This window comes from Nonomuraea sp. KM88, assembly GCF_052245635.1.
Lineage (GTDB): Bacteria > Actinomycetota > Actinomycetes > Streptosporangiales > Streptosporangiaceae > Nonomuraea.
This window is the reverse complement of record NZ_JBQQCC010000019.1, coordinates 112,340-170,010: the sequence shown is the minus strand read 5'-3', so window position 1 is coordinate 170,010 and position 57,671 is coordinate 112,340. Positions and strand designations below refer to the sequence as shown.

Here is a 57,671-nt window from a genome sequence, read left to right as displayed (position 1 = left end):
CATTGGCGGAGGACCTCCTCCTGCTCCTGTTCCAGCCGAATTCCGCTTCGCCGTCCGGCGCCGGAAGCATCGCCGGGGAGAGCACGCTCTATTACGTGCTCGCCGGTGCGGTGCTCGCCGACCTCGCGCGCGGGGGCCACGTCCGGAGCGGCACCGGACGGATGGGAACCGTGACAGTGGAGGCCGTCGCTGACAACCCGCACTCGGATCACCTCCTCCGTGCCAGTTGGGAGTACGTCGCCGACAGGCCTCGGGGAGTGCAGACCGTCCTTGCCGCGATGGGGCCGACCCTGCGTGAACCGCTGTTGGATCGACTCGTCGGGCGCGGGGACCTCCGGCGGAGCACGCGCAAGGCACTCGGCCTGTTCAACACCTCGGTGCTTGAGGGAGGCGACAGCGGGCGCCGCGACAGCCTGCTCACCGACGTTCGCGCCGTGCTCGTCGACGGTGCGGAGCCGACGGCCCGCGTCGCGGCGCTCGCCGCGCTCATCTACGGGAGCGGAACCCTGCCGCAGTTCGACCGCGACATCCCGTGGACCTCTCCGGTGATCGCTCGCGCTGAAGAGCTCAAGAACGGGAACTGGGGAGCGGGCGCTGCCGCGGAGGCTGTCGCTCGCACCGTCACCGCGACCATCGTCAACAATGTCATCATCGCCGCGGCTGTGCTGCCGCGCGGTTAGCGAGATGCGCGCTCCGGTCCAACGTCCGGTGCGCGACCATCAAGGTGCCGCGGGACTGGCTGAATCCGGATCCCGAGGTCACGTGGGACGTTCGCATCTCACAGGCCCGCAACATCGATTCTTCGGACCCCGAATACCACACCACGATCATCACGCACCCCGGAGGGCCGTACACCTCAGGGCTTTCCTACAGCACCGCCGTCCAGAAGTACACTCCGGAGCTCCGTCCGACGACAAACTACGTCAGCTTCGACCAGCGCGGCCTCGGTCAGTCCAGCCACGCGAAGTGCGAGTACGAGTACGACCCGGCCGGCGGGCCATCGGCTGCGGCGCAGGCGATCGGTGAAGCATGCTCGCAGGATCGCGATGTGGCGACGATGACAACCGAGCAGACTGCCTACGACATGGACTTCATCCGTCATCTCCTCGGGCTGGAGACGGTCACCTACATGGGCTACTCGTACGGGAGGGCAGGCCGGGGGAGCCGGTTCGAGGCACGCACGACTATGTCATCGAGTTCACCGCCTGCACAGATGGGCAATGGACGCAGGGGCTCGACTACTGGGAGGAGTTCCACGAGCGTACGAAGCGCACAGCGCCGTTGACGGCCCAGCTCGGGCTTCTGATCACGCCGACGTGCGCGTTCTGGCCGACGGACGCGAAGATGCCGACGCCGGACGACAGCTTCCCCGAGACCATCGTTCTGCAGAGCGAACTCGATGCGATGACGCCGTACGAGCAGGGCTGGGCAGCCGGCACAGGGTTGCCGAACACGAGCCTGATCGCCGTCGACAACGAGAGCGTCCACGGCGTCTTCCCCTACGGCACGGAGGAAGTGGACCGCCCGGTCATCGACTTCCTGCTCGGCGGCGACCGGCCCGCACAGACCGTCGTCGCGGCCGGCAAACCCCTGCCCCTGGAGCGGACCACGTACGAGTCGTGGACGCCGCTCGATGGGAACGCCGAGCACGCCACCGAAACCCCCTCGTTCACCGATCCGACCATCCCGGCAGAGACGGGCGTGCTGCGGGAGCAGGGGAGTCGAAGTGGATGACGTCGAGAGGCAGGCGTGATTGTTGACTTTTTACGGTCTGGCCCGTTATCTCATATGAAGCCGATACGGGCCCGAAGGAAGCAGTTCCACTCAAGACCGTAATCTCCCAGGAGTGCAACCCATGCGTGTCCTCTCCGTCCTGCTGTCCACTCTCTTAGCCGCCTCCCCAGCCCAAGGAACCGTGACCGACTTCGGCGTCCAGTCGACCGCGCTCACCGTCTTCGAGGGGTACTTCGGCACCGGCCAGGACGGGCGGCCCGCCGTTTTCAGCGTCCAGATGGGTACGCCAGGGGTCGTCGCCGAAGTCGATCCGGTGACCCGCGAACTGAGGGACACCGTGGAGTTGCCCGGCTCGTCCGGCGGGTGGGGCATCACCCAGGCCGCCGACGGGACCGTCTATGCCGGGACCTACCCCAACGGCCACCTGTACTCCTTCAAGCCGGGCCAGGAGCAGGCCACCGATTTGGGGCAGGTCGTGCCGGGGGAGTTGTACGCCTACGGGCTGCAGGCCGGTGAGGACGGCAAGGTCTACGGGGGGACGTATCCGGGGGCCAAGGCGTTCTCGTACACCCCGGGTGAAGGGTTCCGCGACCTCGGAGTGATGGTCGAGGGCCAGCAGTACACGCCGGACGTCGCGGTCGACACCGACCGGCAACTGCTGTGGGCGGCGGTCGGCTCGGCGGGGCACCTGATCCGGCTGGACCTGGCCACGGGGGAGAAGCGGGACATCTGGCCCGAGGCGCTGCGCGGCGATCCGAGCTATCCGTACGACCTGAACCTGGTGGCGGGCAAGCTGTTCGTCAAGCGAAGCAAGGGGCAGGCGCTCGTGCTCGACCCCGACTCGGGGGAGGTGCTGGCCGACGGGTTCGCGATGAGCTCGCGCGGCACGACCAAGGTCGCCGAGGGCGGCTACGTCTACTTCACCTCGGGCACCGAGCTGTGGCGCTACGACCTGGCCGCCGACCGGCCGGAAGCGGTGCCGGGGGTGGCCTCGGGCGGTGCCGGGGTGGGCTGGGGCTTCGTCGACGGCACGCTTTACGCGGCGATCGGCAACTACAACGGCGACGGGTTCTCCTACGACCCGAGCACCGGCGCGTCCCAGCGCTTCAAGCTGCCGTTCCCGTACCAGCCCATCGACATCAACAATGTCACTGCCGGGCCGGACGGCCGGATCTACACCAACCTCTACATCAACGGCAACGTCGCGGTCCTCGACCCGGCCACCGGCAAGGTGACCCAGCTCGGCCGGGCCGCGCAGACCGACGGGTGGTTCTGGAAGGACGGCAAGCTCTACCTGGGCACCTATCCCAACGGCGCGATCATGCACTACGACCCGGCCCAGCCGTTCGTCACGGGCACGAACCCGCGTGAGCTGTTCCGCCTGATCGGCGACGGCCAGAACCGGCCCGTGGCGTTCGCCGCCGCCGGGAGCAAGGTCTACATCGGCAGCACCCCCGACTACGGCCTCTGGGGCGGCGCGCTCACCGTCTACGAGGAGACTTCAGGCGAGCACACGGTACGGCGCGCCCCCGTCGCCGACCAGGGCGTCACCTCGCTGGCCGTGCTCGGGGACACCCTGTGGGGCGGCACGTCGATCTACGGCGGCGGCGGCACCACGCCCAAGGCGACGGACGCCAAGGTGTTCACCTACGACCTGGCCTCGGGCGAGAAGCGATCGGAGCACACGCCGGTGCCCGGCGCGAAGTCGATCACCGCGCTGGTCAAGGGCTCCGACGGGCTGCTCTGGGGCCTCGCCGACGGCACGGTGTTCATCATGGACCCGGCCACGGCCCGCGTGGTCAAGCGGGTCAAGCTCCCCGCCGGATACACCGGCGTCTCTGACGAGCTGCACGTCAACCCCGACGAGCACGTCTACGCCTCCCTCGACGGGAAGGTGTTCCGCATCGACCCGCTGTCGAAGACGTTCACGACCGCCGTCGAGTCCGGCCTCTACCGGGGCGCGCAGGACGGCTCGGGCAACATCTGGTTCCGCAGCGGCACCAAGGACGCCCTCGGCTCCGTACAGGGCGGCGCCCGCCTGCTCCGCTACACCCCTCCGGCGGACGCCTGCAAGGCCTCCGACCTGACCCCGATGGTCACCGTCAAGGGCCGCGACACCGGGGTGGCGAACCGCTATCGCCCCGACGGCTGCACGATCGAGGACCTCATCGAGGACGAGAAGCACACCGGGCCCCAGCTCATCGCCCACGTCGCCAAGAAGTCGGCCGAACTGGTGGCCGCCCGCCTCATCACCAAGGAGGAAGCCGGCCGCATCGTCAGCGCCGCGGCCAAGCCCTGACACGGGATGATCCACTGAAGGCATGGCGTTCACGGTTCACGCGGATGGGTGACTCGTGACGCCGCCTTCATTTTGTGAAGCCGGTGAACGGCGCGCAGACTTGCGCGGTTTGGCAGCCGACCAGGTCCGCTTGCGGCACACTGCCGCTGCCTTGAGTCCTTATGAATGCTTACCCGTGCTGGCGCTGCTGCTGTTCGCGACATTCCTCGCCGTGCCGATGGCCGAGGTCAGGCGGGCGTTTCGTGATGTGCGTTTCCTCGGCACGGTGCTGGGTGGCCGACTTCGCCGGTAGGGAGGGAAGCTCAGAGGTGAGCTTCAGAGTTTGCGAGGATTCTACAGTTCCTTGCGGTTGAGTACACAAGAGTGCCATTCAATCCAATGTGGGCGAGGGTATGCACTTATCATGATTCACATGAAGCGAACCATCATGGCGGCCCTCTTCGCAGTGGCGGCGGTCGCCATTACCGCTCCCGGCGTGGCGTACGCGGATCCCCCGCCAAGCAAATGTCACAGTGAGTGGGCTAATTCGAGTCGGCAGTCCGCGATGGCCAAATGCAAGAGAGGATCGGGATATGTGCAGGCTCGCGTCACTTGTGCCAACAAGTCTGGCACCAAGAAAGTTTTCTTAGGAAACTGGGCTCCGGTTGGCTCCTGGTCGATCGCATACTGTACCCCAAAGTACAATAAGGGAATATCCCATAGATATGGGATCAAGACATACTGAGCCTGAATCCTGAGGCGAGGTCCGAGAAGCTGAATGGACTGAAGTCTCAATCTTGGTCTCAGTGCAGTCATGTCCGTCCGGACGCGTTCAGGGACTGACGGTGTGCCACCCGTGCCCAGCTCAGAACTCCTTCCGGTGTTCCGGTCTCAGTTTTAACGTAAGCATTCATCAGGATTCAAGATCGTGTCGGGCGTGAGTGCCCTCCTCCTCGTGGGATGTTCTTCGGGTGCAGGCCGGGCGGCTCTCGGCGCATTGCCTTGATAAGACACGGCCAGGACCCCAATCGAGTGATCAGGACTGCTGTTCTTTCTGAAGCTTGCCACCTTGGCGGCGACGAGTGACAGAAAATCGCCGAACCGAGATATCGAACTATCTCGGTTCGGCTCTCACAGAGCGCCCGCCGTAACGGCGAACCCCGGTCCACGGCCTCCGTTACTCATCCCGTTCGTCCTGCTCGCCGAGATGGTCCCCAACCCGATCCCGGCGCGAGCTCCCGCCAAGGTCAAGCCATACGACGGCCCGCCGTGCGCGCTCCGCGCGGGGAACGCTGCCACGTGTCGCAACCGGGCTTGCCGCGCGGAGCGCGCCGGAGAACCAGCCGACTAGACAGAAGGTGGATGGTCGAGGAGCGCTACTCCGTACCGCGCCAGGAGGTCGGCGTGCTCTTCGTCGGCGCGCGCGTCAGCGGGGCCGATCGCCCTGAAGTAGCCCTCGACGGCTCCGGGGTTGTTGATCTGAAGGATCTCCGCGGTCTCCGTGATCGGCTGGAGCGTGTGGGGCACTGACCGGGGTCCGTAGATGAAGGCGCCGGGTTCGGCGTCGTACACGTCGCACGTGGCGAGCGACGTCGATCCGATCCAGAACCGGACGCGTCCGGAAAGGATCACCCAGCTCTCGTCCTCGTGACTGTGGGTGTGCAGGGGTGGCGCGTCGGCGCGCGGCATGTTCAGACGTGAGACGGTGATCGCTCCACTCGTCTCGTCGGTCGACACGACCTGCTCGACCCCGGTGTTGTAGTAGCGGAAGGCCGGACCGTCGCCGGGGTTCCGCACGAGAGCGATGCTCATCCGAAAACCTTTCATAGCGGGTACGTCAGCGCGCTGGACGCGGCCATGGCCGCATGATCAGCCAGCTATCTAGACATTAACAAGTTGAAATATAAACTACAAGGCAGGGTGTGGAGCCCGGCTCGGCGCAGGCATGTGTGCTCGGGCGACTCGATGAGCGACGCGGCATGGGACGCACGAGTGGCCCTGGCCGCGGTACGCGGCCGGTTCTCCCACCGGCGCGGATGCCTCGATCACGGCCCGGTCCCACCTGTCGATGACGGGGCCGTGATCAGGGAAGCGTGGTGATGGTCAGGCGCAGGCGTAGCCGGACGGCAGGGCGGTGTTGCCGTTGGGCCTGCTCGCTTGGAAGCCGAAGCTGGTGGTGCCGGCTCCCGGCGCGAGCGTGCCGTTGTGGCTGACACTTCTGACCGTGACGGTCTGGCCGCTGCTGGTGACGGTGGCGTTCCACGAGCCGGTCAGGGTGTGCCCGGCCGGCAGGGTGAAGGTGACGGTCCAGCTGGTGATCGTCGAATTGCTGGTGTTGGTGATGGTCAGCGGCTGGATCACATACCCGTTCCCCCACTGTGACTGCACGGTCGGGGTGGCGGAGCAGGCACCGGTCGTGCCTGCCTGGGTGGTGATCTGGACGGTGTCGGAGACCGGTGAGACGTTACCGGCGGCATCGCGCGCCCGGACCTGGTAGCGGTAGGTGGTGTTCGCGGTCAGGCCCGTGTCGGTGAACGAGGTCGTGGCCGAGGTGCCGACCTGGGTGAACGTGCCGCCCGACGCGCCGGGAGCGCGCAGGATCTGATAGCCGGTCACGCCGGTGTCGTCGGTGGACGCGGTCCAGGTCAGCGTGGCACTGGCGGCGGTCACGTTGGACGCGACCGGGGTGCCCGGCGTGGTCGGCGGCGTGGTGTCGGTCGAACTGGTGGTCAAGCCGAAGAACTGGATGGCGTAGAGGGCCATGCCGCCCTGCGGAAGAGCATGCCCGGCGCCCTGGACGCTGTACGCCTCCACCTGCACGGTGCCGGACGAATTGGCGTACCGGCTGCGGTTCCAGTTCGCCTGCGGGGTGTCGGTGCTGGTCGGGGTCTGGCTCAGCCCGAACACATCGGTCCACTGCTCGATCGACTCGCGCAGCAGCGAGTAGGGCACGAGGGTGTCGCTGGTGCCGTGCCACAGCTGCATGCGCGGGCGGGGGCCGGAATATCCCGGGTACGCCTGGCGGACAGCATCGCCCCACTGCTGGGGTGATCGGTCCATGCTCCCGCCGGTGCACCTGCTGTTTCCAGGTGGATAGTCGGAGGCGCCGGCAAAGCAGTTGAAGGGCACACCCATGAAGGAGGCCCCTGCCTTGAACACGTCCGGATGGACGGCGAGCATGTGCTGGGTCATCATGCCGCCGGACGAGCTTCCGGTGGCGTAGACCCGGTTCGGGTCTCCACGGTAGGTCCGCTCGACGTAGTCGATCATCGAGAGGATCGAGTCCGGATCGCTGCCGCCGCCGCGCTGCTTGGCCGCGTCCGACCAGGTGTCGAAGCAGTTGCCGAACCCCGCCGACTGGGTGGCGGTCGGGTAGATGACGACGAAGCCGTATCGATCCGCCAGCGAGGCGAACTCGCTGCCCTGGTGGAAGCCGGGACCGGAGCCGCCGCAGCCATGCATCGCAACCACGATCGCCGGCGAGGTCGGGTGCGAGTCCGGCACATAGACGTGCATCCGCATGTTGCCCGGGTTGTTGCCGAAGCCGGTCACCTCCACCAGGCTGGCGGCGACGGCCGGCGATCCGAGTGCCACGGTCATGACGGCTAAGAGCGCCGCGGCGCAGGCACTGGCCAGCACCCGTATCCATCGGGTCATTCGCGCTCCTCCTCTCCAGATCTGCGGCGCGCCGTGGATCGGTTCGCCGCGTATTGACACCGGTCGCTGGAAAATAGAAGGGCCCGCAATCCACCGTCAATGCACGCGCGGTGCGCTGGTCCGCCGGTTCACCTGGCAGGGAGCCGTTCTCCCTGGTTATCAAGTAGCTTGTTATCAAGTTCCTTGATAATGGGGTGAAACTTACATCTGGGCCCGTTCCGACGGGACGAGATATCGTCTCCTGGTGACCGATCCGGGTGTCCCCGCGGCCGCTGCGCCGGACGCACCGCCGCCCCATGTGAGCTACCTGGTGTTCCGGCTGGAACGCCGCATCCGCGCCTGCCTGGATGAAGCGCTCGCCCGGCACGGCATGACGACCACCGAATACATGGCGCTCAGCGAGCTGCGCCTGCGCGACGCCCCGTCCTCGGCCGACCTGGCCCGCATCGCCTTCGTCACCCCGCAGGCGATGAACCTGGTCATCCGCGATCTCGAACAACGCGGCCTGATCCGCCGCGACCCGCATCCCCGTGGCGGCCGCGCCCTGCGCACCCGCCTCACCCCGAAAGGCCTGAGCACCCTCCGGCGATGCGACCGCTCCCTCGACGGCATCGAAGCCGTCATGCTCGCCGAGATCGACGACCCCGACCGCACGACGCTCGCGGAAACGCTCACGCTGTGCGCCCGAGCCCTCCACCCGGACACGCGGGCCCTGACCCCGGTCCTTCGCTCGCGGAAGCCGCCACCGTCGCCCTGGCCGTAAGGGTCTTGGGCCCGATTTGCGAGGACGATAGAGTCTGGCCCTGAAGGAGAGCCGTGCCGGGCGGAGGAGGGGATGTCCATCGCGCCCTTATCCCTGCCGCAGCCACCTGCGAAGGCGCCGGAGTTCGGACGAGACGCGCTGATCGTGTGCGAGAGCCTGGTGCGGATCTACCAGTCCGGGTCGGTCGAGGTGCAGGCACTGCAGGGGCTGGACCTGGTCGTGGACAGCGGGGAGATGGTGGCCGTCGTCGGCGCGTCCGGGTCGGGGAAGTCGACGTTGCTGTCCATCCTGGCCGGGGTCGACGCTCCCACCGCCGGGCGCGTGCGGGTCGATCGGTGGAATCTGCTGGACATGTCGCGGGCCGATCGTGTCCGGTATCGGCGGCACACCGTGGGATTCGTACGCCAGCAGACGGCCGCCAACCTCATCCCGTACCTGACCGCACGGCAGATGGTCGACCTGCCGATGACAGCGGCCCGCACCCCTGGCCGGATACGCCGCAGGCGTGCTGCCGAGCTGCTGGACCTGCTCGGCGTCGCCGACTGTGCCGAGCGGCGGCCCGCGCAGCTGTCCGGCGGGCAGCAGATGCGGGTGGCCATCGCGGTGGCCCTCGCCAACGAGCCCAGGGTGCTGCTGGCCGACGAGCCGACCGGTGAACTGGACAGCGCCACGTCGGCCGCCGTGTTCGGGCTGCTGCGGGAGGTCAACCGGCAGCTGGCCGTCACCGTCGTCATCGTGACCCACGATCCCGCGGTCAGCGGGCAGGTGGAGCGGACGGTGGCGATCCGCGACGGGCGCACGAGCAGCGAGGTGTTGCGGCGCACCGCCACCGGAGACGACGGCGCCCAGCAGGTGATCGCCGAGGAGTACGCGGTGATGGACCGTGCGGGGCGGATCCAGGTGCCGCGCGACTACCGGGAGGCGCTGGCGTTGACGCGAAGGGTCCGGCTGGTGCTGGAGGCCGACCACGTGGCGATCCGCCCCGACGGCGGCGGCGCCGGATGAACGGCGGCCCCCTCGTCCATGTGCGTGGCGTTCATCGCCGGTTCGGCAGCGGGGCGACCGCCGTGCACGCGTTGCGGGACGTGACGTTCGAGCTCGTGGCCGGCACCATGACCGCCCTCGTCGGGCGGTCCGGCTCCGGCAAGACCACGCTGCTCAACATCATCGGCGGCCTGGACCGCCCGGACTCCGGCACGGTCCTCGTGGACGGAACGGACGTCACCGCCCTCGACGAGGACGGCCTGTCCCTGTTACGGCGGGAGAAGGTCTCGTACGTCTTCCAGACTTTCGGCCTGATCCCGGTGTTGTCGGCCGCGGAGAACGTGGGCGCCCCGCTGCGGCTGGCCCGCGTACCGCCGGTGGAGCGTGAGCGGCGGGTCGCGCTGCTGCTGGAACTGGTCGGACTGGCCGCCCATGCCGAGCAGTTACCCGCTGAGCTGTCCGGCGGGCAGCAGCAGCGGGTGGCGATCGCCCGGGCGCTGGCCGCCTCGCCACGGCTGCTGATCGCGGACGAGCCGACCGGGCAGCTGGACGCCGAAACCGGGCTGTCGGTGATGGCGCTGCTGCGCGGGGTGGTGGAGTCCGAGGGGGTGACGGCGTTCGTCTCCACCCATGATCCGACGATGCTCGCGCTGGCAGATCGGGTGATCCGCATCAACGACGGGCATCTCGACGAGCATCCCGGCTCACGCTCTGACGGGCGGCCCGACGGAGGCTCCAACGGTCGGGGCGATTCGTGATCAGCGAGAGCCGTCCGTGCTGAGGCTGGTCGCCCGGCGAGCCCGTGCGCAATGGCCGTTGCTGGCAGCCCTCCTGGCCGTCGCCGTGGTCGGCCCCACGCTGCTGGGCACCTGCGCCCTCCTGCTCACCCGTACCGCCGAGCAGGCGCTGGAGACCGCCGCCTCTCGCGCCGCCTCCGACCAGATCGACGTCACCGCCTACACCGTGACCATTCGCGGCGAGAACGCGAGATCCGTCGCCGACGACACCCGCGCCGTGCTGGCCTCGGCGCTCGCCCCGTTCGCGACGACGACGGCCGCGCGCGCGTCGTCCGTGATGCGGTCGCTGCCCAGCGCCGGTGTTCCGGCCGTGGCGTACCTGTCGGGGGTGGAGGACCTGCAGGCCCGCACCCGACTGGCCGCCGGACGCCTGCCGCGGGCGGGTGCCGCGCCGGCGGAGGCGGTTGTCCTGGAAAGCACCGCGCGGCAGCTCGGCCTGACCGTCGGCAGGCGGGTCCGCCTCGGCAGAGAGCTGGCCGACGATCCCGACCGGGGCGTCGAGGTGAGCGTGGTCGGAGTCGTTCGACCGCTGCCGGGCACGGGCTGGGAGCGTGACCCCCTCGCCGCCGCCGGGTACGATCCGGCCTACCACGACGGCCGCTCCGCACAGCCGGTTCACGCGTACGGGCCGTTCATCGTCGACCTCGCCGACCTGCTCGGCGGCGGCTCCACCCTCGACCGGCTGGAGATCGGCGCCCACCCCGACCTGTCCGCCCCCGCCGCCCGCGATCTCGACACCGTCATCCAGACCGTGCTCGGCGCTGACCGTCGGCTGGGGCAGACCCTCGGCGACCGGGTACGGATCCAGCGCGTCGCCTCCCGACTGCCCTCGACCCTGCTGGCCGCCCACGAACAGCAGCGGGTCACCACGGCGGCCGTGCTCGCCGTCGCCGCCATCGGACTCGTCCTGACCGCGACCGCCCTCGCCCTCGCGGGCCGGCTCAGCGCCGGTGTGCGCAACGACGAGACCGCCCTGCTGTCCGCGCTGGGCGTCGGCCGCGGCCGGCTCGCCGGCGCCGCGCTCGTCGAGGCCGGCGCGCTCGCCGGGATCGCCACCGCGGTCGCGATCCCGGCCTCGTCCGCCCTGCACGCCGGGCTGACCCGGCTGCCGCCCATGGCCGGGGCCGGGCTCGCCACGCCTTTCTGCGTGAACGCCGTACAGGTGCTGTCCGTCGCCGGCGGCGCGCTGGCGCTGGCGGCGGTGCTCGTCGTGCCCTCGCTGCGGACCTCCACCGGAGGTTTGCGCGGGCGGCGGGAGCTGCTCGCCCGATCCGGCGCCGACGTGCTGCTCGTGGCGCTCGCCGCCGTCGGCTGGTGGCAGTTGCGCGACCAGCCTGCAGGTTCGGGGTCGCCCATCGACGCCGTACGGGTGCTCGCTCCAGCGCTGCTGCTCATCGCCGGATCCGCGGTGGCGTTGCGCCTGGTGTGGCCCGCGTTGCGCGTCGTGGAACGGCTGGCCGGCCGGGCGCGCGGGCTGATGGTTCCGCTGGCCGCGTTCGAGGCCGCCCGCAGGCCACAGGCGGTCGCGGCGGGGCTGCTGATCGGGCTGGGCTGCGCGGCGGCCACGTACGGGATCGGGTTCGACGCCACGTGGCAGCGCTCCCAGCAGGACCAGGCCGATCTGTCCGTCGGCACCGATCTCGTGCTCACCCTCACCGCCCCGCCCGCCCCCGGGCAGGGCAGGGTGGTCGGCGCGGCCACCGGGGGAGAGGTGAGCCCGGCCACCGATCGTGGCATCGCGGTCGGGCAGTGGCTCGGCAGCGTCGGTGACCCGCCGCGGCTGATCGCCGTGGACACCACTCGTGCCGAGGCGCTGCTGCGCGGGCGGCTGGACGACGGCCGCACCTGGAACGCCGTGGGTGGCGGCCTCGCGCCGCCGGCGCGCGCCGCCGGCGTTCCCGTCCCGGCCGGAGCCGCGCTCTCCCTGACCGGGAAGGCGACCGGTGCGACGCCGCTCACCGTGACGCCCCGGCTGCTGCTCCAGGACGCGACAGGTCTGCGTACCCCGTGCACCGGTGAGCCCGTTCCGCTCGACGGCGAAGCACATCCGCTGCCGGACTGCGCGACGGCCGAAGGGCTCCAGCTGGTCGCGGTGTCCCTTCCGTTCGCGATCGCGACGGGGAACGTGGGCACCGGCCACTCCGATCCCCTGGCGGAACTTCCGGCGGGGGACAGCCGTGTCGCCGTGACGCTCACCGTGGCGGGAACAGGCTCCGCAGCCTCGCACTGGACCGCCACCTCAGCCGGGCCGGCCCCCGGGCAGCTCGGCAATCCTGCCGTCGCCCTGACCGGCACCTCCGCCGGCACCGAGCTGAGGATGACCACGACCGTCGCGCTGAAGGGCCGGCCGGACGCCGCCAGGAACCTGGTCGCCACCGCCTTCCCGGCCCCGGGACCGGTGCCCGTCGCCGTCTCCGCCCGCTTCGCCGACGAGGTGGGCGCCCGGCGCGGCTCCCGGCTCGACCTCACCGTCGGACTCACCCCCGTACAGGTCAGCGTGGCCGAGGTGCTGCCGGCCGTGCCGTCCGCTCCGGGCGCCGCGGCCATCCTGGCCGACTTCGACGCCCTCTCCCGCGCTCTCGCCGTCAGCGGCGACTTCGACGTGCCCGTGGACGCGTGGTGGGTCGGCCGTCCCGCCACGGGCGATGCGGCCGATCTCCGCCTCGGCAGCGTCACCACGCGCGCGTCCGAGACCGCCCGGCTCACCGGCGGCCCGCTGCAGGCCGGGCTGCCGGCCGTGCTCCGGCTGCTCGTACCGGCCGCGGTCCTGCTGATGATCGCCGGGATCGTCCTGCACGTGACGTTCGATCTGCGGGCCCGTGCGGTCGAGGTGGCGCGCCTGCGGGGTCTCGGGATGACCCGGCGCGAGATCCGTACCGTGCTGCTCGGCCAGCACGTCGGCATCCTGCTGCCGCTGCTCGCGGCGGGCGCGGTCATCGGCGCGCTGGCCACCCGCGTCGTCGCGCCGCTGCTCGTCCGCTCCGACACCGGCGCCGCTCCCGTTCCCGAGGTCCTGCCCGTCTGGCCGTGGGCCGCCGAGGCCGCCCTGCTCACCGGGCTGCCGGCCGGGTGCGCGCTGGCGGTGAGCGCGGTGGTCGCCGTCCAGGCCCGGCTCGCCGATGCCGCGTACCTGCGGGTGGCGTCGTGAAAATCCCGGCACCGCACTGGCCCAGCGTCGCCGGCCGCGCCCGCGCGGACGCCGGGCCGTTGCTCCTGGCCGCCGTCGTGGTGGCGGTCGTCACGTTGCTCGCCGGCGCGATACCGCCGTTACTGTCCGCGACCGCCGACACCGCCGTACGGGACGCGGTACGCGGGGACGGCGCCGACCTCCGGGTCCACGCCCGCATGGAAGACGACGGCGGACCGAGCGGCAGCCGCGTCCGGCACCCCCGCCTCGCCGAGGGCGTCGACGACTTCCGGGCCAGGGCGACGGACGAGCTCGGCCCCGGCCTGCGCGCCGCCCTGCATCCACCCGTCGCCACCGTCACCAGCCCCACCCTCAAGATCACCGATGGCAGCGTGCTGCGCACGTTCCAGCTCGCTTACGTGGCCCGCGACGGCGGGCCCGGCGTGACCTGGATCGTCGGCGGCCCGCCCCGGCTCACCGGCTCCGAGACGGCGTCGGTTCCCTACGGCGCGCCGCCCTGGCCGGTGCAGGTGGGCCTGTCGGAGGCGGACGCCGCCGCTCTCCAGCTCCGTCCCGGCGCCCGCATCCCGCTGGCCGACGACCAGGGGAACGTCAAGAAGGTGCAGGTCAGCGGCATCTTCCGGCCTCGGGACAGCGCCGATCCCGCCTGGCGGCTCATCCCCGCGCTGCTGCGTCCCGTCGCCGGCGCGGACGGCACGGGAAGCACCCGGTTCGCCGGGCTGCTGTCCCGCGACTCTCTGCCCGACGCCCGGCTCGCCTTCGGACAGGACGAGTTGCGGCGTACCGCCTCGTTCACGCCCGACCCGGCCCGGCTCACCTGGGACGCGGTCCCGTCGGTCACCGCGAGGGTGGTCGCGCTCAAGGCGGCCTCCGGCTCCTCCGGCGCCCGGGACGGCTCGCTGAAGTGGGAGACCCGGCTCGACGGGGTGTTGCGGAACGTGAGCGCCCAGGTCGACGCCGCGTCCGCGCAGGCGTCCGTCCTGCTCGTCACCCTGCTCGCCGCCGCGGTCCTGGTCCTGCTGCTCGCCGCCGACCTGCTGGTACGCCACCGCGCCCCCGCCCTGGCAGCCGCCCGGCAGAGAGGGATGTCGCTACCGGTGATCGGTGGCGAGCTGCTGCTCGAATCCGCCGTGATGGCGCTGCTGGCCACGGCGGCCGGGCTCGGCCTGGCCCGGGCCGTCGCGCCGGGGGTCTCCTGGGAGTGGACGGCTCCCGTGGTGGTCACCGCCGTCGCCGCCGGGCCCGCGTTCGGCACGCTCACCGCCGCCCGCGCCACCCGGGATCGCCGCGTGCCGGCCAACCGGAGTGCCCGGCGGTGGGTGCGTAACACCGTACGGCTGCGGCGGGCCGCACTTGAGATCGGGGTGCTGGTGGCCGCGTCCGGCGCCCTCGTCGCTCTGTACCAGCGGGGGATCGGCGGCGGGATGCTGCCCGCGAGCGCGCCCGCCCTCTGCGCGCTCGCGGGCGCGCTCATGCTGGCGCGGGCCCTGCCCCTCGGGACGCGCTTCGTGCTCAAGCGGCTTCTGGGCTCGCGCCGGCCGCTGGCGGTGTTCGGGGCCGCGAGGGCGGCGGCGACCTCGGCCCGGGTGCTCCCGCTGGTGGTGCTCGTGACCTCCGTGGCCCTGGCCTCGTACGCGCTCACCCTTGGTGCCGCTGTCGGCCACGGGACCGCGGATGGGCCGCTGGCCTCGGGACTGTTGCGGTTGGCGTGGGTCTCGGCGGTAACCCTGCCGGTTCTGGGCCTGCTGGGACTCGCTCTCGGCACGGCGGCCGGCGCGCCGGAGCGGTGGCGGACCCTGACCCGGCTGCGCACCCTCGGGCTGCGGCCCCGGGAGGCCCGCTGGGTCGCCGCGGGGGAACTGCTGCCGCCGGTGGTGGTCGCCGTTGTGGGCGGTCCGCTGCTCGGGGCGCTGCTCGCCCGCCTGACGTTCGGCTCGCTCGCCCTGCGCCTGCTCACCGGTGCCGATCCGGCCCCGGCGTTGCCGTGGTGAGGGCCCGCACTGGTGGCGGTCGTGTTCCTGGCGGCGGTCGCCGTCGTGGTGCCCGTCGAGTCGGCGCTACGCCGCCGACGACGGCTGAGCGAGGTGCTCCGCGCGGGCGACAGCTGAGCCGGCCGGCTGGTCGGGCCGGGAGCGCGGCCTTATCGACGCTAACAAATTCAAGTTAGCACGGCTTGACTGAATCCTCGATAACGAAATAACGTTGCCGTTGCTTACATGCCATCCGGTCACCACCACGGTCGCCGGCGTGCGGCCGGACATCCGTCCGGAGGAGTTCGCGGGGCCATGACCGGGCTTTCGCCTGTCGCAGAGCCGGTCCGTACGGAGAAGGAGCATGATGATCTACCACGGCAGCAGATTCACCTTCGAAGCGAAGGCGCCACCGGAACAACGGACGAAAGCCCTCGAAAGCCTGCGCGACCAGGGACGGAACGTCCCGTCGGTGACGTCCTTCCTGGTCGGCCGTGACCACAGCGGCGAGTACGAGTGGGGCGCCGTCTTCGTCGTCGAGGACCTGGCCGCCTATGGCGAGTTCCTGGCGCACCCTGCCAGCCGGCACGCCCATCGGATCGTGCAGCCGCTGCTCGCCGCGTCCACCTCGTTCGACCTCACCGACGACCCGGATCCGGAGACGGGCGCGAAGATCGCCGAGGTGCGTCAGCGCCTGCTGGACGCGCCTGCGGACGACGACGGCGACAGACCCGTGCACACCCGCCGTGCGGTGCTCAAGGCCGTCGCGGTGAGCGCGGCGGGAGCGGCCGTGGCCGGGACGGGCGTCGCCGCTCCCGCCGCCGCGGCCGCCCGGACCGCCACCGCTCAGGCGTACGCCGTCGCCCCCGGGGCGTCGATGGAAGTCGCGATGACGATCAACGGGCGGCTGCGCAAGGTCGTCCTGGAGCCGAGGGTGACGCTGCTGGACACGTTGCGGGAGCGGCTCGGCCTGACCGGCACCAAGAAGGGCTGTGACCGGGGCGAGTGCGGGGCGTGCACGGTGCTGGTCGACGGCGAGCGGGTCAAGTCGTGCCTGACGCTGGCGGTGATGCGGCAGGGAGCCGAGATCACCACGGTGGAAGGGCTGGCGCGGGGAGAGGACCTGCATCCGGTGCAGGAGGCGTTCATCCGGAACGACGCCTTCCAGTGCGGCGCGTGTACTCCCGGCCAGATCATGTCCGCCGTGGCCTGCATCAACGAGGGGCATGCCGGTTCGGAGGCGGAGATCCGCGAGTGGATGAGCGGGAACCTGTGCAGGTGCGCGGCGTACCAGAACATCGTCGCAGCCGTCGCCGACGCCGCGAAGGAGGTGCGGCGATGAGGGCCTTCGGTTACACCGTCGCCCGCGATCCGGCCGAGGCGGTACGGACGGCCGCGAACACCCCCAACTCGACGTTCGTGGCAGGCGGCACGGACCTGCTGAACCTGATGCGCGACGGCGCGGAGGCCCACGACCACCTCATCGACGTCAACCGGCTGGACCTCGGCACGATCGCCGTCGGCTCCGGCTCGCTGCGGATAGGCGGGGCGGCCCGGATGCGGCAGGTCGCCGAGCACCCCGGAGTGCGGCGGGAGTTCCCGATGTTGTCGGAGGCGCTGCTGGCCTCGGCGTCCCCGCAGGTCCGCAACATGGCCTCGATCGGCGGAAACCTTTTGCAGCGCACCAGGTGCGGGTACTTCCGCGACGCGGCCTCACCCTGCAACAAGCGGGTGCCGGGCAGTGGCTGCCCGGCGATCACCGGGCAGAACCGGGGACACGCGATCCTGGGAGGCGGCGAGCACTGCATCGCCACGCACCCGTCGGACCTGGCGGTGGCGCTGACCGCCCTGGACGCGACCGTGCACCTGCTCGGTCCCGGCGGCGAGCGCGCCGTCCCCATCGCCGGCTTCTACCTCCTCCCCGGGTCCACCCCGGACCGGGAGACCACGATGCGCCCAGGCGAGCTGATCACCAGGGTGGACGTGCCGCGCACGGCCCTCACCAGGCAGTCGCGCTACCTGAAGCTGCGCGACCGGGCCACGTTCGAGTTCGCGGTGGTGTCGGTGGCGGCCGCGCTGCGGACGAGGGGCGGCGTGGTACGGGACGTACGGCTGGCGTTCGGCGGCGTGGGCACCCGCCCGTGGCGGGACACCCGCGCCGAGGCGGCGCTGCGGGGCCGGCCGCTCACCGGGCAGGCCATCAACGAGGCGGGCCGGCTCCTGGTCAGGGACGCGAAGCCGTACGAGGGGAACAGGTTCAAGGTCGAGCTCGTCCAGCGGGCGCTGGTGAGCATCCTCAGCGAGCTGGGAGGGCTTCGATGAGCGGGCTGGTGGGGCAGGGCGTGGCGCGGGTGGACGGCCGGGCGAAGGTCACCGGCGCGGCCCGCTATGCCGCGGACCAGGAGGTGCCCGGTGCGCTGCACGGCGCTCTGGTGATGAGCACGATCGCCCGCGGCGAGGTCCTGGAGATCGACAGCAGGGCGGCGCTGGCGCATCCCGGCGTCGTCGCGGTCTACACCCACGCCGACATGCCGAGGCTGAACCTGCCGAACTTCCCGTACAACAGGCGTTATATCCCCCTGCAGGACACGCGGGTGCACCACCACGGGCAGCCCGTCGCGTACGTCGTGGCCCAGACCCTGGAGCAGGCACAGGAGGCCGCCAACCTGGTGAAGGCGCGCTATCGGGCGGAGGATCCGGTCGCGCGGATGGCGGACGTGCTCGACGAGGCGTTCCTGCCGGAGAAGTTCCGCGACAGGCCCAACGAGCTCGCCCGCGGCGATGCCGCCGCGGCACTCGAACAGGCCGCGGTACGCATCGACCAGAGCTACAGCAGCCCGATGCAGCACCACAACCCGATCGAGCCGCACACCACCACCGCCGTCTGGGAGGGCGGCACGCTGACCCTGTACGAGAGCACCCAGGGCGTGGTCCTCGCCCGTGACGCCGTGGCGACCGCGTTCGACAAGCCTCAGGAAAGCGTCAGGGTCATCTCTCCCTACCTGGGCGGCGGGTTCGGCGCCAAGGCCCCCATCTATCCGCACACGCTGCTCACCGCGGCGGCGGCGCAACTCTGCGGCCGGCCCGTGAAGCTGGTGCTGTCGCGCGCGCAGATGTTCACCTCCAACGGTCACCGCGCCGAGTACCGCCACCACCTCCGGCTGGGCGCCGACCGCGAGGGCGCGCTGACCGCCATCGTCAGCACCTCGACGGCTCAGGTGACCCGCGTCGAGGAGAACATCTACAACGGCAGCGACTCCACGGTGCGCCTGTACGCCTGCCCGAACGTGCACGTACGGCAGCTTGGTGTGCGGCTCGACCTGCCGACGTCGAGCTACATGCGCTCGCCGGAGACGACCGCTCACTTCGGCCTCGAGACCGCCATGGACGAGCTGAGCTACGAGCTCGGCATCGACCCGGTGGAGCTCCGGATACGCAACCACACCGAGGTCGACCAGCAGACCGAGCCCCCCACGCCTTACCCCGACAAGCGACTGCTGGAGTGCTACCGGGCCGCGGCCGAGGCGTTCGGCTGGGCCCGGCGCAATCCCAAGCCGGGCACCACCAGGGACGGGGACGAGTACGTCGGCTGGGGCATGGCCACCGAGACCCACACCCACGGCGCCATCCCGTCCCAGGCCAGGCTCACCATCGGCGCCGACGGGCGCGCGACCCTGCGGACCGCCACCCAGGAGATCGGCACCGGCACCTACACCGTGCTCACCCAGATCGTCGCCGAAGGGCTCGGCATGCCGCTCGACCACGTCACGACGCTGCTCGGCGACACCTCCTACCCCGACGCTTCCCTGTCGGCCGGGTCGTCCACGATGCCCAGCATGGCCGCCCCGACGGCAGAGGCGGCGGCGAGCGCGCGGAACGCCGTGATCGCGCTCGCCGTCGCCGACCCGCGCTCCCCGCTGCACGGCGTGCCGGCTGACGAGGTCGTGACCGAGGACGGCCGCCTGTACGCCCGGGGCGACCGCGACCGCAGGGACACCTACCGCGACGTCATGACCCGCCACGGCAGCCCCGTCGAGGTGACCGGAAGCAAGAAGAACACGGCCGGGCACTCGTTCGGCGCGGTGTTCCTGGAGGTACGGATCCACCCGAGGCTGGGCAGGGTGCGCGTGACCCGGGTGGTGACCGCGCACGACCTGGGCCGGGTGCTCAATCGCCGGACCGCGCGCGGGCAGGTCATCGGCGGTGTGACGTGGGGGATCGGCTTCGCGCTGATGGAGCACACGATGGTGGACCCGAACACCGCGCGGGTCGTCAACCCGAACCTGTCCACCTACCTGGTTCCGGTCTGCGCGGACACGCCGTCGGTGGAGGCGTTGTTCGTGGACCGGCCGGGGGCGGACGCCGAGCTGACCGGGATCCGCGGATTCGGCGAGACGCCCGGAACCGGCGTTCCCGCGGCCGTCGGCAACGCGATCTACCACGCCATCGGCCGGCGTCTCAGGGACGTCCCCTTCACCCGGGACAAGCTGCTCTGACCTCTGCGAGCCCGCGTGCCCGCACCCGTCGCCCGCGACCTCAGCGGGCCGGGGCGTGGCTCGCGGCCCGGTCGAGAAGCTCGTTCAGCAGGGCCCGCTCGCCCGGCGTGTACAGGTCCGGCACCTCGCCGAGGACGGCCTTCAGTCCCACGGCCCGCTGGGCCACGCTCGGCGGGCCGGCCGGGACGTCCGTGGTGATCGCCGCGAGGACGGCCTCGCGCAGGCGGCCGGACAGGGCGGAATCGCGCTCCTCGGGAGGGGTGCCGATGAGGTTGAGCGTGAGGCCGACGCCCGCCGAGTGGACGATGTCCATGGCCGTCTCGACACCGGCGGAGAGCCGGCCCGCGACGGCGATGCGTTCGACCAGCAGGCGCAGCCGCGCCATCGCCTGCTCGGTGCTGCGCCTGCGGGACCCCGGGGTCGGCCGGCCGTACATGAGCAGATACTGCTCCGGGTTCTCCAGGCCGAAGCCGACATGGGTGTCCCAGCCGCGGCGCAGGTCGTCCACGGGGTCGTCGGAGAGCGCCTGGCTGTGCTTGCGGGCGAGGTAGCGCGCGAACCCGTCGGCCGCGACCGCTTCGAGCAGCCCGTTCATGTCGGTGAACAGGCGGTAGAGCGTGGGCGCCTGCACGCCGGCCGCCGCGCTGACGGTGCGCGTCGTCACTCCTTCGCGGCCCTTGTCCCGCAGCAGCTCGGTCGTGGCGTCGATGATGCGCTGGCGAACCTCTTCCCGATCAGCCATGGAACAACGATAACAGAATTTCGGTATCAGCAATTTTCGTCATCGGAACCCCCCACGAACCTCCGGAAGGTCATTGTGCCTACGCCCGCCGTCACATCGGCGTGCGGTGGGTGCCGCAGCGGGCGCAGACGGCTTCCTGTCAGCCGAGCGGGATGATGACGTCGGCCAGCTCGCCGGGCATGGAGAGGAAGGGGGAGTGGGAGGCGTCGAGCGCGACGACGGAGATCGGGTTGTCGGGAAACGCCGCGTCGGCCTCGGCGATGAACCTCGCCTGCAGGGACGGCCGGACGGCCATGTCCCGCGTGCAGGTGATGTACGTGCGCCGCACCGATCCCCAGCCGTCACGAGTCAGGGTGGTCGTACCCAGCATGATGCCGATCGGGCCGTCGGGCGTCAGCAGGCCGGTGGCGGCGTCGGCCAGGACCGGGTCCACGTCACCGTAGAACGCTTCGTACAGCCGCCGCCGGTAGGCCGCGTCGTCCGTGGCGAGGTCGAGCCGCAGCGCGCCCGTCCTGGCCGGGTCGCCCTGCAACAACGGCGCGACACGGTCATCGGCGGCCTCCGGAAGCCGCGTGTACGCCGCCGCGGACACGCCTGACGCCGGCATGTACGCGGTGAGGTACACCGCGTGCGCCACCAGCCCGGGTGTCTCCTGGGCCGTTCGCGTCAGCACCGGACCGGCCGCGCTGTGGGCGACCACCGTGACCGGCTCGCCACCGCCGATCCGCTTGATCTGCGAAGTCAGCAACTCGGCCGCAGCGTCGAGACTCACGTCCGCCAGGGGCGAAACCTCGGTGCCGACCGCCTCGCGGTTGCACGGCTGTCCGGTGAACCACCGAGGACGGCGGGCAGCCCGTGTCCCGCCATGTCCACCGCGGCGGCCGGGCGCCCGGCCGCCGCCAGATGGGGAACGACTTCGCTCCAGCACCAGGAGCCGTGCCAGAAACCGTGAACCAACACCAGCGTGGACATGGATGCTCCCTGGGGTGACGCCTGCGCCAAGGCTCATGGGGATCGGGTGAACGATGGCCTCGAAGACCGCGTCGGCGACGGCGATCCCTACGAGATCGTTGGCGCCGGGCGGAGCAGGCCGTGTGATCCATACTGCACGCATCGCGCGGGCCTCGCGAAGCCAGTGTCGGCGGGAAAGGCCGGGCCGAGGAGCTCGCAGAAGGACGGGACGCAGGTCACGCACCGGCCGGTCGGGCCATTCTCGATGTATCAATCCATCCAGTGAAACCAGGCATCGAACACGCTGTACGGCGGGCTCCCAAAAATTGTCTCCACCCGAAGCCCGGCCTCTAGCGGCAGGCTGAGGACCTGGGAACCGAGCAGGGCGATATCGTGTCGATCGAGCACCTGGCCGATCTGCCGAAACTCCTCCTCCCATCCCGGAAAAGCTGTATCCGTGACCAGCGACAGATCCGGCAGGCCGCGACTGCCGGCGCCGCCAGGCCCCGATGAATGAATGTCGGGCTTGAAGAGTGCTGCCAGCGGAGCGAGCCGACACAGCGCCAGGGGCAGCCCTTCAACTTCTGTCCGGCCGCTCTCGGAACGGCGCATCGATCCGTCGCGCTTGGTGATGAAGACATCGACGTAGGACGCGTATCCAGAGCCGTAATGCTGGAATTCGGCATGGTGAACGCGCAACATCGGCATCCGGTCAAGATCGGCGACGAGCCGCCGGAGAAACCCCTCGACAGAGGTAGCCCCGCCGGCCCATGCTCCCACCGTGCTTGCCAGGTGATCATTCGTGGCGCTTCGGAGAGCTGTCGGGTCGGTCGCCTGCTTTCTGCTCACTGGTTCACTCCCGGTCCGGCTTTCCTTCCGTTCGTGCACGATAGCGGGGACGTCTCGTCTGCCCGACGGGATCAGAGGGCGTTTGCTGACGGCGCGCTCCCTGGCCTGGCTTGACTCGCGGCCGGCCTGTGGTAACTTAATTGCATGCACATGCAGCTATCTGGATCGCATTCCTCCCGTGGAGGCAGTGTGAGTGCCGCCTGGTCGCAAGTGGCGGTGTTGGCCTCTGCGGTGGACGCGAGTCTGGACAAGTGGCTTGCCGATACCTACCGGCTCGGGCTGACCGAGTTCCGGGCGCTGACCTTCCTGAGCCAGGCGTCGGACAAGGAGTTGCGGGTCAACGACCTCGCCCAGCGAGTCGGCCTGAATCCCAGCTCGACCACGCGCCTGGTCAGCCGGCTGGAGGCAAAGGGCCTCGCTCGCCGTGACGTCTGCCCGGACGACGGCCGGGGCGTCTACGCCGTCATCGACGAGCGTGCGGAGACGTTGCTGGCGGAGGTCCGCGACTCCTACGAGGCCCGCGTCCAGGAGTTGCTGAGCAAGCCCGCCATCCACTTCCCCCACCTGGACGCACGTCTCGTCGCCGGCGCCCTCGCCGAGGTGGGCACCCTCGTCGGGCCCTGACGCCGCGGAGCGGGACTGCGACGTCCCGCTCTTTGCGCATATATCTGCATGTACAGACAATAACCTGAGAGAGGATCGTGCCATGACCACCCAGGTCGATGTGTTCGTCGACTACGTCTGCCCCTTCTGCTTCCTCGTCGAGCCGGCGATCGAAGAGCTCAGGCGTGAGCGCGATGTGGAGGTGACGATTCGCCCGTTCGAGCTGCGCCCTGACCCGGTGCCCACCTTGCGGCCGGAAGACGAGTACCTGCCGCGGGTGTGGAAGGACGTGGTGTACCCGATGGCAGAGCGTGTCGGCGTGCCGATGACGCTGCCCTCGGTCTCGCCGCAGCCCCGTACCGAGAAGGCGTTCATGGTGCTGCAGCTCGCCCAGGAACGGGGCAGGGCCGAGGCCTACACCGAGGCGATGTTCCAGGCCTTCTTCCAGGAGGACCGGAACATCGGCGAGGACGACGTGATCCTCGACGTCGCCACCTCGGCCGGCCTCGACCGCGCTGAGGCCCTACAGGCACTTCACAGCGAGGAGCGCCGGATCCGCCAGCGCGAAGATCAGGACTATGCCGTGAACGTCGGGATCGACGCGGTGCCCGGCGTCGTCATCGGGGGGCACGTCCTGCGTGGGGTTCCGTCGGCGACCCGGTTGAAGAAGGTCGTCGACCAGCTCGCCGCGCAGGAGGCAGGACACCGCGCTCCGCGGGCGGAGGACCGGTCGTGATCGTGTCCGCGTCCGACCTGGAACCGGTCATGGACCTGGCCGTCGAGGCCTGCGTCACCCACGTTGCGGCCGGTGGGCTGCCCTTCGTCGGCGTCCTCGTGGAGGCCGGAGGGGAGGTGATCTCGGAGTTCGGAGTCAACCGGGTCCGGGAGACCGGCGACCCGACCGCGCACGCCGAGGTCGTCGCGATGCGCGACGCCATGACCACCCACGGTCTCGACAGCCTGGCCGGCACCGTGCTGCTGGCTACCGGGGAGCCGTGCGGGCTGTGCTACCGGTACGCGGTCGACCGCGGCGTTGAGGCGATCTATGTTGCCGTCGATCGCGATGAGGTCGCCGCCTTCGGCTTCGACTACCGGGCCAGCTATCCAGCGTTCGGCATCACCGATGAGCACCGGGCCGAACTGCTGCGCCCGCTGCCCGTTGCGCGCGGCGACGAGCCGTTCACCCGCTACCTCGACAGCAACCACCCTGCCGGGAACGCGCCCGCGCGTCCGGAAAGTGAATCGAGAGGAACACCGTCATGAGCTGGCTCTACCTGGGCATCGCCGTCATCTTCGAGGTCGCCGTCGGCATCGCGGCGGGCAAGGCGCAGGGCTTCACGAAACTGTCGTGGACCATCGGCACCCTCGTCAGCGGCGCGATCGCCACCTTCTTCCTCAGCCTCGCCCTGCTGACCTTCGAGGTCGGTGTCGGCTACGCCCTGTGGACCTCCCTGGCAGGCGTCGGGATCGTCATCATCGGCGCCCTCCTCCTCTCCCAGCGCCTGACCTGGAAGAAGCTCATCGGCATTGCCGTCGTGATCGCCGGAGTCGTCGGCCTCAACCTCGCCGGAACCGCCTGACCCCTGCTCATCCGAGCACCGCGAAAGGACACGAATCCCCATGACCACCACATCCCAGGCCCTCACCCCGCCCGACACGGAGAAGAAGGCCGGCCCCTGGGTGGCACTGCTCCTGGCCGGAGCCTTCGAGGTTGGCTACGCCCTCAGCGTCAACGGCAGCCAAGGCTTCACCAACCCTGCCTGGTCGCTCGTCGCGATCGTCTTCTTCCTGTTCACGCTGTTCTTCCTCAGCGTCGCCCTGAAGAGGACCGACGTCGGCATCGGCTACGCCGTCTGGGCCGGCATCGGTGCCATCGGAGCAGCGCTCCTCGGACCGGTCTTCTTCAACGAAACGCTCACTCGCGCCAAGGGCTTCTGGCTGGCCGTGATCGTCGCCGGAGTCGTCTGGCTCAAGCTCGCAGACAGCCCCAAGCTCGAACGAGCCCGGGCGATGACCTGAACCACACCACGCGGCCCTCGCGGTGCCGTGACCGTCCAGCAAGAAACCATCCTGCCCGTATCCAGCGATCGCTGGATACGGGCGCACGGCGGCCCTGTCGCCCGCGCCGCCGTCTGTGCGGCGTGGAGCGCCAGGGCTGGTCGTGCTTCCGGCGTGTCGACCTACAACGACACGTTCGCGCCCTCCAGCACGCGCATGAAGGCACGTGACCACTCAGGCAGGTCCGGCCAGCCACGGCAGGAGACCATCGCGCCGTCCACCACGTCGGGGGCGTCCACGAAGGTCGCACCAGCCATTTCCATGTCGGCCCTCAGCGGCGGGAACGCCGCCGTGGTACGGCCGCGCAGCAGGCCGAGCGCGGCGGGCACCTGCGGGCCGTGGCAAATCGTGCCCACCGGCAAGCCGCGTTCGAAGAAGTGGTGCACGATGCGGGCGACGTCGGGATCGGTGCGGATGTACTCCGGTGCGCGGCCGCCCGGGATCACCAGCGCCTGGTAGTCCTCGGGGCGCACGTCGGCGAATGCGAGATCCACCGGCAACCGGTGGCCGGTGGATCTCGGTGTAGGCGTCCCAGCCCGGCTCGAAGTCGTGGACCACCAGCTTCGCCGCACGCGTGGTGAGGGTGGCCACGATGGCCTCATGGCCACCTTCCCGGAGCCGGAAGACGGGGTACATGGAGTCCAGCTCTTCCGCCGCATCGCCGGTCAGGACGAGCACTCGGGCCATGACTCACTCCTCTTCTCCCACGATGGATCTTGATCAGCATGGAACGGAAAGGGCAGACCGCCGCCGGAAGCCTCGCCCGCGTGTGGCGATGGCGCGTGGCCGGCCGTCGCAGGTTGGTCAGGCGCGGGTCCACTTCTGGTTGGCGCCGCCGTGACAGCTCCAGATCTGCAGCCTGGTGCCGTTGGCGGTGCCGGCGCCGCTGACGTCGAGGCACTTGTTCGCCCCGACCGCGGTGATGCTGCCGTCGGCGTTGATGCGCCATTTCTGGTTGTCCTGGCCGTTGCAGTCCCAGATGATCACCGCGGTGCCGTCCGCCGTGCCCGCCGCGTTCACGTCCAGGCACTTGGTGCCGTAGACGCGCAGCTCACCCGCGCTGGTCGAGGTCCACTGCTGGTTGGCCTGCCCGTTGCAGTCCCAGATCTGCGCCTGCGCGCCGTTGGCCTGGGAAGCGCCGTTGACGTCCAGGCACCGGCCCGACCCCGCACCCCGCAGCGCGCTCGTGTCCGGCGGGTTCGGGTCGCCGTCTCCCAACTGCGTGAAGAACTCCCAGACCACCGGTCTGGTCCAGGAGTTCTCGCCGGGTTCGAAGTCGCCAGGCCTCCCGTCAACGGGACCGGGGGTGTGGCCCGCGTCGAACGCCGCCCACGCGACCGGATACCCGGTCCGGCATCCCGAGTAATAGGTGACGATGTGCGTCAGGCTGCCCTGCGCGGGCTCCGGCGGGTTCTGGGGCGTGCAACCGTTGTTCCCGACGAACCTGTCGCGGAGCGACCGGCCCGCGGAGATGTTGAGCACCGGATCCCTGAGGCCGTGCAGTCCGATGTACGCGACGGGCTCCGTGCCGCCGCTGCACCCGCTGAGCTGCGCGCCGGCGTAAACCGCCACCGCGCGGAAGACCGTCGCCCGGGCGCATGCGAGCGCGTAGCTCATGCCGCCGCCGTAGCTGAAGCCCAGGGCGAAGCGTTGTGAGGTGTCCACGCAGAGGTCCGCCTCGATCTCCCGGATCATGTCGTCGACGAAGGTGACGTCCTCACCGCCCGAGTTGGCCCAGCCGTTGTTCAGGCCCTGGGGCGCGACGAAGATCGCGGTGTTGTCCGACAATGCTCTGAGCCCGTAGTAGGACCACGGATAGCCACTGGTTCCGCCCGAGTCGACATCGTTGGCGGTGCCGCCGTTCCAGTGAAATCCAAAGATCAACCGGTAGGGGGTTGTGTTGGTGTAGTTGTCTGGAATCCTCAGGATGTAGTTGCGGTTCTTGCCGCTCGTGGTGATCGAATGAGTTCCGCTGGTCAGCGTCGGGGTTGCGCCGCATCCCGCGGTGGGCGCGAGGGCGCTCTGTTCAGCGGGTGACGGGGCCGCGCTGTCGCCCAGCGCCGTCTGCCCCGTGGCCGGAACGATGAGCAGTGCCGCCGACGCGACAGCTGTGAAAAGTAACCTGAGCCTCGACATCACGCACATTCCTTTGCTGGTCTCGTGGTGACACACGTGAAAGGCAAGCCACTGCTGTCACCTTGAGGGCGTGGGCGGCCGGAGTTTCTGCTCTCTTGTCCGGTGATACCGGACCGACCGGGCGCGCGCCATTTTCGGCCGATCGGGAACCGGCGCCGGCGCGTATTCGGCACAATGGGCCTGTATTTCATGATGTTAGCGTTAACTAAATGCCGCCGTACTCGCTTCTCCTTCTTTGGGGCGGTCGATGGGGATGGCGTAGAGGAGCAAATATGGCTGTGACAGGACCTGTCAAGGGCCGGCACGCTCGACATCGGGGGCCCTCGCCCGAGAGCCCCCGTTCGCTCTTCCGCCTGACCAGGACAGGCGGCCGCGCCCACCGCCGATCCATCGCGATGAAACTTTCACGTCGTTCCGAGTGCCAGGCCGAACCGGTCGGAGACGGCCGGATCAGTGGGACGAGAAGAAAAGGCGCTGCTGGATCTCCCTGCGGTAGTCGTCGAGGGTGTTGTCGATGTGCGTGGCCGCGGACTGGGCAGCCGCTTCCGGATCGCCGGCGCGGATGGCCTGGTAGATGGCGTCGTGCTCCTCGACGGCCTTGGCGGCGTGCCCGCCCACCGAGCCGCGCAGGCCGATGAGGCTCGACTGCGCCTGCAGCCTACGGGCCTCCCGCACGGCGACCTGGAGGAACATGTTGTGCGAGGCCGTGGCGATGGCGGTGTGGAAGGCGTCGTCGCCCTCGTTGAACAGCTCCTCGCGTCCGGTCTCGAAGCCGTGGCGGCACAGGCCGGCCCCTTCTTCGATGGCCCTCAGCTCGGCAGGGGTGGCGCGGCGGGCGGCCAGTCGGCTGGTCTCCATCTCCTGCGCCCGGCGAAACTCGAACAGCATGTAGACGTGGTCGAGGTCGGTCGGGAGGAAGAAGGAGCCCCAGCGCCCGGTGCCCAGCATCCCCTCGTCGTCGGCCACGTACAGGCCGCGGCCCTTCTGGGCGCGTACCCGGCCGAGCGCGGAGAGTATCTTCACCGCCTCGCGCACCACGGTGCGGCTGGTGCCCAGTTGCCGGGCCAGCTCGTTCTCGGTCGGCATGCGGTCGCCCGGACGCAGGCCGAGCTCGACGATCAATTCCAGCACCTGCTCGGCGGCTACCTCGTAACCCGGCCGGTATCCGCTTTCGCGCGGGGTGTCGGTCACCGTGCTTCCTCCTCGCCGTTCCCTGCAAAAGTATGACGGATGAGCCGACCCTCTCCGCCACGAGTGGTGTCCGATGAGTACGACACATATGAACGGTTCATTCGAGGGTTGTCGGCGCGGATCTGCGCGGTCGCAGGTATTACTGCTGATGAACGCATGAACAAGCTCACCACGGCTATGCGATCAGTGCCTGAACCGCGAAATGAGCAGGCTTAAGGGCTTGACGGGTATCCCTGATCCGAAGGTAATTAGGAGCGAGGCCGGCGGCCCCCGACCGCTCCACCCCGCGAAGGCGTCACCTGTCTGAGGATCAGGGTGTGACCTGGCCATACGCCTACCCCCCGAAGGAACAACTGTGCCCTTACGTCCATCCGTCACGATGCTGAGACCGATCCTGATCGGCGTCGTCACCGCCGCGCTGGCCGCGGCGTCCGCCCTCGTCGCCTCCGCCACCCCGGCCGTCGCGGCCACCACGACCCTGCACGCGTCTCCCGCCGGCACCGGCACCGCCTGCACCTCCGCCCAGCCGTGCTCGCTGACCGAGGCGCAGGCGGCGGTACGTTCGCTGAACGCCGGGATGTCCGGTGACATCGTCGTGGAGCTGGCGGGCGGGGTGTATCGGCTGTCCGCGCCGCTCAGGCTGACCGCCGCCGACTCCGGGAACAACGGCTACTCAGTCAGATGGCAGGCCGCGGAGGGGGCCGTCCCGGTCATCAGCGGAGCCAGGGCGGTCACCGGATGGACCGTGGCGGACTCGGGAAAGAACATCTGGCGCGTCAACGTCGGCGCCGGGATCGACACCCGGCAGCTGTACGTCGACGGCGCGCTCGCCACCCGGGCGCGCACCGCCGTCAACCGGTCCGACTTCACCGCGAGCAGCACCGGAATGAGGTTCACCAGCGGTGCGCTGAGCTACCTGAACAACCTCGCCAACCAGGGCCGGGTCGAGATGGAGAGCGTCGGCTCGTTCACCGACCGGTACGCGCCGGTGCGGAGCATCAGCGGAAACCTCATCACGATGCGGCAGCCCGCCTGGAACAACAACAACTTCGGGTACGACACCTTCACCAGCCCGCACCGGGCCGGCCCGCTCTATCTGGTCAACGCCTACGAGTTCCTCGACTCGCCGGGGGAGTGGTACCTCGACCCGGCGACGGGCGCCCTGTCCTACATCCCGCTCGCCGGGCAGAACATGGGCAACGCCAGCGTGGAGCTGCCGGTGCTCCAGTCGCTGGTGCACGTCGGGGGAACCTACGACGCGCCCGCGCACCACATCGCGTTCAGCGGGGTCACCTTCACCGGTACGAGCTGGCTCGGCCCCAGCGGCGACCAGGGCTACGTGGACCAGCAGACCGGCTCCTACATAGCGGGCAACTGGAACTGGCCCGCCTTCACCTCCTGCCACCAGGGCTGCAGGCAGTTCGAGGCGACCCGGCCGAACTGGCACCAGATGCCGGCCGCCGTGCAGGTCTCCGCGGCGAACACCATCACCTTCACCGACTCGCGCTTCGTCAACCTGGGACAGACGGCCATCGGCATCGGCAACGACGCCAACGCGCACGCCAGCGGTGTCGGCCTGGGCGCCGCCGACATCACGGTCACCCGGTCGGAGATCGCCCGTAGCTCGGCCGGCGGCATCGTGGTCGGCGGCGTGCGCGCCGACGCGCACCACCCGAGTGACCAGCGGATGGTCAACCGGAACATCACCGTCAGCGACAACACCATCCACGACCTCGGCCTGGACCACCGGGGCGTCGTCTCGGTCCTGACCACCTACGTCACCGGCACCGACGTGTCCCACAACGAGGTCTACAACATGCCGTACACCGGCATGTCGATCGGGTACGGCTGGGGCGCCAACGAGCCGGGCGGCAGCACCCACTACGCCGACCGCGGCCTGTACGACTTCCAGCCGCGCTACACCACGGCCACCACCGCCTCCGGCAACCGGCTCATCGGCAACTACGTGCACGACGTCATGCAGCAGATGACCGACGGCGGCTGCATCTACACGCTGTCGTGGAACCCGGGCGCGGTGATCAGCGACAACCACTGCCTGCGCACCAACGGCTGGTTCGGCATCTACTTCGACGAGGGCTCGCGGCACTACACCGTCAGGAACAACGTGCTGTCGAACACCGGCACCTGGGCCACCGCCAACTACTGGTACGGCGAGAACATGGGCGACTTCACCGTCACCGGCAACTGGTCGACCAACGGCAGCACCAATGTCACCAACGGCGACCGCGGCAACGTGGTGAACAACAACGTCACCGTCACCAACGGCGCCTGGCCGGCCGGCGCCCAGGCCGTGATGGCGTCCGCCGGGCCCCAGGACCGGCCTCCGGGGAGCACGAGCGCGTACAAGGGGGTGGGGTCGGGCCGCTGCCTGGACGTCAACGGCGCTTCCCAGGCCAACGGCGCGCAGGCGCAGATCTGGGACTGCAACGGGCAGGCCAACCAGCAGTGGACCTCGACCAGCGCGGGTGAGCTGCGGGTTTATGGCGGCAAGTGCCTGGACGTGAACGGGGCCGGGACGGCGGACGGCACCGCGGTGATCATCTGGGACTGCAACGGCCAGGACAACCAGAAGTGGCGCATCAACGCCGACGGCAGCATCACCGCGGTCGGGGCGAACAAGTGCCTGGACGTCAGCGGCGCCGGCACCGCCAACGGCACCGAAGTGCACATCTGGAGCTGTCACGGCGGCGCCAACCAGAAGTGGACCCGCGCCTGACACCGTCCGCCTGACGACGATCCTCGTCTCCCGACGTGGCCGGAGGGGGCACTCCTCCGGCCACGGAGCAGAATCCCGGGCGCCTCGCCCTGACCGGTCTTCCTGCTGCAGGAGGGAACACTCATGTCCCGACGTCCGTGGCTCACCCTGCTGACCACGATGGCGCTCATCATGCCCGGAGCGCTCGCGCTCAACGCCTCCCCTGCGAACGCCCTCGACATCCCGGCGTCCGACTACCAGCAGGTGTCCCTCGCGTCGGGTGGCGCGGAACTGGGTGAGGCGATGTCGCTGGCCGTGATGCCGAACCGGTCGGTGGTGCACACGGCGCGCGACGGCACGGTCCGGGTCACCGACGTCGACGGCGACACGACGGTGGCCGGCAGGCTCAACGTCTACACCCACGACGAGGAGGGCCTCCAGGGAGTGGCGGTCGACCCCGGCTTCGCGTCGAACCGGCACCTCTGGCTCTACTACTCCCCGCGGCTGAGCACGCCGAACGGCGATGCGCCGAGCACCGGCACGCAGGACCAGTTCGACCAGTGGAAGGGCGAGCTCTACCTGTCCCGGTTCACCCTCAAGACGGACGGCACCCTCGACATGAGCAGCGAGAAGGTGGTCCTCCGGGTGCAGAACGACCGTGGCCAGTGCTGCCACGTGGGCGGGGACATCGACTTCGACGCCGCCGGCAACCTGTACCTGACCACCGGCGACGACACCAACCCGTTCGAGTCGAGCGGCTACTCCCCGCTGGACGAGCGGACCAACCGCAACCCGCAGTACGACGCCCAGCGCTCGTCCGCCAACACCAACGACCTGCGTGGCAAGCTCCTGCGCATCAAACCGCAGCCCGACGGCAGCTACACGATCCCCGACGGCAACCTGTTCCCGCCGGGGACGGCGAAGACCCGGCCGGAGATCTACGCGATGGGCTTCCGCAACCCGTTCCGGATGAGCGTGGACAAGGCGACCGGCGTCGTCTATCTCGGCGACTACGGGCCCGACGCGGGCGTGACCAGCTCCAGCCGCGGGCCGAGCGGGCAGGTGGAGTTCGATCGCATCACCGGGCCCGGCAACTACGGATGGCCGTACTGCACGGGCACGAACACCACCAGCGAGACCTACAACGAGTGGAACTTCGCCACCAACAGCACCGGTCCGAAGTACGACTGCGCGGGCGGCCCCGCCAACAACTCCTTCCGCAACACCGGCCTGACCGCGCTGCCCCCGGCGAAGCCGGCCTGGATCCGGTACGCGGGGGACGCCGGAAGCCCGCCGGAGTTCGGCTCCGGGTCGGAGTCGCCGATGGGTGGCCCGGTCTACCGTTACGACCCCAACCTGAATTCGGCCGTCAAGTTCCCCCAGGCGCTCGACGGGCGGTATTTCGCCGGTGAGTACGGCCGGCGGTGGATCAAGGCGATCGAGGTCAGGTCGGACGGCGCCTACGGGGAGATCTCGGCGTTCCCCTGGTCGGGGACGCAGGTGATGGACATGGCCTTCGGCCCCGACGGGGCCCTGTACGTCCTCGACTACGGCACCGGGAACAACAACCAGGCGCTGTACCGCATCGAGTACATCGGCAGCGCCGACCGCAATCCGATCGCCAAGGTGTCCGCCGACAAGACGTCGGGACCGGCTCCACTGGCGGTGACCTTCTCCTCGGCGGGCAGCTCGGATCCGGAGGGCGGCGCGCTGAGCTTCTCGTGGGACTTCGGTGACGGCACCACCTCCACGGCGGCGAATCCGAGCAAGACCTACACCACGAACGGCACCTACACGGTGACGCTCACGGTCCGGGATCCGCAGGGTCTCACCGGCACGGCGAGCGTGATCGTGACCGTCGGCAACACCGCGCCGACGGTCAGCCTCACCACCCCTGCCGACGGGCAACTGTTCTCCTTCGGAGACACCGTGCCCTTCCAGGTCACCGTCAGCGACCCGGAGGACGGCACGATCGACTGCGACGAGGTCACCGTCGCCTACTTCCTCGGCCACGACAGCCACCGCCACCAGATCACCTCCAGGACCGGCTGTTCGGGCTCCATCGCGGTGCCGGTCGACGGTGAGCACGACGCCGCGGCCAACATCTACGGCGTCTTCGAGGCCTCCTACACCGACAAGGGCGATCTGACCTCCACCAGCGCCCGTACGCTCCAGCCGCGGCACCGGCAGGCTGAGCACTTCGGCGCCCAGCAGGGCATCCAGACGGCCGAGCACGCCACCGCGGAAGGCGGCGAGACGGTCGGCTTCACCGACGACGGCGACTGGATCTCCTTCCAGCCGTACATCCTGGCGAACGCGACGAGCATCACGGCCCGGGTGTCCTCGGCCGGCGCGGGCGGCAGGATCGAGGTGCGGGCGGGCTCGGCGACGGGCACGCTGCTGGGAACGGCGGACGTGGCGAGCACCGGCGGCTGGGACACCTTCACCGACGTCTCGGCGAACCTCAGTGGCGCGCCGGCCGGCACGACGACGCTGTATCTGGTCTTCCGCGGTCCGACCGGACAGGGTTACCTGTTCGACGTGGACGCCTTCACCCTCGACACCGGCACCCCGCCCTCGGGAGGCACGAGTGCCTTGGAGGGTGTGGGGTCGGGCCGCTGCCTGGACGTCAACGGCGCCTCGCAGGCCAACGGCGCGCAGGCGCAGATCTGGGACTGCAACGGGCAGGCCAACCAGCAGTGGACCTCGACCAGCGCGGGTGAGCTGCGGGTTTATGGCGGCAAGTGCCTGGACGTGAACGGGGCCGGGACGGCGGACGGCACCGCGGTGATCATCTGGGACTGCAACGGCCAGGACAACCAGAAATGGCGCATCAACGCCGACGGCAGCATCACCGCGGTCGGGGCGAACAAGTGCCTCGACGTCAGCGGCACCGCCAACGGCACCAGGGCGCGCATCTGGACCTGCACAGGAGGAACCAACCAGCGCTGGACCCGCCTCTGAAAGGGACAACCATGCTGCGACATCCGACCCCCTCCGCGCCCGGGCGCACCGCGGGGAGCGACCGAACACCCTCCGTGCTGCGACGGCTGTCCGTGGCGGTGGTGGCGATCATCGCCGCCGCGACGATGATCCCCGCCATCCCCGCCCAGGCCGCCGCCTTCAAGGTGCTGGTGTTCTCCAAGACGGCCGGGTTCCGGCACGACTCGATCCCCACCGGGATCCAGGCCATCCGCGACCTGGGGGCCGCCGACGACTTCGCCGTCGACGCGACGGAGGACTCGGGCGCCTTCAGCACGGCCAACCTGGCCCAGTACCAGGCGGTGGTGTTCCTCAACACGACCGGTGACGTGCTGAACGACACCCAGCAGGCCGCCTTCCAGACGTACGTGAACGGCGGAGGCGGTTACGTCGGGGTGCATGCGGCCGCGGACACCGAGTACGACTGGCCGTACTACGGGCAGCTCATGGGAGCCTGGTTCAGCAACCACCCGGCGATCCAGCAGGCCACCGTACGGAACGAGGACCGGGCACACGCCGCGACCGCCCACCTCGGGGCGGCCTGGTCACGCACCGACGAGTGGTACAACTACCGCTCCAACCCGCGCCCGAACGTCCGGGTGCTGCAGAGCCTGGACGAGGGCAGCTACAGCGGCGGCGGCATGGGCGATCACCCGATCACCTGGTGCCGGCCACAGTCCTCGGGCCGCGCGTTCTACACCGGCCTGGGACACACCCAGGAGTCGTACGCCGATCCGAACTTCCGCACGCTGCTGCTCGGCGGAATCCGGTACGCGGCCGGGGCCGCCAACGCCGACTGCCGCCCGGAGACCGGGTACACGACGTTGTACAACGGCTCGACGACGGGCTGGTCGCAGGCGGGGCCGGGGTCGTTCGCCAACAGTGACGCCACGCTGACCTCCCAGGGCGGCATGGGGATGTTGTGGTACGACTCCAAGGAGTTCAGCTCCTACTCCCTCAAGCTCGACTGGAAGATGACCGGCGACTCCAACTCCGGCGTGATCGTCGGGTTCCCGGCCACCGGCGACCCCGACGCGGCGCTCGACACCGGATACGAGGTGCAGATCGACGCGACCGACACCGCGGACAGGACGACCGGGGCGATCTACGGTTTCCAGGCCGCCGACCTCGCCGCCCGCGACGCGGCGCTGAACCCTCCGGGGGAGTGGAACACCTACGAGCTGCTGGTGGAGGGTGAGCGGCTGCAGGTGTTCCTGAACGGCAGCAGAATCAACGATTTCACCAACACGGATCCGGTCCGCTCGCTCCAGCAGGGCCACATCGGCATCCAGAACCACGGGTCCGGAGACGTGGTGTCCTTCCGCAACATCCGCATCAAGGAACTGGCCGGCACGCCGGGCGGCACGAGCGCGCTGCGGGGTGCGGGGTCGAACCGGTGCCTGGACGTCAGCGGCGCCTCGCGGGCCAACGGCGCGCAGGCGCAGATCTGGGACTGCCATGGCCAGGCGAACCAGCAGTGGACCTCGACCAGCGCGGGTGAGCTGCGGGTTTATGGCGGCAAGTGCCTGGACGTGAACGGGGCCGGGACGGCGGACGGCACCGCGGTGATCATCTGGGACTGCAACGGCCAGGACAACCAGAAGTGGCGCATCAACGCCGACGGCAGCATCACCGCGGTCGGGGCGAACAAGTGCCTCGACGTCAGCGGCACCGCCAACGGCACCAGGGCGCGCATCTGGGCCTGCACCGGAGGAGCCAACCAGCGCTGGACCCACGTCTGAGGCTCTCGGCCACACCCTCGCGCGGCCCTTCGACCGGGGCCGCGCGAGCCACGGGGCGCAGCGACCGCGACCGCGGTGCCGGTGCGCGGTCAGCGTCCTGCCCGGGCGGCCAGGGAGGCCAGGAGTCCCTTGACCTCGGTCGCCTCGTACGAGTCACGGTCGAAGGGAGCGATGATCAGCGGTCCGTCGTCGGGGAGATCCGGCAGCCGGCCATGGCTGCCCCGCACCGGAGCCGGGTCGAGCGGCACCACCCGCATCGTGTACCGGAACCCCAGCTTCTTCCTGGCGAGCGCCGCCCCCGCGCGCAGCTTGACGAACGGATCGCGCGGGTCCATGAACAACTCGGCGGGGTCGTAGCCGGGTTTGCGGTGGATGTCCACGAGCCTGGCGAAATCCGGGGCGCGGTCGTCGGAGAGCCAGTAGTAATAGGTGAACCAGGCGTCGGGCTCCGCCACCGCGACGAGCTCGCCGGCGCGCTCGTGGTCGAGCCCGTACTTCGCCTTCCCCGCCTGGTCGAGCACCTCGTCCACGCCGGCCAGTTCGGCGATGACGGCCCGGGTGCGGTCGAGGTCGCCGGGGTCGCGCACGTACACGTGGGCCACCTGGTGGTCGGCGACGGCGAAGGCCCGGGACGTCCACGGGTCGAGGTACTCCATCCCGGCCTGGACGTAGACCTCCAGGAGACCCGCGGTGCGCAGCGCCCGGTTGACGTCCACCGGGCGGGACACCGGGGTGATGCCGTATTCGGAGAGCACGACCACCTCGGCGTCCTCGGCCAGGAGCGGAGCCAGCGCGGCGTCGACGGCGCGGGCGGCCGCGATCGCCTCGGGACCGGCGGGGCCGTACCGCTGGAGGTCGTAGTCGAGGTGCGGCACGTAGACCAGCAGCAGATCCGGCCGTTCGCGGGCCAGGATGCGGCGGGCCGCGGCGATGATCCATTCGGAGGAGGCGATCCCCGCGTTGGGTCCCCAGTAGGTGAACAGGGGGAACGGCCCCAGTGCGGCCTCGAGGTCGTCGTGGAGTGCGGGCGGGCGGGTGTAGCAGTCGGGAGACTTGCGGCCGTCGGCGTGGTAGACGGGACGCGGGGTGACGAGCAGGTCGGTGGGCGCGCCCATCGCGTACCACCAGCAGACGTTGGCGGTGCGCAGGCCGGTCGCGGCGGTCCACAGCTGGTCGCCCTGGATGAGCGCGTTGTGCTGGCGCCACAGCAGCACCTCGCCGAGATCCCGGAAGTACCACCCGTTTCCCACGATGCCGTGGTCGCGGGGCATCGAACCGGTCAGCAGGGTGGCCTGCATCGAGCAGGTGACGGCGGGCAGCACGGGCCGCAGCGCGGCCGCCGAGCCCACTTTCGCCACATTCGGCATGTGCGCGAGAAGGCGCGGGGTGAGCCCGACCGCATTGATCACGATCAGCGGTGCCATCAGAGTCTCCCGAGGGGACCGTCGTCTTGGGGCGACGGGTGAATCGGGAGCGGGAGGGCCGTCAAGGCCCGAGCGTGCCCTGACTTGTCGGGTCCGCGCATCACGGATGTCCTTCCTGGTTTTGTCGGCGCCAGCCGATATCGTGGCGGTGTCGTTACCGAACGTGACGGGGGGTGGGTGTGCGCAGGTCGTTCCGATTTCTGCTGCGCCCCACCGCCCGGCAGGCGGCGGCGCTGGCGGCGTGCCTGGAGGACCACCGGCAACTCTACAATGCGGCTTTGGAGCACCGCCGCACCGCCTACGCGAAGGCGGGCGTGAGTGTCCGGTACGGCGAGCAGTCGGCCGAGCTGAAACACATCCGCGCCGACGACTCCGGCGGGCAGGGGCGTTGGTCGTTCTCCTCCCAGCAGGCCACGCTGCGACGGCTGGACAAGGCGTTTCGCGCGTTCTTCACGCGGGTCGGCGAGGGTCGCGCGCCGGGGTTTCCGCGTTTCAAGGGGCGTGGCCGGTTCGACACGGTCGAGTGGCCGAAGGACGGCGACGGCTGCCGGTGGGACTCCCAGCCCGAGCACCCGACCGTCACCTACGTGCGCCTCCAGGGCGTCGGGCATGTCCGCGTCCACCGGCACCGCGCGGTCAAGGGCCGGGTGAAGACGATCGCGGTGAAGCGGGAAGGCAACCGATGGTTCGTGGTGCTGTCGTGCGACGACGTGCCCGCCGGACCGCTGCCCGCCACCGGCGCGGTGGCCGGGATCGACATGGGCGTGGCGTCCCTCGTCACGACCAGCGACGGGGAGCATCTGAGCAACCCCCGCCCCCTGGCCGCGTCCGCTGACCGGCTGGCGGCCGCGCAGCGGGTTCTGGCCCGGAAGGAACGGGGTTCCAAGCGGCGGCGTAAGGCGGTGGCCCGCGTGGCCGCGCTGCACGCCAGGGTGCGCAGGCAACGTCTGGACGGCGCGCACAAGGCCGCGCTCGCCCTGGTCCGCGCCTATGACGTGATCGTGCACGAGGACCTGCGGATCGCGCACATGACCCGCTCGGCGGCGGGCACGATCGAAGCTCCCGGCCGGGGCGTCGCCGCCAAGTCCGGCTTGAACCGGTCGATCCTGGACGCGGGTTGGGGGGTGTTCCTGACGATCCTCGCGTACAAGGCTGAAAGCGCCGGTCGCAAGCTGATCGCGGTGAACCCCGCCGGCACCTCCCGCACCTGCGCCCGCTGCGGGCACTGCGCGAAGGAGAACCGCGTCACCCAGGCCGGGTTCGCCTGCACGGCGTGCGGGCATGCCGCGCACGCCGACGTCAACGCGGCGGTCAACATCGTGAGGGCAGGGCTTGCCCTTCGCCAGGCTGCGCAAGCGGCTTAGCGAGAAGCCGCTCCCTTCAGGGAGCGGAGGAGTCACCACGTCTCCTTCAGCCCGAGGGCGGCCAGCTGCGCCCGCATCCAGTGGAGCTCGGCGGCGATGCCGTGCGCGATGTCGGCCGGCGCGCCGGGAAGCACGTTCCACGTGTAGGTCTCCACCTCGACGTGCCTGGTCAGCGGACGCTCCCTGCCGACAAGCACCTCCAGCAGGCGCCGCAGGTAGGGGGCGCTGGTGGCGAGCGGAGGGGGCGGCGCGTCGTGCAGCGGGACGTGGAAGTGCACCCGCCAGCTCTCGTCCGCGGGCAGGCCACCGGCCAGGGCCTCGCCCAGGTCGTCGGTGTATCCGCTGGCCGAGCGCGTCTGGTGGAGGAAGCGGGGCTCGTCGAACGCGGCCAGGGCCCGCTGCGCCCGCGGCGGCGCCACCAACGCGCACGACGCCTGGAGCTTCACGATCGGCAACCCGCAGGCGGCGCCCGCGTCAGGCTCCTCGAAACCCACGGCCATGTGGCAGGCGTCCAGACAGAGACCGAGGTGGTCGTGGTCCACGTCACTCAGCAGGGCGCCCGCCTGGGACGTCGTCTCGACGATGCAGCCGGGCTCCGGCTCGAAGCCCAGCCGGATCACCTTGCCGGTACGGCCGGCCAGCGCGCGCAGGCCCTCGGCGACCGCGTCGAGATTGGCCATCACCGCCGCCGCCTTCTCTCTCGTCCACCCGGTCCGCCAGGCGAGAGGCAGGGTCGAGATCGTGCCCTCGGTGACGTCGTCCGGCAGCAGCGAGGCGAGGATCCCGGCGAGCCCGAGCGTGTGGCGCAGCCGCTCCGCGTCGGCCCAGTCAGGGGTGTAGACGCGGTACTTCACGATCTCGTCGTGGAAGCCGCGGTAGGGGAACCCGTTGAGGGTCACGACCTCCAGCCCGAGCGCGGTCAGCCGCTCGCGCAGCGCCGCGAGTTCCCCGGGCCGGGCGGTGAGGTCCGCGGCGGCGTGCCGGGACAGCCACAGCCCGAGCCCGAGCCGTTCGACGCCGAGCAGGCGCCTGACCCGCGCCGCGACGCCGGACAGCTGACCGTGGATGCCGGGGAGATCCTCCGCGGCGTGGACATTGGTGCAGTAGGACAGGTGCACCGTCGAGCCGTCCGCATGGCGCAGCCGCATGGTCAGCCCCGCTTGATCGTGTTGCCGGCGTGGTCAGGGCCTGCTACGGGGCCGCTCTCGAGGTCAAGCCGGCCACTCTGCCCGTAGAAGGCGACCGGATTGCGCCACAGCACCCGATCCACGTCGTCCTCGCCGAAGCCGGCCGCGAGCATGACGTCGGCCACCTCGCGCGTCTTCAGCGGATCGCTGCGCCCCCAGTCGGCGGCCGAGTTCACCAGCATCCTGTCCGTGCCGTACTCCTTGAGCAGGGTCACCATCCGGTCCGGGTCCATCTTGGTGTCCGGGTAGATGGAGAACCCCATCCAGCAGCCCGAGTCCGCGACCATGCCGACGGTCACCTCGTTGAGGTGGTCGATGAGCACCCGCGCGGGGGGTGTCCCGGCCGCCCGCACCACGTCGAGCGTCCGGCGGGTGCCCCCGGCCTTGTCCCGATGCGGGGTGTGCACGAGTACCGGAAGATCATTCTCCTGTGCCAGGGCGAGCTGCGCCTCGAACGCCCGTTCCTCCTCTGCCGTCATCGAGTCGTAGCCGACCTCGCCGACCGCGACGACGGAGTCCTTCAGCAGGTATCGCGGCAACTCGGCCAGCACCGCCGCGCATCGCGGATCGTTCGCCTCCTTCGGGTTGAGCGCGAGCGCGCAGTGGTGGCGGATGCCGTACTGCGCGGCGCGATAGGGCTCCCAGCCGAGCAGCGCGTCGAAGTAGTCGAGGAAGCTGCCCACATGGGTACGGGGCTGCCCCAGCCAGAAGGCGGGTTCGACGACGGCCCGGACCCCCGCGGCGTGCATGCGCTGGTAGTCGTCGGTGGTCCGGGAGGTCATGTGGACGTGGGGGTCGAAGATGCGCATTCAGATCCTCTCCAGGACGTCGCGCGGGACGGGCCGGCCGGCCGCCCGCAACTCCGCCGCGTAGTCCGACAACATCCGGGCCAGCTCGGCGTCGAAACGGCGGTCCAGCTCGGCCACCGCCACCAGGGGGATCGACATGAAGACGCACTTGAGCACCCCTTGCCGGAAGGAGTGGTCGCCCAGCCACGCCGAGCCGTACGGGCCGAGGGCCGCGGCGACCAGCCGCGCGTCATTGCTGCGAAGCGCGTCCTCCACCAGCGCGACCGCCGTGCCTTCCAGGTCGAGCTCGTGCAGGACGGTCAGAATCGCCAGCCGCTCACCGCTGTCGCCGGCCTCGTACAGGCTCCGGATCACCGCGTGGTGGCCGCGCAGCGCGCCGAGCAGCGCGTGCCGGGCGCCCGGGCCGCCCCGCCGTTCGGCCTGCGGGAAGAGCCGGTGGATCGCCAGCGGGTCAGCTTCGACCTGCCGGGCGGCCTGGGCCAGCCACTCCTGTGCCGGCTCCTTCATGTGCCCTCCTCAAGAAGTCGATCGATCGGCGGGCGACCTGCGGGGCCGCATGGCTGTGCCGGGCCAGCTCCACGGCCACCAAACCCGGGTAGCCGTGCAGAGCGGCGAGCACCGGCGCGAAGTCGATCTCACCCTCGCCGAATTCCAGGTGCTCGTGGACCCCCCGGCGCATGTCCTCGATCTGCACGTGCACGGCGTACGGCAGCGCCCGCCGGACACAGGTGTCCAGGTCCTCCCGCTCGATGCAGTGACAGTGCCCGATGTCGAGGGTGAGACCGAACCGGGTAGGGGCGCCGAGCATCGCGCGCAGCCGCTCGAAGCCGTCCAGGTCGGCGACGAGCATCCCGGGTTCGGGTTCGAATCCCAGCGTGACGCCCACCTGATCGGCCTCGTCGAGCAGTCGTGCGCACTGGCGGGCCAGCCGCGTGTACGCCTCCTCCTCCGGCACGCCGTCGGGCCGGACGCCGCTCCACAGGTGCACCACGGGAGCGCCCAGGTCGGCGGCGACGCGCATCGCCGTGATGAGAAACTCCGCTCTGCGCCCGGCGCCGTCGCTGATGAGGGTCGGATGGTGTTTGCGCAGGGGATCGAGGGTGTAGCGCCCGCCCGTCTCGACGACGGCAGCGAGGCCGAGGCGATCGAGGATCCCGGCGATCCTGGACACCTCCGCGGCCAGCCCGGGGGAGTGGGGGTCGAGATGACCGTGGTCGAGCGTGATGGCCGCACCGGTGTACCCCAGGTCGGCCAGGACCGCGAGCGCCTCGGGAAGCCGGTGGCCGGAGAAGCCGTTGGTGCAGTAGGCCCACCTCACGATGTCGCCAGCCGGGATGAGAGCCACCTTCCCACGGGGAGCGAACACAGCAGCGCGCCCGCCATCGCGAACCGTCCGCCACCGGCGACCGCCGCCGCCTGGAGCGGGATCAGGCCGAGAATGCTCAGGCGGACGGCCTGCCGCACGTTCTCGGGGTCGGGAAGGGTCCGTAACCCGGCCTGGACCGGAAGGGTGGAGGCGAGATAGCCGGCGATGAGGACGCCCGCTCCGGTCCGGGCCGTGGCTCCGCCCCGCACGCAGGAGGCGGCCGCGAGCCCGGCCGCCACGGTGCTGGCCACGAGCGCGCGCTCGGCGGTCCCGCGGGTCGCCCCCGTCACCTCGGCGCGGCCGAGGACGCTGATCCCGTAGGTGTGCGCGCCTATCGCCAGCGCTGCCGGCACCGCGGACCTCGCCTGCTCGCCCGCGCCCAGAAGCACGTCGAGCACGCGGCAGGCCGCCATCGCCGCCGGTCCCGCCACCGTCCGTTTGAGGCGCAGGTCGTAGGCCCACACCGCGCCGGCCAGCAGGCCGGCGACGGCGAGACCGCGACGGCCGCCGGCGAGGGCGGCGGTGGACAGGCCCGCGCCGGTCAGGGCGGCTGCGAGCCCGAGCGCGACGCCCGGCCGGACCCGGCCCGACGGGATCGGGCGCTCGGGACGCTCGACGGCGTCCGCCTCACGGTCCGCCCAGTCGTTGAGCGCCATTCCCGACCAGTACACGAGCACCGACGCCAGGGCCAGGCCGGGTGCCGGGCGCCGCCCCGCGGCGGCGGCTCCCGCCATGGTGTCCCCCGGCACCGACAGCGCGGCGGGCGCGCGGACCAGTTCGAGCAGCGCCCTCATGACAGCTCCTCGGCGAAGGCGCGCAGCCGGGCGTACTGGGCCGCCAGGGCGTGCTCGCCCGTCCCCAGCGGGCTCTTGAAGAAGTACCCGAGCTCGGGCTGGACGCCGTGCCGCCCCTTCTCGTGCGCGCGCGCGACCAGCCGGGCCAGGTCCAGGACGAGCGGAGCGGCCAGCGCCGAATCGCAGCCCTGCCAGGTGAACTGCAGCGTCATCCGGACGCCGAGAAAGCCCTCGAAGCTCACGTGGTCCCAGGCGGTCTTCCACTCTCCGAGGTCCGGGACGTAGTCGATGTGCGTCTCACCCTCCACGGGTCCTCCCAGGACCTGCGCGACGACCTGGTCCTTGGAGAGCCGCTTGCTGGACCTGGCGGCAGGATCGGCGAGTGTCGCCCCGTCGCCGCCGCCGAGCAGGTTGAGCCCGGACCAGGAGCGGACGCGCAGCGCCCGGTCGGCGAACATGGGCGCCAGGGCGCTCTTGACCAGGGTCTCGCCGGTCTTTCCATCGCGTCCCGCGTACGGCACGCGCCGCTGGGCGGCGAGTTCCGCCAGGGCGGGCAGGGTCGGCCCGGTGGAGGGGGTGAACTCCACATAGCCGCACCCCGCGTGGAACGCCGCATAGGCGTACAGCGAACTCGGCGGCAGGACGTCGTCCCCTACGGCGAGCCGCTCCTCGAGATCGGCCAGCCTTTCGAACTCGGGGCGCGGATCCACCGGGGGTTCGGTCGACGACACGTTGACGACGACCATCCGGGCCAGCCCGTGCCGGGCGCGGAAGCCGGCGATGTCGTCGATCAGCCGGGTCGCGGCCCGGCCGCCGTCACCGGGGACGTAGCCCGGCCGGATCTCGGCGTCGGCGGCGTCCAGATCGGGCGCGAGCAATCCCGGTAAGTCCGGCGATATGACCTCTGCTCTGCCCAGCTGTTCGGCGCGCTTGCGTAAGGAGGTCCCGGCGACGTCATGGCCGCCGAAGATCAGGTCGGTCAGCGGAACCAGCCGCCCGGGGAAGCCGGCGGACTCGCTCACGCATCCACGGGGGGACGCCGCTCCCGCCTTGATGGCCGCGGCGCCCACGATGGCAGTGGTCGCCACGGATCCTCGTGCCCCGATAAGCCACACACCGAGCTTGTCCATGAAAGCTCCATCGTGCCGGGACTACCCCGCATGCGAAGGCATCCAGTAGGTAAGTCTCCGCGATGGTAAAAGCTATTTTTGTCGATGGTCAAGCATAAGTAGGCTTATTGCTGTCTTATCATCTGCCGCCTACGGCCATCGCCGCCGGTCCGCCGCGTCGGGCGTACTCGACACCCGCTCTTCATGGGGACGCCACCCGTCGCGGCTCCATAATTATGTCGCGCTGGCGGCCGACTTTTGCTTGACCATCGACATAAGCCCGCTTAGCATCCCGCAACATGACGGATATGGGCCTGAAACCTGCCGATGGCCCCCGAGCAGGGACGGCGCCTACTCCTCGCTGCCTGCCGTGCACGCCCGGGGGTCACCGGGGGCGGGGAGGCTGACCGGATGCTGAGCATGCGCGGCATCGGCAAGAGCTTCCTCGGCGTGCGGGTGCTGTCCGGGGTGGACCTCGATGTGACGGCCGGCGAGGTTCACGCCGTCGTCGGCGAGAACGGCGCGGGCAAATCCACCCTGATGAAAATCATCTGCGGGGTTCACACGCCGGACGAGGGCACGATCGAGATCGACGGCCGGCCCGTCTCCTTCGGCCATCCGCTCGAGGCGCAGCGCTCCGGCATCGCGATCATCTACCAGGAGTTCAACCTGCTGCCCGAGCGCACCGTCGCTGAGAACGTGTTCCTCGGGCGCGAGCCCGTCAGACGCGGCCTGGTCGACCGCGCCGCCATGGAGGAGGCGACCGCGCGGCTCCTCGGCGAGCTGGGCGAGGATCCCTTCGGTCCCCGCGACGCCGTCAAGCGCCTGTCGGTCGCCCAGCAGCAGATCGTCGAGATCGTCAAGGCGTTGTCGGTGAACGCGCGGCTCGTCGTCATGGACGAGCCCAGCGCGGCGCTCGCCGAGCACGAGGTCGAGTTGCTCTACCGGCTGATCGGGCGGTTGAGGGAACGCGGCGTCGCCGTCGTGTACATCTCCCACCGATTACGCGAGGTGTTCGATCTCGCCGACCGGGTCACCGTGCTCAAGGACGGCTCGCGCGTCACCACGCTCCCGATCGGCGAAGTGACCCCCGACGAGTTGATCCGCCTGATGGTGGGCCGTGACCTCGGCACCTACTTCCCGCCCCGCTCGGAAGGTGCCGGCGAGGTACGGCTCAGCCTGCGCGCGGCCGGCAACCACAAGCTCCACGACATAGACCTGGAACTGCGTGCCGGGGAGATCGTCGGCATCGCGGGCCTGCAGGGATCCGGCAGATCGGAGCTCGCCAAAGCGATCTTCGGGGCGGAGCCGTTCACCACGGGCGAGATGATCCCGAAGCGCCCGCGCTCGGTCCGGGAAGCCGTGGCCATGGGCATCGGGCTCGTGACCGAGGACCGCAAGGCCGAAGGGCTCGCGCTGCGCCAGTCCGTGCGCGACAACGTCCTGCTCGTCGCCCGCGCGGTGGGCCCACGCAACCGCGACGGCGTCCGCGACCTGCTCGAACGGGTACGCCTCTCGCCCGCGCGCCAGGACCAGGAGGTCCGCTACCTGTCCGGCGGCAACCAGCAGAAGGTCGTGCTCGTCAAATGGATGACGATGGCGCCCCGGGTGCTGCTGTTCGACGAGCCGACCCGGGGAGTCGACGTCGGGGCCAAGGCCGCCATCCACGACCTGATGCGCGAACTGGCGAACGACGGCATGGCCATCATGATGATCTCTTCCGAACTGCCCGAGCTCATCGGCATGAGCGATCGGGTGGTCGTCCTGCGCGACGGCCGTGTCGCGGGCGCGCTGCCGGCCGGGACCTCCGAGGAGGCCATCATGCGCCTGGCCGCGGGAGAGGTGGCATGAATGCACCTGCTCACGCGCGCCCGCCGCGGCCAGGCGCACGGCGGTCTGGCGGCTCACCTGCGCGAACCCTCGCAGGTCGTGTTCCTCGCGCTGCTCGGCCTGGTCGCGATCGGCTGGGCCCTCGTCGCGCTCGACGGCGGCCAGTTCCTCACCATGGAAAGCATCGTCGGGATCCAGCAGCGGTCCGCCGCACTCGGCATCGTGGCGATCGGGCAGACGCTGGCGATCCTGGCCGGGTCGCTCGACCTGTCCGTGGCGTACCTGATCAGCCTGTCCTCGCTGGTCGCGGCGGAGATCATGGCGGGCCAGGACGGCAACATCGGGCCGGCGGTCGCCGCGGTGCTGGTCATCAGCTCGCTCGTGGGGCTGGTCAACGGGCTGGTCATCACCAGGCTTCAGGTCCACGCCTTCATCGCCACACTCGGCGTCGCTCTGATCATCAAGGGCATCGTCGACCACCTGTACGACGGCCCGGCGGGCAGGGTGCCCGAGTCGTTCCAGCTTCTCGGGTACTCCCGCGTCGGGCCGGTACCCGTCTCCGCCATGCTCTGGGCAGGCGTGGCCGTCGCGGCCTGGTTCCTGCTGAGCAGGACCCGGCTGGGATACCGGATCTACGCGGTGGGCGGCAACGAGGAGGTCGCCCGGCTGTCCGGGATCCGTACGGCCCGCGTCATCGTGATCACCCACGTGCTCTGCTCGGTCTGCGCCGGCATCGCGGGTCTGCTGCTGGCCGCCAGACTCGGGGCGGGGGCGCCCACGGTGGGCACCGATGGCGGTTATGACCTGGAGTCCATCGCCGCGGTCGTGCTCGGCGGGACCGCGTTGGCCGGAGGCAAGGGCGGGGTCGCCGGAACCGTGGGCGGGGTCCTGCTGCTGGCCGTCCTGGACACCCTCTTCAACCAGCTCGAGGTCAACTCCTTCGTCAAGGACGTGGTCCGCGGCGTGGTCATCGTCATCGCGGTGGCCGTCTACGCCCGGCGCCGAGCGAGGCGGTCGGCATGAAGCGTGCACTACCCATCCTCGCGGTCCTCGTGGTGCTGCTGGCCGCGATCGCGGTCGCCAATCCCCACTTCCTGGAACCCGCCGGGTTCCTGGCGTTCCTCAAGCGGGCCGCGCCGCTGGTGATCCTCGCCGCGGGACAGTACTTCGTCATCGTCTCCGGCGAGTTCGACCTGTCGATCGGCTCGCTGGTGACGGCCGAGGTGGTGATCGCCGCGCGGCTCATCGACGGCGACGAGTCCGCCACCTGGCCGGTCCTCGCCCTGCTGGTCGTCGTCGGACTGCTCGTCGGGCTGGTCAACGGCGTGGGCACCACCAAGCTGCGGGTGCCGTCGTTCATCGTGACGCTCGGCATGCTGCTCGTCCTCAGCGGCGCGGTCTTCCTCTGGACCGGTGGCGCGCCACGCGGCGCGCTGTCGGAGGGCTTCCGGATGTTCGGCCGCGGCGCCCTCGGGCCGCTGCCGTGGTCGGTGCTGATCCTGCTGGCCGTGGGCGGGGCGGCGATCTGGCTCATGCGCGCCGACTTCGGCCGGACCCTCATGGCCACCGGTGACAACGAGCGTGCCGCGGCACTGTCCGGGGTCCGGGTCGACCGGGTCAGGATCCTCGCCTTCATGCTCTCCGGCCTGTCCGCGGCCGTCGCGGCGATCCTGCTCGGCGGCTTCGCCGGGGTCTCGGCGCAGGCGGGCCAGGGACTGGAGTTCTCCGCCATCACGGCGGTCGTTCTCGGCGGCGTGGTGCTCGGCGGCGGCCGCGGCTCCGTGCCGGCCGCCATGGCCGGGGCCGTCACGCTGGAGGCGCTGTTCACCCTGCTCAACCTGTACGGAATCTCGGGGGCGCTGGAGTCCACCGTCCAGGGCGTCATCATCATCGCCGCGGTCGCGGCGGGAGCCATCCGACTTCCCTGGAAGTCCACCCCCCGAAGAGGAGACGCTCATGCCGCGCCTTGAGGCCGCAATCGCCCTGTCAGCCGTGCTCGTCCTCGCCGGCTGCACCACCGACAAGCCGACGGACACCACCCGACCCGCGCCGCCCGCCACGAGCGCCGGGAACTCGGGCACAGGAGCGCAGTCGAAGTTCTTCGTGCAGGCGGACTTCGACGCCCAGCTGGCCATGCGTTCCCAGACGCCTCAGGGCCCCGCGGCCAAGCCCTGGGAGCAGGCCATCGACCCGAAGATGATCGACACGGCACAGTACAAGAAGGACGGGCCGTACCACCTGTGCTTCTCCAACGCGGCGGTCAACAACCCCTGGCGCCAGGTCGGGTGGAAGACGATGCAGGCGGAGGTGGGCCTGCACGAGGAGATCGAGGAGTTCACCGCGCTGGATGCCGAGGGCAAGGACGACAAGCAGATCTCGGACATCGCCGAGCTGCAGGCCAAGGGCTGCGACGCCCTGATCGTCTCGCCGAACACCACGGCGACGCTCACCCCCGCCGTGACGGCCGCCTGCGCGAAGGTGCCGGTCATCGTGTTCGACCGGGGCGTGGAGACGGACTGCCCGGTGACGTTCATCAAGCCCATCGGCGGCTACGCCTTCGGCGCCGACGCCGCCGAGTTCCTGGCCGAGAAGGTGCCGGAGGGCGGGAAGGTGCTGGCGCTGCGCATCCTGCCCGGTGTCGACGTCCTGGAGACCCGCTGGTCGGCGGCGAAGGTGGTATTCGACAAGAGCCGCCTCCAGGTGGTGGGGGTGGAGTTCACCGACGGTGACGCCGCCAGGACCAAGAGCATCGTCAGCGACTACATCCAGCGGCACGGCAAGATCGACGGCGTCTGGATGGACGCCGGTGCCACGGCGGTGGCCGCGATCGAGGCGTTCGAGGACGCCGGCCTGCCGGTGCCGCCGATCAACGGGGAGGACCAGCAGGACTTCCTGCAGAAGTGGAAGGACGCCGACCTCACCGCCGTCGCGCCCACGTACCCGACCTACCAGTGGCGGACCCCGATCATCGCCGCTCTGAAGATCCTCAAGGGCGAGGAGGTGCCCGAGATGTGGAACCTGCCGCAGCCGAAGGTCACCAGCGAGAACCTGTCGGCCTACCTCAAGCCCGACATGCCGCCGCTGCACTACGCGCTGTGCGGTTGTGAGGACCTGCCCGGCTTCCCCGAGGTCTGGGGCGGGAAGAAGAGCTGATCGGCTCCTTTCGCGAACCGACGACGAAGAGGTACGCCATGTTCTCCATCGGAGTGAACACCTGGGTCTGGGTCTCCCCGCTGACCGACGACGACCTGGCGCGGCTCGCGCCCCGCATCGCCCGGTGGGGTTTCGACGTCATCGAGCTGCCGGTCGAGCGACCCGGCGACTGGAACCCGGACAGGGCCGCGGCGGTGCTGGCCGAACACGGGCTGGCCGCGTCCGTGGTGCTGGTCATGCCGCCGGGGCGGGAGCTCGTGGCCGCCTCCCCGGAGACCGTCCGCGACACCCAGGATTATCTGCGGCACTGCGTCGACGTGGCGGCGGCCGTCGGCTCCCCGGTGATCGGAGGGCCGGCGTACGCCTCGGTCGGCCGTACGTGGCGGCTCTCGCCGGACGAACGCGGGAGGGTCTACGCCGAGTTGCGCGAGCATCTGCGGCCCGTCCTGGACCATGCGGCCGAGCGAGGGGTGAAACTCGCGGTCGAGCCGCTCAACCGGTACGAGACCAGCCTTCTCAACACCGTCGAGCAGGCGCTCGAGGCGTTGCCCGAGGACTGCCACCTGGCACTCGACGTCTACCACATGAACATCGAGGAGAAGGATCCCGCCCAGGCGGTGCGGGACGCGGCGGACCGCATCGCGCACGTGCAGGTGTGCGGCACCGACCGCGGCGCGCCGGGGGCCGACCGTTTCGACTGGCCGGGCTTCGTCCGGGCCCTGCGCGACACCGGCTATCAGGGGCCGCTCGTCATCGAGTCGTTCACCGCGCACAACCTGAGCATCGCCACCGCGGCCTCCATCTGGCGGCCCCTCGCGGAGAGCCAGGACGCGCTGGCCGTGGACGGCCTCGCCTACCTACGCGCCCTCTGACAGCGAGCTGAAAGTTTCATACTTATCCCGCCGAGACGGGGGCATCGAAACGGCTTCCGGATGGCCGTCACTGCCTTCCACCTGTTGGTTTCCGCGATCGCCGCCCAAGCGCCTGCGGAGTAGATGCGAAAAGATAAGAATCAAAGCCCTAAATAAGCATGCTTAAGGGTACGTTTGCGAGCCGAGACGACGCATGTCTCCCTCGTAGCCCTCCGGCTCGGACCGCTGCCGACACCCCCTCAGGAGATCCTTCATGCGAAGATCACGCCTGTTCACCGCCCTGGTCGCAGCCTTATCAGGGCTCGTGATGTCGTTGTCCCCGCACGTGGCGCACGCGGCCGAACCTCAGTTCAGGGTGCTGCTGTTCACCGAGACGGCGAGCGGCGCCTACCGGCATGACTCCATCCCCGCGGGCGTCGCGATGTTCGAGCAGCTGGCGATCGACCACGACTTCCAGCTCGATCACAGCGAGGACTCCGCCGTCTTCACGACCGCGACGCTGAACACCTACGACGCGGTGATCATGTTCCAGACCAGCGGCATGGTGTGGGACAACGACGCCCAGCGTCAGGCCTTCCAGGCCTACGTGCGCAGTGGCCACGGCGTCGTCGCGATCCACAACGCCACCGACATGAACATCGAGTCGCAGTTTCCCTGGTGGGACCAGGTCGTCCTGGCCGGCGCCCACATGACCGCTCATTCGGCGATCCTGCAGGGCACCGCCAAGGTGGCCGACAAGGCCCACCCCTCCACGGAGGGGCTGCCGGACCGGTGGGTGCGCCCGGAGGAGTGGTACAACTTCGACAAGAACATGCGGGGCTCGGTGCACGTCCTGGTGACCGCGGACGAGACCACCTATGACGCGGGGCCGAACGCGATGGGCGCCGACCACCCGATCTCCTGGTGCCACAACCCGGAGGGCGGCCGGGTGTGGGCCACCGCGATGGGCCACCAGACGTCCTCCTATGCTGAGTCGCTCTTCCAGCAGCACCTGCTGGGCGGGGTGAAGTGGGCGGCGGGCGCGGCGCCGGGCGACTGCGGCGGCACGGTCGCGGACCGGTACCAGAAGGTGACCCTCGACGGCGCGCCGGACCAGCCGATGGAACTCGACGTGGCCGCCGACGGCAGGGTCTTCTACATCTCGCGCTCGGGCAAGGTCAACCTGATCCCCACCGACGGCGGGGGCACGCGCGTCATCGGCACCCTCTCGGTGTACGACGGCGGCGAGGACGGCGGCATCGGGCTGGCGCTGGATCCGGACTTCACCACCACCGGCTGGATCTACGTCAACTACTCGCCGTCCGGCGGCGACGAGGTCAACCGGGTGTCGAGGTTCACCTTCGACGGCACCAGCCTCGACCTGTCGAGTGAGAAGAAGTTGATCGAGGTTCCGGCGTACCGCCACGTCGACGAGCCCGGCCACACCGGCGGCTACCTCGCGTTCGGTCCGGGCGGGAACCTGTACATCGGCCCGGGTGACGACACCAATCCGAACGGGTCCAGCGGCTACACCCCGATCGACGAGCGGCAGGGCCGGGAACATTACGACGCCCAGCGGTCCTCGGCCAACACCGATGACCTGCGCGGCAAGATCCTGCGTATTCACCCCGAATCCGATGGCACGTACACGATTCCGTCCGGCAACCTGTTCGCGCCCGGCACCGCCAAGACGCGGCCGGAGATCTACGCGATGGGCTTCCGCAACCCGTTCCGCTTCTCGGTCGACCAGGTGACGGGGTGGATCTCGCTGGGTGACTATGGCCCAGACGCCGGCGCGGCGAACCCCAACCGCGGTCCCGAGGGCACCGTCGAGTGGAACCTGATCAAGGAGCCTGGCTTCTACGGCTGGCCGTACTGCGTCGGTGACAACATCCCGTTCAACGACTACAACTTCGCCACCAACACCTCCGGCGCGAAGTTCAACTGCTCGGCGCCGGTCAACGACTCGCCCAACAACACCGGCCTGACCGATCTGCCCGCGGCCAAGCCCGCGACCGTGTGGTACGACTACCACGCCTCGGCCGAGTTCCCCGAGATCGACTGCTGCGGCGGCGCCGCCCCGATGGGCGGCCCCTTCTACCGCTACGACGACGCCAGCGACTCCGACCGCAAGTTCCCCGAGTATTTCGACGGCACGCCGTTCCTCTACGAATGGAGCCGCAACTTCGTCAAGGAACTCCCGTTGGACTCCTCGGGCAACCTTCTGAAGATCAACCCTCTGGCAGCACAGCTGGCCCCGCATGCGCCGATCGACATGAAGTTCGGTCCGGACGGCGCCCTGTACATGGCCGACTGGGGCAACGGCTTCGGCCACGCGAACACCGACGACAGCGTCTACCGGATCGACTACGTGGCCGGGAACCGCGCGCCCCTGGCCAAGGCGAGCGCCAACCCCGACTCGGGCACGGCGCCGCTGACGGTGGCGTTCTCCTCGGCCGGTTCGTCCGACCCCGACGGCGACGCGATCACCTACGCGTGGGAGTTCGGCGACGGCGGGACCTCTGCCGGCGCCAACCCCTCCCACACCTACACCGCCAACGGGACCTACACGGCCAAGCTGACCGTACGGGACTCCGGCGGGAAGACCGGCAGCGTCACGTTGCCGATCGTCGTCGGCAACACCCGCCCCGAGGTGACCTTCTCGGCACCACCCGACGGCGGCTTCATCGACTTCGGCGACGAGGTGGACTACGCGGTGAACGCCACCGACCCCGAGGACGGCGCCGCCGACTGCAGCAAGGTCAACGTGACCACAGCACTGGGCCATGACCAGCACGCCCACGACACCGGCCAGTACACCGGTTGCTCCGGGACGGTCACGACCACCGCCTCCGGCCATGACGAGGCCTCCAACGTCTACTACGTCCTGTCCGCCGACTACACCGACAGCGGCGGCCTGAAGGGCTCCACCGGCCTCACCCTGCAGCCGAAACACAAGCAGGCCGAGCACTTCACCGGCTCGTCCGGAATCCGCGTCATCGACGAGTCCGGAGCCGAGGGCGGTAGGCGCATCGGCGACATCTCCAACAATGACTGGATCTCCTTCAGCCCGGTCAACCTGTCCGGGATCGACACGGTGTCCTTCCGCGTCTCGGCACCGTCCAACACCGGGGCGTCCATCGAGCTGCACGCCGACTCGCCGACCGGGCCCCTCCTCGCCTCCAGCCCCGTACCGGCGACCGGGGGATGGAACACCTACGTGTCGCTGCCCGCGGTGCAGGTCACCGACCCCGGTGGGACCCGCGACGTCCACGTCGTGTTCAAGGCGCCGTCGGCGAACTCGTTCGACGTGGACTCCAGCACCTTCAACGGCAGGGGCGTCGGGCACGGTGACGGCCCGTCCCCCGGCAGCACGAGCGCGCTGCGGGGCGCGGGGTCGAACCGCTGCCTGGACGTCAACGGCGCTTCCCAGGCCAACGGCGCGCAGGCGCAGATCTGGGACTGCAACGGGCAGGCCAACCAGCAGTGGACCTCGACCAGCGCGGGTGAGCTGCGGGTTTATGGCGGCAAGTGCCTGGACGTGAACGGGGCCGGGACGGCGGACGGCACCGCGGTGATCATCTGGGACTGCAACGGCCAGGACAACCAGAAGTGGCGCATCAACGCCGACGGCAGCATCACCGCGGTCGGGGCGAACAAGTGCTTGGACGTCAGCGGCGCCGGCACCGCCAACGGCACCACAGTGCACATCTGGTCATGTAACGGCGCGAACAACCAGAAGTGGACCCGCGTCTGATCCCCATGTGACGCCCGCCCCCCGGAGCCGGCCCGCCTTCGCCGGCCGGCTCCAGCGTCCTTGCGCGATCAAGCGGCCTGTGACACCGCTGACCAGGGGTCGCCGTCGAGCGGGGTGAGCTCGAACACCGGGTGGCGGCCGGCCTCGGCGATGAAGTCCTCCACCGGAGAGTCCCTGGTGGCCTGGAAATACGGTCGGGCGGGGGCCGAGAAGCCCACATAGCGCTTCAGGACGGGTCCGGCCTCCATGGGCGCGAGTTCCCGGATGGTGTAGGCGCGTGTGGTGAACCGGCGGCGCAAGATCACCTTTCCGGCGGCGCGAGCGTTGAGCACCCAGGAAACCGCCCCATAGGGGGCGACCAACCAGCGCCTGCCCTCGTGTTCGACGAGTGCCACCGGCTGGGTGCGCAGGCGGCCGCTCTTGCGGCCCCGGGTGGTCAGGAGATAGCCACGGGGGATCAGGCCCGCGCGGATGAGCACACCGACGATCGTGTTGCCCGCCCGGACGATCCGGCCCGCAGGGTACGGTTTTGTCGGCCCGGCGGCCCTGCCGGAGTGGCTGGCGGCCATGTCATGCACCTTTCATCGGTCGTGTCATGGGGGCGGCTTACAGAGCGGCCATCGGCATCGTCGTCTGCTCGCTTCGGCTTCACCGGAAGCGATCAGCGTGTCTGCCGGCCCACTCGGCATACGTGTTCGGCGGGCCGCCGGTGGCCTGGTGTACCCCCGGGAGGATCGGGGCGGTCGTGCCGGTGGCGGCGGCCAGAACGCCGATCATGGCATCCGCGACCGCGGGTGGATGGTGGGCGACGAGGGCTGTACGGAGTTCCTCCGGAGACAACTCGGCGAAGCGAAGGGGCCGCCCGAGAACCTCGCCGAGGATCTCAACCCGTTCGACGGTGGTCAGGGGTTCCGGACCGGACAGTTCGTACGTGTGGCCCGCGCGGTCGTCGTCCAGCAACGCGGCGGCGACGACCGCGGCGATGTCGTGTTCGTCGACCGGTGCCAGCGAGGCGTCGGGGAAGGCGTTGTACACCGTGTCCTCGGCACGGATCGAGGGAGCCCATGACAGGTCGTTGGCCATGAACGCGGTCGGCCGGACGAACGTGCAGAGCATGCCGGAGGCGCGTACGGCGTCCTCATTGGTGTGGTGTTGCCGCTCGATCAGGCTGGGCCCGCCGGGGAGCGTCGCCGAGGACAGCAGGACGATCCGGCGTACGCCGGCCTTGCGCGCGAGCGCCAGCAGGTCGGCGACGGGCCACCCGGGCACGGGGAACAGGTAGGCCACGTCCACACCCTCGAACGCCGGCTCGACGGACGCCGCCACCCGGAGATCGCCGAGCATGGCCACGGCACCGCCGGGCAGCTGAACCTCGCCGGGACGCCTGGTGAGCGCCCGCACGGTGGCGCCCGCCGCGGTCAGTTCGTGAACGACTCGGCCGCCGATCCGGCCGGTGGCCCCGGTTACAAGTATCACGTTCTTGTTCCTTCCTCAGATGTTCAGCAGGGCGATGCTGTAGGCGACGATCCAGGCGGCCCAGCCGAGCCAGCCGAGCAGGCCGGTCACCGCGATGCGGTTGGTGCCGTCGGCGTTGTACGGGGCGGCCGTGGAGGAGACGAAGAGCAGGGCCGCGCTGATCCAGCCCAGCCACGCGTGCCAGGAGGGGATGAACGCGAGACTCGCTCCGGCGGCGGTGAAGCCGAGCACCGCGATGGCCAGGAAGGCCTGGTTGAATCCGAACAGCACGTTGCCGAACGCCCACAGCCCGGCCACCGAGCCGCGGTGGTGGCGGGCGGCCGAGGCCGCCCCGAACCGTAGCGATTCGACGACCATGAAGGTGGCGTTCTGCATGAGGACGCCCGCGAAGCCGACCAGGGCCCAGGCGTTGCCGCCGGGCTGCTCGTCTCGCCAGAGCGCCGCGAGCAGCCCGGCGGCGAACAGGGTGGTGAACAGCCAGGCGGCCGGGGCGAAGACGGAGGGCAGGTTGATGCGCCTGCCGATGCCGGCCAGTGCGTCGGTGACCGCGTCCAGGGATTGGCCGGAGGTGGGCTGCGGGAGCCCGGCGCGGACGTAGAAGACGTTGACGACGATCGCGAGCAGGACGAATCCGATGCCCGTGGCACCCGCCAGACTGGTGGTGGTCACGGCGACCACCAATTGGATGTACGGCACATATATTGAATGTAATCTACGGCAAGGCTGGATGCAATCATGGAGAACGAGACAGGGCGGCGCCGCTACAACTCGCTGCGCCGCGTGGCGCAGGCAAAGCAGACGCGAGCGGAGATCGCCGACGCCGCGCGCCGGCTGTTCCTGTCGCAGGGGTGGGCGGCGACCACTGTGCGCGACGTCGCCCGGGAGGCGGGGGTCGCCGTTCCGACCGTGTACGCGGCGTACCAGAACAAGGCGGGGCTGGTCTGGGCGCTGGCCGACGCCGCGGACCTGGCCGCGGGCGTGTCCCAGATGATCGACGAACTGGAGGCTACCTCTGACCCCCGGCGGCATCTGGCCGCGATGGCCGGCTACGACCGGCGTCTTTTCGAGCGCGCGGGCGATCTCATCGTTCTGATACGTGACGCGGGCCGTACCGAGCCCGAGTTCGCGGACTTCTATCTGCGGAGCCGGAGACAGGTCGGCGAGTATCGCACCCAGGTGTTCTCCTCCTGGCCGGACGGCACGCTCCGCCCCGGCCTGGACGTCCCCACCGCCATCGACATCTACGCCGCCCTGTGCAACATCGACGTCTACACCACCCTCCGCGTCGAACGCTCGTGGTCGCCCGACCGGATCGAGTGCTGGTGGGGTGAGGCGTTGGCCCGCGAACTGCTGAGCCGTCCGCTCGTGCACCCGTAACCGGGCCGCCACCGTCGGCTCTCCGGCCTCGAACCACTCTGCCGCCTGAGCCGTAGACGCTCCCGCCGCTCCTGCTCCGCTGGCGTGTACCCACCCCTTTGCCCGTACGGTCGGCGTGAACGCCACCAACGCCCAGCTGCCGGTCAGCGACGTCGCGGTCTACGCGAACACGGTCCGAGGTGGTGGGTTCAGCTACAGCGCGACCGTCACCTTCAGGCGCGAGCCGCAACGGTGATGTCGCACCTCGGGACGAGTCGCACGACTCTCCCGTTGTGCCGTTAATCGCGGCTCGCCACTGCTGTTCTTCGGCCGACAGGTGCTGAGCGCGCTGCTCGGTCTCTTCGGCCAGCGCCCCGGCCAGCTCGGGCATGTCCCTGGTACGGCCCTGGAAGACCACGTCCACGATCATGACGCCGTCGCGCAGGGTCAGCTCAGGTGATCTTGGCGCAAGGAAACGAACGGTGGCTGCTGCGCACCTGCCAGAACGCGAAAAGAACGGGCCGGATCCCTGCGTTGACGGGGGAGGAGCCCACGGCGGCGAGAGATCAGGGGGCGGTTGGCAACTGTCTCTTGTGCTCGGTGAGCTCGTAGCGGCGGACGATGACCTCGAAAGTGGCCTCATCGACCGGCTCGCCTTCCAGAAAATCGTCGATGTCGTCGTAGGTGACGCCGAGCACCTCCTCATCGGGCCTGCCCGGGTTCAGCGTCTCCAGGTCTGCGGTCGGGGTCTTGTCGATCAGCGTGGGCGGCGCACCGAGTGCCTGTGACATGGCCCGTACGCGGCGCTTGGTGAGGCCGGTGAGCGGGACCACATCGGCCGCGCCATCGCCGAACTTGGTGAAGAAGCCAGAGACCGCCTCGGCAGCGTGATCGGTGCCCACCACCAAGCCTTCGTGTGCTCCCGCCACCGCGTATTGAGCAATCATGCGCTGCCGGGCCTTGATGTTGCCGTGCAGGAAGTCCTGGTGGTGCGCGTCCCGGAACACCATGCCGCCGGCCAGCACCGCCTCCAGCGCTGCGTCACTGGCGGGCTGCACATCGACGGTCAGCACCCGGTCGGGCTGGATGAACTCGAGCGCGAGCTGTGCATCCTGCTCATCAACCTGGACTCCGTACGGCAGCCGCATCGCCAGAAAGGTCGAGTCGCGCCCGGCGTAACGGACCCGCTCGACCGCGAGCTGACACAGTCGGCCTGCGGTCATGGAGTCCAGACCGCCGCTGATGCTCAGGACCAACGAGCTCCGTCTCGTGGAGATCAACTGGTCGGTGAGGAAAGCCACACGGCGCTCGATCTCCTGCCCTACATCAAAGGACGCGCTCACCTGGAGATCTCGGGCGATCTCCTGCTGCAGGGACATGGAAACCTGGTCGGTCATG

46 protein-coding genes and 2 pseudogenes are annotated in these 57,671 nt (G+C 70.0%); 29 read left to right on the top strand and 19 right to left on the bottom strand.

Annotated elements, in window-relative coordinates; all coding sequences use genetic code 11:
• The first annotated feature begins 2 nt into the window (after positions 1 to 2).
• The 4 genes from ACTWPV_RS40610 to ACTWPV_RS40595 all read left to right on the top strand — a co-directional run bounded on the left by ACTWPV_RS40610 (position 3) and on the right by ACTWPV_RS40595 (position 4,033).
• Positions 3 to 680, top strand: coding sequence for a GOLPH3/VPS74 family protein (locus ACTWPV_RS40610; protein ID WP_443155857.1), 678 nt, complete (start codon positions 3 to 5; stop codon positions 678 to 680).
• Between the two features lie 44 nt (positions 681 to 724).
• Positions 725 to 1,285, top strand: coding sequence for an alpha/beta fold hydrolase (locus tag ACTWPV_RS40605; protein ID WP_443155856.1), 561 nt, complete (start codon positions 725 to 727; stop codon positions 1,283 to 1,285).
• Positions 1,282 to 1,734, top strand: a complete 453-nt coding sequence (locus tag ACTWPV_RS40600) for an alpha/beta hydrolase (protein ID WP_443155855.1) — start codon at positions 1,282 to 1,284, stop codon at positions 1,732 to 1,734. Before ACTWPV_RS40605 ends, ACTWPV_RS40600 begins: the two co-directional genes overlap by 4 nt.
• 121 nt (positions 1,735 to 1,855) lie before the next feature.
• A complete protein-coding gene (locus ACTWPV_RS40595; protein ID WP_443155854.1) occupies positions 1,856 to 4,033 on the top strand; it encodes a hypothetical protein in 2,178 nt (725 codons plus the stop codon).
• Between the two features lie 1,326 nt (positions 4,034 to 5,359).
• Here the strand turns inward: ACTWPV_RS40595 and ACTWPV_RS40590 are convergent.
• Entirely contained in the window at positions 5,360 to 5,824 is a 465-nt protein-coding gene (locus tag ACTWPV_RS40590; RefSeq protein WP_443155853.1) for a cupin domain-containing protein, read from the bottom strand.
• A 291-nt stretch (positions 5,825 to 6,115) separates the two neighbouring features.
• Positions 6,116 to 7,669, bottom strand: coding sequence for an extracellular catalytic domain type 1 short-chain-length polyhydroxyalkanoate depolymerase (locus ACTWPV_RS40585; protein ID WP_443155852.1), 1,554 nt, complete (start codon positions 7,667 to 7,669; stop codon positions 6,116 to 6,118).
• A 244-nt stretch (positions 7,670 to 7,913) separates the two neighbouring features.
• Between ACTWPV_RS40585 and ACTWPV_RS40580 the strand changes: the two genes are divergently transcribed.
• The 9 genes and pseudogenes from ACTWPV_RS40580 (at position 7,914) to ACTWPV_RS40540 (ending at position 19,827) form a co-directional block, all read left to right on the top strand.
• Positions 7,914 to 8,432: a MarR family winged helix-turn-helix transcriptional regulator gene (locus tag ACTWPV_RS40580; protein WP_347648674.1), complete on the top strand. Its 519-nt coding sequence runs from the start codon at positions 7,914 to 7,916 to the stop codon at positions 8,430 to 8,432.
• A 72-nt stretch (positions 8,433 to 8,504) separates the two neighbouring features.
• Positions 8,505 to 9,437, top strand: coding sequence for an ABC transporter ATP-binding protein (locus ACTWPV_RS40575; protein ID WP_443155851.1), 933 nt, complete (start codon positions 8,505 to 8,507; stop codon positions 9,435 to 9,437).
• 20 nt (positions 9,438 to 9,457) lie between these two features.
• Entirely contained in the window at positions 9,458 to 10,174 is a 717-nt protein-coding gene (locus tag ACTWPV_RS40570) for an ABC transporter ATP-binding protein (protein WP_443155850.1), read from the top strand.
• A gap of 16 nt (positions 10,175 to 10,190) precedes the next feature.
• Positions 10,191 to 13,361: an FtsX-like permease family protein gene (locus ACTWPV_RS40565; RefSeq protein WP_443155849.1), complete on the top strand. Its 3,171-nt coding sequence runs from the start codon at positions 10,191 to 10,193 to the stop codon at positions 13,359 to 13,361.
• Positions 13,358 to 15,352, top strand: coding sequence for a hypothetical protein (locus tag ACTWPV_RS40560; protein ID WP_443155848.1), 1,995 nt, complete (start codon positions 13,358 to 13,360; stop codon positions 15,350 to 15,352). Before ACTWPV_RS40565 ends, ACTWPV_RS40560 begins: the two co-directional genes overlap by 4 nt.
• A 343-nt stretch (positions 15,353 to 15,695) precedes the next feature.
• Positions 15,696 to 15,962 (top strand): annotated as a pseudogene (locus ACTWPV_RS40555) (Dabb family protein); the annotation flags it as partial.
• Positions 15,963 to 16,208: 246 nt separating this feature from the next.
• Positions 16,209 to 16,673, top strand: a complete 465-nt coding sequence (locus tag ACTWPV_RS40550; protein WP_443155866.1) for a (2Fe-2S)-binding protein — start codon at positions 16,209 to 16,211, stop codon at positions 16,671 to 16,673.
• Positions 16,670 to 17,653, top strand: coding sequence for an FAD binding domain-containing protein (locus ACTWPV_RS40545; protein WP_347648680.1), 984 nt, complete (start codon positions 16,670 to 16,672; stop codon positions 17,651 to 17,653). Before ACTWPV_RS40550 ends, ACTWPV_RS40545 begins: the two co-directional genes overlap by 4 nt.
• On the top strand, positions 17,650 to 19,827 hold the full coding sequence (locus ACTWPV_RS40540) for a xanthine dehydrogenase family protein molybdopterin-binding subunit (protein ID WP_443155847.1): 2,178 nt from the start codon (positions 17,650 to 17,652) through the stop codon (positions 19,825 to 19,827). Before ACTWPV_RS40545 ends, ACTWPV_RS40540 begins: the two co-directional genes overlap by 4 nt.
• Positions 19,828 to 19,867: 40 nt before the next feature.
• Here the strand turns inward: ACTWPV_RS40540 and ACTWPV_RS40535 are convergent, their stop codons facing one another.
• The 3 genes and pseudogenes from ACTWPV_RS40535 to ACTWPV_RS40525 form a co-directional block, all read right to left on the bottom strand.
• On the bottom strand, positions 19,868 to 20,569 hold the full coding sequence (locus tag ACTWPV_RS40535) for a TetR/AcrR family transcriptional regulator (protein ID WP_443155846.1): 702 nt from the start codon (positions 20,567 to 20,569) through the stop codon (positions 19,868 to 19,870).
• Positions 20,570 to 20,708: 139 nt separating this feature from the next.
• Positions 20,709 to 21,541: pseudogene (locus tag ACTWPV_RS40530) on the bottom strand (alpha/beta fold hydrolase).
• 249 nt (positions 21,542 to 21,790) lie between these two features.
• On the bottom strand, positions 21,791 to 22,369 hold the full coding sequence (locus ACTWPV_RS40525) for a hypothetical protein (RefSeq protein ID WP_443155845.1): 579 nt from the start codon (positions 22,367 to 22,369) through the stop codon (positions 21,791 to 21,793).
• Between the two features lie 231 nt (positions 22,370 to 22,600).
• Here ACTWPV_RS40525 and ACTWPV_RS40520 point away from each other — a divergent pair, with 231 nt between their 5' ends.
• The 5 genes from ACTWPV_RS40520 to ACTWPV_RS40500 all read left to right on the top strand — a co-directional run bounded on the left by ACTWPV_RS40520 (position 22,601) and on the right by ACTWPV_RS40500 (position 24,991).
• Positions 22,601 to 22,993: a MarR family winged helix-turn-helix transcriptional regulator gene (locus ACTWPV_RS40520; protein ID WP_443155844.1), complete on the top strand. Its 393-nt coding sequence runs from the start codon at positions 22,601 to 22,603 to the stop codon at positions 22,991 to 22,993.
• 82 nt (positions 22,994 to 23,075) lie between these two features.
• The gene (locus tag ACTWPV_RS40515) at positions 23,076 to 23,708 is read left to right on the top strand and encodes a DsbA family oxidoreductase (RefSeq protein ID WP_443155843.1); all 633 of its coding nucleotides are present in this window, start codon (positions 23,076 to 23,078) and stop codon (positions 23,706 to 23,708) included.
• The gene (locus ACTWPV_RS40510; RefSeq protein ID WP_347648687.1) at positions 23,705 to 24,235 is read left to right on the top strand and encodes a nucleoside deaminase; all 531 of its coding nucleotides are present in this window, start codon (positions 23,705 to 23,707) and stop codon (positions 24,233 to 24,235) included. Before ACTWPV_RS40515 ends, ACTWPV_RS40510 begins: the two co-directional genes overlap by 4 nt.
• Positions 24,232 to 24,552: a DMT family transporter gene (locus ACTWPV_RS40505; RefSeq protein WP_443155842.1), complete on the top strand. Its 321-nt coding sequence runs from the start codon at positions 24,232 to 24,234 to the stop codon at positions 24,550 to 24,552. The genes ACTWPV_RS40510 and ACTWPV_RS40505 overlap by 4 nt, the downstream gene beginning before the upstream one ends.
• A 40-nt stretch (positions 24,553 to 24,592) precedes the next feature.
• Entirely contained in the window at positions 24,593 to 24,991 is a 399-nt protein-coding gene (locus ACTWPV_RS40500) for a DMT family transporter (protein ID WP_443155841.1), read from the top strand.
• Between the two features lie 161 nt (positions 24,992 to 25,152).
• Here ACTWPV_RS40500 and ACTWPV_RS40495 read toward each other — a convergent pair whose 3' ends face one another.
• The 3 genes from ACTWPV_RS40495 to ACTWPV_RS40485 all read right to left on the bottom strand — a co-directional run bounded on the left by ACTWPV_RS40495 (position 25,153) and on the right by ACTWPV_RS40485 (position 28,357).
• Entirely contained in the window at positions 25,153 to 25,632 is a 480-nt protein-coding gene (locus ACTWPV_RS40495) for a DJ-1/PfpI family protein (RefSeq protein WP_443155840.1), read from the bottom strand.
• Positions 25,633 to 25,834: 202 nt separating this feature from the next.
• Entirely contained in the window at positions 25,835 to 27,166 is a 1,332-nt protein-coding gene (locus ACTWPV_RS40490; protein ID WP_443155865.1) for a ricin-type beta-trefoil lectin domain protein, read from the bottom strand.
• A 450-nt stretch (positions 27,167 to 27,616) separates the two neighbouring features.
• Complete coding sequence (locus tag ACTWPV_RS40485; RefSeq protein ID WP_347623412.1) at positions 27,617 to 28,357, bottom strand: FadR/GntR family transcriptional regulator; 741 nt, start codon at positions 28,355 to 28,357, stop codon at positions 27,617 to 27,619.
• A gap of 379 nt (positions 28,358 to 28,736) precedes the next feature.
• Here ACTWPV_RS40485 and ACTWPV_RS40480 point away from each other — a divergent pair, with 379 nt between their 5' ends.
• From ACTWPV_RS40480 to ACTWPV_RS40470, 3 genes are all read left to right on the top strand, one after another.
• Positions 28,737 to 31,094, top strand: a complete 2,358-nt coding sequence (locus ACTWPV_RS40480; RefSeq protein ID WP_443155839.1) for an RICIN domain-containing protein — start codon at positions 28,737 to 28,739, stop codon at positions 31,092 to 31,094.
• 123 nt (positions 31,095 to 31,217) lie between these two features.
• Complete coding sequence (locus tag ACTWPV_RS40475; protein ID WP_443155838.1) at positions 31,218 to 34,037, top strand: PQQ-dependent sugar dehydrogenase; 2,820 nt, start codon at positions 31,218 to 31,220, stop codon at positions 34,035 to 34,037.
• Between the two features lie 11 nt (positions 34,038 to 34,048).
• A complete protein-coding gene (locus ACTWPV_RS40470) occupies positions 34,049 to 35,797 on the top strand; it encodes a ThuA domain-containing protein (RefSeq protein ID WP_443155837.1) in 1,749 nt (582 codons plus the stop codon).
• An 89-nt stretch (positions 35,798 to 35,886) separates the two neighbouring features.
• Here the strand turns inward: ACTWPV_RS40470 and ACTWPV_RS40465 are convergent, their stop codons facing one another.
• Positions 35,887 to 37,221 (bottom strand): nucleotide pyrophosphatase/phosphodiesterase family protein, encoded by a 1,335-nt coding sequence (locus ACTWPV_RS40465; protein ID WP_443155836.1) that lies wholly within the window; start codon positions 37,219 to 37,221, stop codon positions 35,887 to 35,889.
• Between the two features lie 179 nt (positions 37,222 to 37,400).
• On the opposite strand from ACTWPV_RS40465, the gene ACTWPV_RS40460 reads away from it, so the two are divergent.
• Positions 37,401 to 38,585 (top strand): RNA-guided endonuclease InsQ/TnpB family protein, encoded by a 1,185-nt coding sequence (locus ACTWPV_RS40460; protein ID WP_443155835.1) that lies wholly within the window; start codon positions 37,401 to 37,403, stop codon positions 38,583 to 38,585.
• A gap of 32 nt (positions 38,586 to 38,617) precedes the next feature.
• On the opposite strand, the gene eboE is transcribed toward ACTWPV_RS40460, so the two are convergent.
• From eboE to ACTWPV_RS40430, 6 genes are read right to left on the bottom strand one after another with little or no spacing between them, the layout of a single operon-like run.
• Positions 38,618 to 39,733, bottom strand: a complete 1,116-nt coding sequence (eboE, locus tag ACTWPV_RS40455; protein WP_443155834.1) for a metabolite traffic protein EboE — start codon at positions 39,731 to 39,733, stop codon at positions 38,618 to 38,620.
• Between the two features lie 2 nt (positions 39,734 to 39,735).
• A complete protein-coding gene (locus tag ACTWPV_RS40450; RefSeq protein ID WP_443155833.1) occupies positions 39,736 to 40,581 on the bottom strand; it encodes a TatD family hydrolase in 846 nt (281 codons plus the stop codon).
• On the bottom strand, positions 40,582 to 41,088 hold the full coding sequence (locus tag ACTWPV_RS40445) for an EboA domain-containing protein (protein WP_443155832.1): 507 nt from the start codon (positions 41,086 to 41,088) through the stop codon (positions 40,582 to 40,584).
• Positions 41,033 to 41,899 carry a sugar phosphate isomerase/epimerase family protein gene (locus ACTWPV_RS40440; protein ID WP_443155831.1) on the bottom strand — a complete coding sequence of 289 codons (867 nt, stop codon included), beginning with the start codon at positions 41,897 to 41,899 and terminating at the stop codon, positions 41,033 to 41,035. The genes ACTWPV_RS40445 and ACTWPV_RS40440 overlap by 56 nt, the downstream gene beginning before the upstream one ends.
• Positions 41,896 to 42,741 carry an SCO3242 family prenyltransferase gene (locus tag ACTWPV_RS40435; protein WP_347648701.1) on the bottom strand — a complete coding sequence of 282 codons (846 nt, stop codon included), beginning with the start codon at positions 42,739 to 42,741 and terminating at the stop codon, positions 41,896 to 41,898. Before ACTWPV_RS40435 ends, ACTWPV_RS40440 begins: the two co-directional genes overlap by 4 nt.
• Positions 42,738 to 43,871 carry an inositol-3-phosphate synthase gene (locus ACTWPV_RS40430; RefSeq protein WP_443155830.1) on the bottom strand — a complete coding sequence of 378 codons (1,134 nt, stop codon included), beginning with the start codon at positions 43,869 to 43,871 and terminating at the stop codon, positions 42,738 to 42,740. Before ACTWPV_RS40430 ends, ACTWPV_RS40435 begins: the two co-directional genes overlap by 4 nt.
• 390 nt (positions 43,872 to 44,261) lie before the next feature.
• On the opposite strand from ACTWPV_RS40430, the gene ACTWPV_RS40425 reads away from it, so the two are divergent.
• The 6 genes from ACTWPV_RS40425 (at position 44,262) to ACTWPV_RS40400 (ending at position 53,441) form a co-directional block, all read left to right on the top strand.
• Positions 44,262 to 45,701 (top strand): sugar ABC transporter ATP-binding protein, encoded by a 1,440-nt coding sequence (locus ACTWPV_RS40425; RefSeq protein ID WP_443155829.1) that lies wholly within the window; start codon positions 44,262 to 44,264, stop codon positions 45,699 to 45,701.
• Positions 45,702 to 46,703, top strand: a complete 1,002-nt coding sequence (locus ACTWPV_RS40420; protein WP_443155828.1) for an ABC transporter permease — start codon at positions 45,702 to 45,704, stop codon at positions 46,701 to 46,703.
• Positions 46,700 to 47,650 (top strand): ABC transporter permease, encoded by a 951-nt coding sequence (locus ACTWPV_RS40415; RefSeq protein WP_443155827.1) that lies wholly within the window; start codon positions 46,700 to 46,702, stop codon positions 47,648 to 47,650. Before ACTWPV_RS40420 ends, ACTWPV_RS40415 begins: the two co-directional genes overlap by 4 nt.
• Positions 47,637 to 48,833, top strand: a complete 1,197-nt coding sequence (locus ACTWPV_RS40410) for an ABC transporter substrate-binding protein (protein WP_443155826.1) — start codon at positions 47,637 to 47,639, stop codon at positions 48,831 to 48,833. The genes ACTWPV_RS40415 and ACTWPV_RS40410 overlap by 14 nt, the downstream gene beginning before the upstream one ends.
• Before the next feature lie 38 nt (positions 48,834 to 48,871).
• Positions 48,872 to 49,705, top strand: a complete 834-nt coding sequence (locus ACTWPV_RS40405) for a sugar phosphate isomerase/epimerase family protein (RefSeq protein ID WP_443155825.1) — start codon at positions 48,872 to 48,874, stop codon at positions 49,703 to 49,705.
• 253 nt (positions 49,706 to 49,958) lie between these two features.
• The gene (locus ACTWPV_RS40400; protein WP_443155824.1) at positions 49,959 to 53,441 is read left to right on the top strand and encodes a lectin; all 3,483 of its coding nucleotides are present in this window, start codon (positions 49,959 to 49,961) and stop codon (positions 53,439 to 53,441) included.
• Positions 53,442 to 53,509: 68 nt separating this feature from the next.
• On the opposite strand, the gene ACTWPV_RS40395 is transcribed toward ACTWPV_RS40400, so the two are convergent.
• The 3 genes from ACTWPV_RS40395 to ACTWPV_RS40385 all read right to left on the bottom strand — a co-directional run bounded on the left by ACTWPV_RS40395 (position 53,510) and on the right by ACTWPV_RS40385 (position 55,586).
• The gene (locus tag ACTWPV_RS40395; protein WP_443155823.1) at positions 53,510 to 54,010 is read right to left on the bottom strand and encodes a nitroreductase family deazaflavin-dependent oxidoreductase; all 501 of its coding nucleotides are present in this window, start codon (positions 54,008 to 54,010) and stop codon (positions 53,510 to 53,512) included.
• Positions 54,011 to 54,089: 79 nt separating this feature from the next.
• Positions 54,090 to 54,917 carry an NmrA family NAD(P)-binding protein gene (locus tag ACTWPV_RS40390; protein WP_443155822.1) on the bottom strand — a complete coding sequence of 276 codons (828 nt, stop codon included), beginning with the start codon at positions 54,915 to 54,917 and terminating at the stop codon, positions 54,090 to 54,092.
• Between the two features lie 15 nt (positions 54,918 to 54,932).
• On the bottom strand, positions 54,933 to 55,586 hold the full coding sequence (locus tag ACTWPV_RS40385) for a hypothetical protein (protein WP_443155821.1): 654 nt from the start codon (positions 55,584 to 55,586) through the stop codon (positions 54,933 to 54,935).
• A gap of 66 nt (positions 55,587 to 55,652) precedes the next feature.
• Between ACTWPV_RS40385 and ACTWPV_RS40380 the strand changes: the two genes are divergently transcribed.
• Positions 55,653 to 56,294, top strand: a complete 642-nt coding sequence (locus tag ACTWPV_RS40380; RefSeq protein WP_443155820.1) for a TetR/AcrR family transcriptional regulator — start codon at positions 55,653 to 55,655, stop codon at positions 56,292 to 56,294.
• A gap of 545 nt (positions 56,295 to 56,839) precedes the next feature.
• Here ACTWPV_RS40380 and nadE read toward each other — a convergent pair.
• A complete protein-coding gene (nadE, locus tag ACTWPV_RS40375; protein WP_443155819.1) occupies positions 56,840 to 57,670 on the bottom strand; it encodes an ammonia-dependent NAD(+) synthetase in 831 nt (276 codons plus the stop codon).
• Between the last annotated feature and the right edge of the window lies 1 nt (position 57,671).

Bases quoted from the DNA above. Each gene is read 5' to 3' on its own strand.
- ACTWPV_RS40430 (WP_443155830.1), bottom strand. From the start codon at position 43,871: ATGGACAAGCTCGGTGTGTGGCTTATCGGGGCACGAGGATCCGTGGCG.
- ACTWPV_RS40410 (WP_443155826.1), top strand. From the start codon at position 47,637: ATGCCGCGCCTTGAGGCCGCAATCGCCCTGTCAGCCGTGCTCGTCCTC.
- ACTWPV_RS40550 (WP_443155866.1), top strand. From the start codon at position 16,209: ATGGAAGTCGCGATGACGATCAACGGGCGGCTGCGCAAGGTCGTCCTG.
- ACTWPV_RS40540 (WP_443155847.1), top strand. From the start codon at position 17,650: ATGAGCGGGCTGGTGGGGCAGGGCGTGGCGCGGGTGGACGGCCGGGCG.
- ACTWPV_RS40445 (WP_443155832.1), bottom strand. From the start codon at position 41,088: ATGAAGGAGCCGGCACAGGAGTGGCTGGCCCAGGCCGCCCGGCAGGTC.
- ACTWPV_RS40450 (WP_443155833.1), bottom strand. From the start codon at position 40,581: ATGCGCATCTTCGACCCCCACGTCCACATGACCTCCCGGACCACCGAC.
- ACTWPV_RS40575 (WP_443155851.1), top strand. From the start codon at position 8,505: ATGTCCATCGCGCCCTTATCCCTGCCGCAGCCACCTGCGAAGGCGCCG.
- ACTWPV_RS40465 (WP_443155836.1), bottom strand. From the start codon at position 37,221: ATGGCACCGCTGATCGTGATCAATGCGGTCGGGCTCACCCCGCGCCTT.
- ACTWPV_RS40435 (WP_347648701.1), bottom strand. From the start codon at position 42,741: ATGAGGGCGCTGCTCGAACTGGTCCGCGCGCCCGCCGCGCTGTCGGTG.
- ACTWPV_RS40480 (WP_443155839.1), top strand. From the start codon at position 28,737: ATGCTGAGACCGATCCTGATCGGCGTCGTCACCGCCGCGCTGGCCGCG.
- ACTWPV_RS40515 (WP_443155843.1), top strand. From the start codon at position 23,076: ATGACCACCCAGGTCGATGTGTTCGTCGACTACGTCTGCCCCTTCTGC.
- ACTWPV_RS40395 (WP_443155823.1), bottom strand. From the start codon at position 54,010: ATGGCCGCCAGCCACTCCGGCAGGGCCGCCGGGCCGACAAAACCGTAC.
- ACTWPV_RS40380 (WP_443155820.1), top strand. From the start codon at position 55,653: ATGGAGAACGAGACAGGGCGGCGCCGCTACAACTCGCTGCGCCGCGTG.
- ACTWPV_RS40495 (WP_443155840.1), bottom strand. From the start codon at position 25,632: ATGAGGCCATCGTGGCCACCCTCACCACGCGTGCGGCGAAGCTGGTGG.
- ACTWPV_RS40535 (WP_443155846.1), bottom strand. From the start codon at position 20,569: ATGGCTGATCGGGAAGAGGTTCGCCAGCGCATCATCGACGCCACGACC.
- ACTWPV_RS40415 (WP_443155827.1), top strand. From the start codon at position 46,700: ATGAAGCGTGCACTACCCATCCTCGCGGTCCTCGTGGTGCTGCTGGCC.
- ACTWPV_RS40490 (WP_443155865.1), bottom strand. From the start codon at position 27,166: ATGTCGAGGCTCAGGTTACTTTTCACAGCTGTCGCGTCGGCGGCACTG.
- ACTWPV_RS40400 (WP_443155824.1), top strand. From the start codon at position 49,959: ATGCGAAGATCACGCCTGTTCACCGCCCTGGTCGCAGCCTTATCAGGG.
- ACTWPV_RS40405 (WP_443155825.1), top strand. From the start codon at position 48,872: ATGTTCTCCATCGGAGTGAACACCTGGGTCTGGGTCTCCCCGCTGACC.
- eboE (WP_443155834.1), bottom strand. From the start codon at position 39,733: ATGCGGCTGCGCCATGCGGACGGCTCGACGGTGCACCTGTCCTACTGC.
- nadE (WP_443155819.1), bottom strand. From the start codon at position 57,670: ATGACCGACCAGGTTTCCATGTCCCTGCAGCAGGAGATCGCCCGAGAT.
- ACTWPV_RS40585 (WP_443155852.1), bottom strand. From the start codon at position 7,669: ATGACCCGATGGATACGGGTGCTGGCCAGTGCCTGCGCCGCGGCGCTC.
- ACTWPV_RS40500 (WP_443155841.1), top strand. From the start codon at position 24,593: ATGACCACCACATCCCAGGCCCTCACCCCGCCCGACACGGAGAAGAAG.
- ACTWPV_RS40505 (WP_443155842.1), top strand. From the start codon at position 24,232: ATGAGCTGGCTCTACCTGGGCATCGCCGTCATCTTCGAGGTCGCCGTC.
- ACTWPV_RS40595 (WP_443155854.1), top strand. From the start codon at position 1,856: ATGCGTGTCCTCTCCGTCCTGCTGTCCACTCTCTTAGCCGCCTCCCCA.
- ACTWPV_RS40590 (WP_443155853.1), bottom strand. From the start codon at position 5,824: ATGAGCATCGCTCTCGTGCGGAACCCCGGCGACGGTCCGGCCTTCCGC.
- ACTWPV_RS40470 (WP_443155837.1), top strand. From the start codon at position 34,049: ATGCTGCGACATCCGACCCCCTCCGCGCCCGGGCGCACCGCGGGGAGC.
- ACTWPV_RS40425 (WP_443155829.1), top strand. From the start codon at position 44,262: ATGCTGAGCATGCGCGGCATCGGCAAGAGCTTCCTCGGCGTGCGGGTG.
- ACTWPV_RS40420 (WP_443155828.1), top strand. From the start codon at position 45,702: ATGCACCTGCTCACGCGCGCCCGCCGCGGCCAGGCGCACGGCGGTCTG.
- ACTWPV_RS40475 (WP_443155838.1), top strand. From the start codon at position 31,218: ATGTCCCGACGTCCGTGGCTCACCCTGCTGACCACGATGGCGCTCATC.
- ACTWPV_RS40545 (WP_347648680.1), top strand. From the start codon at position 16,670: ATGAGGGCCTTCGGTTACACCGTCGCCCGCGATCCGGCCGAGGCGGTA.